A 47,863-nucleotide genomic window follows, 5' to 3' on the forward strand; every position below is an offset into this window, starting at 1 on the left:
GCCCTGGCCGAGGAGGGGCTCACGGACGCCGACGGCCGATGGGCCGGCCGGGACGCCCGGCTCTGGTTCCTCGGGGACTACCTGGACCGCGGGCCGGACGGCGTCGGCGTCATCGACCTCGTCCGGCGGCTCGTCGACGAGTCCGGGGGCGCCGTGGCGGCGCTCCTGGGCAACCACGAGGTGCTGGCGCTCGGGATGCGGCGGTTCGGGGCGACGACGGTCCCGCCGCCCGGCGAGCCCGAACGGAGCTTCGCGCGGTCGTGGGCCCGCAACGGCGGCCTGGGCCGCGACCAGGCGCGGCTCACCGACGAGCACGTCGCGTGGCTGAGCGCCCTGCCGATGGCGGCGCACGACGCCGGTGCGCTCCTGGTGCACTCGGACACCCTCGCCTACCTCGGGTGGGGCCGGACGCTCGACGACCTGAACGCCGCCGGGCGGGACCGGCTGGCGAGCGACGACCTCGTCGTGTGGTGGGAGACGTGGCGGGACCTCACGTCGCGCGCGGCCTTCCGCGGGGAGGACGGCCCGCGGGCCGTACGAGAGCTGCTGGACCACCTCGGTGGTGACCGGGTCGTGCACGGGCACAGCATCGTCGCCGAGATGCTCGGCAGCGCGTACACGGACGTCACCGAGCCGCACTCCTACGCCGGCGGCCGCGCGCTCGCCGTCGACGGCGGCATCTACGAGGGCGGCCCCTGCCTCGTCGCACGGCTCGCCTGAGGGGCCCCGGTCACTCGCCCGGGAGCTCCACGACGACCTTGCCCTTCGCGCGACCGCGCTCCAGGTAGGCGAACGCGCGGGCGATGTCGGCGAACGCGAACGTCCGGTCGACCACGGGGCGCAGGTGCCCGTCGTCGACGAGGCCCGCCAGGACGGCGAGGTCCGCCCCGCTCGGGTGCATGAAGAGGTAGCGGTAGCGGACGCCCGCGCGCCGGGCCCGGCGACGGATGGCGGTGCTCGCCGCCCACAGGAGGGCCGCCTTGAGGGGGCCGGCGTCCAGGTCGACGCGCGCCGTCGTCGCGTCCGGGAGTCCGGCCACGGAGACGACGGTCCGGCCCGGCTTCAGGATCGTGAAGGCGTCGGTGAGGTCCTGCCCGCCGGTGAGGTCGAACGCCCCGTCCTGGTCGGACACGACGTCGGCGAAGCGCTCGGCGCGGTAGTCCACCACCCGCGCGGCGCCGAGCGAGCGCACGAGGGCCGTGCCGCGGGCGGACGCCGTCGTCGTGACCTCCGCGCCGAGCCAGACCGCGAGCTGGATCGCGAGGGTGCCGACGCCGCCCGCGCCGCCCGTGATCAGCACGCGGTCGCCGGGGGCGACCCGCAGCTCGTCGCGCAGGGCCTGCAGGGCCGTGAGCCCGGCCAGGGGCAGCGAGGCGGCCTCGACGAACCCGATCGCCGCGGGCATCGCCGCCACCAGGTCCTCCGCGACCGCCGCGTACTCGGCGAACGCGCCGAGGCGCCGCTTGTCGACCCGCGCGAAGACCCGGTCCCCCACGGCGAACCGGGTGACACCCGCGCCGACCGCCGCCACCTCGCCCGCGAGCTCGCTGCCCGCGACCAGCGGTAGCCGGAGCCTGGTGATCACCCGGAGGCCGCCGTCGCGCGTCTTGTGGTCGATCGGGTTCAGGCCCGCCGCCCGCACGCGGACCAGCACCTCGCCGGGCCCGGCGACCGGGCACGGCACCTCCCGCAGCTCCATCACGCCCGGGTGGCCGTAGCGCCTCAGCACGTACCCCTGCATCCGTACGTTCCCTCCCTCGGTGGTCCGGCGCGCGCCGCGGGCCGCGCACCCATAGCGTGACACCGCGACCGGGCCGCGCCACCTGCGGCGGGGCCCGGCCGTCGTCACGCACCCCTGTCCCGCAGCTCCCCGCGGGGCGTCGCCCGCACCCCCGAGGAGGTACGGCCATGGCCGTCCAGGTCAGCATCGACAACTTCGCCCGCGCGGAGACGGACACGATGATCGCGAGGATGCTGCCGATGGTGGGCGGCCTCGGCACCTTCCACCACGACCGCGCCCTGGCCCCGCTCGACGAGCAGCCGGTGATCCGGCAGAACCGGGACACGCTGTACTCGGTGGCGATCGTCGACCTGGGCGCGGGAGACGCGACGCTGACGGTGCCCGAGGTCGGCGACCGGTACCTGTCGGTGATGGTGATCAACCAGGACCACCACATCAACCGGGTCGTCCGCGAGGCCGGCTCGTCCGTCCTCTCCCGTGACGAGTTCGGCACGGACTACGTGGTCGTGGCGGCGCGGACGCTCTTCGACCCGACGAGCCCTGCCGACGTCGAGGAGGTGCACCGCCTCCAGGACGGGCTCACCCTCGCCACCGCCGAGCAGCGCGAGTTCGTGCGCCCCGACTACGACCCGGCCAGCCACCAGGAGGTGCGCGGGGCCCTGCTCACCCTCGGCCGCACGATGGGCGGCCTGGAGCACTGCTTCGGCCGGGCGGAGGACGTCGACCCGGTGCGGCACCTCGTCGGCACGGCACTCGGGTGGGGCGGCCTGCCCGACGCCGAGGCGTCGTACCTGAACGTCGAGCCGCGGCTCCCGGTGAGCCGGTACACGATCACGTTCGACGACGTCCCCGCCGACGCGTTCTGGTCGCTCAGCGTCTACAACGCCGACGGCTACTTCGAGCCCGGACCGAGCGGCCTGACCAACGTGAACTCCGTCTTCGCGACGCCGGACCCGGACGGCCGTGTCACGATCCACCTCGGCGACTGGCCCGACGACGCGCCCCACCGCATCCCGCTGCCCGAGGGGTGGAACTTCACCGTCCGCCTGTACCGGCCGCGGCTCGACGAGCTCGCCACCTGGACGGTCCCGCCCGTCGTGCCCGTCGTGCCCGCCTGACTCCCGCCGAGGCCCGCGGTCCGGGTCGGCCGCTCAGCCGACCCGGACCCAGCCGTAGCCGACGGCGACGGCGACGCCGGCGAGCGCGAACCCCGCCCACGCCCACCCGCCGTGGGAGAGCGGCCCGGCGAGCAGCGCACCCACGACGGACGACCCGATGACGCCGCCCACGGCGAGCGCCAGGCCGTTGACGCCGAACCGGGTGGCGACGGACGCGGCGGCCGCACCCGCGGCGACGACCGCGCTCATCGCGGGCTGGAACACCATCTGCCCGAGCGTGAACACGACCATCCCCGCGACGAGCGACGCGACGCCCGGGCCGCCGCCGAGCACGGCGATGCCCGTCCCCATCGTCGCGACCCCGAGCGCGAGCACCAGGGGCAGCCGCAGCCGCGCCTGCAGCCATCGCGTGACGGGCACGGTGAGGACCAGGACGAGGACGGCCGCCGCCGCGTAGACCGCGCCGACCCCGACGCTGCTGCCGAGCACGGCGTCCAGCCGCAGCGGCACGACGAGCTGGAGCTGCGTGAAGACCGCCCACGCGGCGGCGTTGAGCAGGCACAGCGCGACGAGCGCGCGCCGCGCCTCGCGGCGCATCCCGCCGGTGGCCGGCGCGGGGGCGGCGTCGGCGGGCACCCCGGGTTCGCCGGTACCGGCAGGGGCGGCGTCGGGCTCGGCGGCCCGCCCGAGCCCGAACCAGGTGAGCGGCGCGGCGGCGAGGAACAGGCCCGCCGCGACCCAGCACACGACGTCGAACCCGGTGGCCACGAGCAGCCCGCCGAGCAGCGGCCCGACGACCAACCCGGCGTTGCTCAGCGCCTCACGCCGGGCGAAGACGTCGGGCCGGGCGCCGCCGAGGCGCGCGTACGCGGCGTAGGACGCGGGGTGGAAGAGGGCGCCGCCGAGGCCGACGGCGACGCCGGCCGCGCCGACCGCGAGCGGCGTCGTCGCGAGGGCGAGCGCGCCGAAGCCTGCGGCACGGACGAGCACGCCCGCGACGATGGTCCGCCGCACGCCCCACCGGTCGGCGAGGACCCCCGCCGGGAGCTGGAGCCCCTGCTGCGCGCCGGCACGGATCCCGGCGAGCAGCCCGACCAGCGCCAGGCCGAAGCCCAGCCCGTCGGCCAGGTGCACGGCGAGCAGCGGCACCAGCACGTAGAAGCCCGTCGCCATGACGAACGTGTTGCCGTACAGGGCGAGCATCGCGCCCCGCGGCGCGGTCCCGTCGGGGGCCGTCACCGGGGCCCGAGCACCCCCGCGAGCGCCGCGAGCTTGCGGGGCATGTCGTACGCCGCGCCGCCCTCGTGCCCGTTGTACGGGAAGACCTCCAGCTGCGCGGGCCCGCCGTACCGGTGGTAGGCCGCGAAGACGGTGGACGGCGGGCAGATCTTGTCCATGAGCGCCACGGAGAACCACCCGGGGCAGCGGGCGCGCGCCGCGAAGTTGGTGGCGTCGAAGTACGACAGCGTGCGCATCACGTCCTCGACCTCGAACCGGTGACCCTTGAGGTAGCGCGCGATCTCGGCGTACGGACCCTCGTCCGTGATCTGCGACGCGCGGCGGTAGTGGCTGAGGAACGGCACGTCGGCGATCGCCCCGGCGAGGTCGTCGCGCAGGCCGGCGACGGCGAGCGCGAGCCCGCCGCCCTGGCTGCCGCCGACCACCGCGACCCGGGTCGGGTCCACCTCGGGCAGCGCCTTGACGGCGTCGACGGCGCGCACGGCGTCGGTGATCAGACGCCGGTAGAAGTGCTTCGCCGGGTCCTCGATGCCGCGGGTGAGGAAGCCGGGAGACGACGACCCGTGGCCCTCGGGGGCGACGTCCGGGGTGTCGGCGGTGGTCTTGCCGCCGCCGCCCTGGCCGCGGTTGTCCATCACGAGGTGCGCGTACCCGGGCGCCGACCACGTGAGCCACTCCCACGGGACGCCGCGCCCGCCGTTGTACCCGATGTACTGGACGACGGCGGGCAGCGGCCCGCTGCGCTCGCGCGGCAGCATCAGCCACGCCTTGATCGGCTGCCCGGCCCAGCCGGAGAACGTCACGTCCCGCACCTCGACGGTCGCGAGCCCGGCGTCGAAGGGCGCCTGCTCCGGCTCGGTGGCGGCGGCCGCCGCGGCGTCGAGCGTCTGCTTCCAGAACGCGTCGAAGTCCGCAGGCTCCTCGGGCTCGGGCCGGTAGGCGCGCAGGTCGTCGAGGGGCTTGTCGAAGAAGGCCATGCGGGTGCTCCTGGGTCGTGGCGGGACGAAGGGTGCGGGCGGGGTCGGTCAGGGTGCGGCGGGTCCGACGTCGTCCCGGTCGAGGGGCCGCCGGGTGACGGGCGCGGACGACACCTCGTCGGCGCCGACGTCGGGCCGCACGTCGCGGGGCTGGCCGTCGACGTCGTCGGCGAGGAACGGGTACGTGCCGACGGCGGTGTTCATCGCCGGGCCGGGGCGCAGCCGCCACAGCCCGCCGGAGCGGACGAGCAGCGGGTCGACGACGCGCACCTCGCGCGGCGCGGCGTCGATGCCGAGCGTCGCGGCGCCCGTCGGCCACGCGACGTTGCCGGAGTAGGTGACGCCGGCGGGCTGCTTGAGCTCCTGGAACAGCGGGCCGGCCGAGCCGACGACGAGGTTGTCGGCCACGAGCGAGTCCACCGGCGGGAGGACGTAGTTCGCGCCGACCTCGACGTTCGAGGTGTTGTCGACGAACGTGTTGTGCACGACCGTCGCGCGGTGCACGCGCCAGTGGGCCGACGTCGAGCCGGAGCCGTCCACGTCGCCGCCGTCGATCTGCAGCGCCGCGGTGTACCCGGAGCCGCGCAGGCCCTCGAAGTAGTTATCGAACACGAGCTGGTCGTCGCCGTAGAGCCGCACGCCGCCCGTGCCGGGCTTGCCCTCGCCGAGGAAGACGTTCCCCTGGATGACGTTGCGGTCCCCGCGGCGGGCGACGAACGCGCCCGCCGACCGGCGCACGGTGTTGAAGCGCACCGTGTTGTCGTCGCTCTTGATCGAGACGATCTCCGGGTCGGAGTCGGTGTTCTCGAACACGTTGTGCTCGACCACGGCGAAGGAGCTGGAGTCCGACAGCGCGGAGACGCCGAGCCGGATCGCCTCGCCGCCGTTGACCGGCTGCGCGGGGCTGTCGCCGAACCAGTTGTGGTCGATCCGGTCGTGCTGGGAGATCTGCGTGGCCCCGCCGTAGACGGTGACGTAGTTGCCCATCAGCGTCTTGTCGTGGAAGGAGTTGTGGTCGATGCGGTGGTAGCCGCTGCCCTCCCCCGAGATCTGGAGCCAGTGGCGGGACGACGTCGGGTCGGCCGGCGGCTCGAACCGCAGCGCGACGTCGTTGCGCGTGAACCGCACGTGCGTGGACGCCGTGATCTTCAGCGTTGTGGCGTTCCGGAAGGTCAGCCCGCGCACGACGACGTGGCTCGACCGGGCGACCTCGAGCTGGCCGCCCGTGACGACCGCGCCGCCGAGGGTGGCGCCCTCCACGACGACCGGCGCGTCGGCGGTGCCCGCCTTGTCGGCGAGCTTGACCATCGTGTACTCGCCGTCGGCCAGCACGATGCGGTCGCCGGGCAGGACGGCCTTGAACGCGGCGGCCAGCTCGGCGCTGGTGCTCACGCGGACGGTGCGCAGCGGCGCGGGGTCCGCGTCCTCCGCGGCGGCCGCGGAGCCCGACGTCGGGGGGGCCGCCGCGGTTGCCACGGCGGGCGCCGCGACGCCGCACGTCAGCCCGAGGGCGAGGACGAGAGGCAGCGCGAGGTGCTTCTTCATGGTTCCTCCAGGGTTCTCGCGACGGTCAGACGAACGAGGCGGTGACGGTGGCGCCGGCCAGGCCGGCGGTGGCGGCGACGATCCGCCAGCCGGCGCCGCGCCTGGTCACGGTGACGCCCGGGTCGGCGGACACGAACCGCAGCCCGTCGCGGTTCAGATCGACGACGACGGTGTCGCGGGCCTGCGTCGGGTCGCTCAGCGCGACGGTGGTGGGCCGGGTCCACTCGGTGCCGCCCGGGCCGCCCGTCTCGTGCACGACGACGGACGCCGGGCCGTCGGCGTGCAGCGACCCGCCCTCCCCGGGCTCGCCCGCGCCGACGGGGACGGACGCCGCCGCCCAGAAGTTGGCGGCGAGGGTGCCGCCGAGCGCGACGGCGTGGACGTCGTCGTCCTGCCCGAGGACCCGCAGCCCCGGCGCGGTGCCGCACGCCTCCGCGAACGCGCGGGTGCCCGCGGCGTCGGCCGCCGGGAGCATGACGTAGGCGTACGTGGCCCCGGCGGGCGCTGCCCCGTGGTCGAGCCACGCCGTGACGTAGGGGCGGGTCACCGGGGTGTCCGTGCCGTACTTGACGTTGATCTCGCGCCAGGTGTGCGTGCGGTCCTCGCGCAGGGCGTGCAGCCGCGCGCCGCCGGGGAACACGTAGCCCGCCGTGCCGGACAGGTGGCACCAGCGCACGTCGTCGAGCGCGGCCGACCAGCCGTTGCCGATCCCCTGCGCGACGCCGTCGACGACGAGCGCGGCGCCGTCGCGCACCTTGCGGTTCTCCACGACCGTCTCGACGCCACCGGCAGCGGGCGCCGTGATCCCGGAGCCGACGCAGACCACGGCGTCGTCGACGAGGAACCAGCTCTTGAGGGCCCGCAGGTCGGAGCCGCGGGCGCGCAGGTCCTGCCCGTACGCGCCGACCGTGGCGCCGGGCACGGCGGCCCCGCCCACCCAGGTCGCGCCGTTCGTCTCGCGGAAGTGCGCGCTGTCCGCGAGGCGCGCGGTGTCGACCGTGGTGCCGGGCAGGCGGTACGGGTCGACCGTGGGCCAGTAGTCCTCGCTGTAGTGGCCGAGGTCGTCGGTGTACAGCAGCACCATGCCGTCCGACAGGTGCCAGCCGTGCAGGTTCTCGTTCTGGATCGACTCGTAGTTGTACACGCGGGCCGAGTACGCGCTGACGCTCACCGCGAACCCCGGGCGGTGGTGCACCGCCTTGTCCATCGCCGGGTACTGCCGGTGCGCGACGAGCGCGCCGCGCGGCGTCGGCGACGTCGCCAGCAGCGCGTTCGCGGCGACGACGGACGCGGGCGTCGTCGCCGCGAGGAAGTCGCGGTAGGTGTCCTCCACGATCCACTGCGCCACCAGCGAGGTCAGGGTCGCGGCCTGCGACTCCGGGGCCGACGGGATGAGCCGGAGCGTGCCCTCGACGACCGTCTGCGTGGGCGCGTGCCCCTGCTTGCTGGGCCGCGCGATCTCGCGCCCGCACACCGACGCGACCATGTCGCCGCGCGCCATGAGCGGGTCGAAGGCGTCGGTGACCCACGCGTAGACGTTCGCCAGCGCCGGGTCCGTGACCTGCCACGGCGAGTCGCCGAGCAGGTGCAGCAGCGACGACAGCGTGCCGAGCAGCTCCTTGCCGTAGCCGCCGTTGTACGGGTGCTTCCAGTGCTGCAGGAACGAGCCGTCGCGGAAGAAGCCCTCCCCCGTGCCCTCGCCCTCGGCGGTGCCGCCGTCGACGAACGCCAGCACGCTGTTCGCGCCCCCGCCCTCGACGTCGCTGAGCGCGTCGCGCACGCGCAGCAGCGCGGCCTCGTCGCCGTCGAGCGACGCGCGCACGGCGACGACGGTCGCGATCCACACCCGGTTGGCGCCCGTGGCGATCTGCCGGTCGGCGCGCCACAGGTTCGGGTCCGGCGTGTAGTGGTCGATGGCGGCCGTGCTGCGGGCGAGGGCGTCGCCCAGGTGCGCGCGCAGCACGACCAGCGTGTCCGCGAGGGCCGACGCCGAGCCGATCTCCCAGTCCCAGTCGTTGTCGAAGCGCGGGATGCCCGGCCCGTAGACGTGGTCGTGCATCCAGGTGATGCCGTCGGCGACGGCGTCCGCCACCGCGGCGTCGCCCGCGACCGACGTGCCCGGCGTCGCCCATGCGACGGCGATCGAGCGCAGCCGCTTGAACGTCGTGGTGACGGTGTTGGACCTCGTCCAGTCGGCCAGGTCGGGCCAGAGGGACGTGCGGCCGGAGGCGCGGTCGAGCGTCGCGAGGACGGTCGTGGCCGCCCTGTCGACGCGCCGCACGGCGGCCTTGACGTGCGCGTCGGCCAGGTCCAGACCAGGGCCTCCGGTCTGGAGCACCGCCCAGCGATCCACCAGCTCGGCCGTGGTCGAGGCGGGCACCGCCCGGGCGGGCAGGCTCAGCGCGGGCGCCAGCGCGGCGGCGCCGGCGAGGGCGCCGAAGCCGCGCAGCACGCTGCGGCGGGTGGGCGCGGGGGCGCCTGGGCGGTCTGCGGGCATGCTCAGTGCTGTCGAACCCGGTGTGTCGATGTCCATCACGATCCCTCTCGTCGTCGAGCAGGTGGGTGGAGCGGTGGTGCGGTGGGAAGGGTCAGCCCAGGAGCGCGCGCCGCGGGACGGCGGCGGCCATCGCCGCCGCGCCGGCGGGCGTGGGGTGCAGGCCGTCGCCGCTGTCGAAGGCGGGAGCCAGCCGCGCCGGGTCGGCGGGGTCGGCCAGCGCGGAGGCCACGTCCGCGACGGCGTCGAAGGCGCCCGCCCCGCGGCCCGCCTCCGCGAGCAGCGTGGCGTTGACGACGCGGCGCTCCTCCTCGAGCGCCGGCGTCCAGCGCTGCCAGCCGCCGAACGGCGTGATCGTGGTGCCGACCACGCGCAGCCCGCGGTCGCGGGCGCGCAGCACGAGCTGGCGGTACCCGGCGAGCAGCACGGCGGGGTCGGTCTGGCTGGGCGGCTGCTGCAGGTCGTTGACGCCGAGCACCACGAGCAGCGTGTCGATCCCGGGCAGGGCCAGCGCGTCGCGGTCGAGGCGGGCCTGGCCGCTGGGGCCGAACCGCTCGTCGTCGAGCAGCACGCGGTTGCCGCTGACGCCGAGGTTCGCGACGCCGACCGGGCCGCCGCGCTCCGCGAGACGGCGGGCGAGGTGGTCGGCGAACCGCTGGTCGGCGTCGTCGGGCGTGCCGACGCCCTCGGTGATCGAGTCGCCCAGCACGGCGACGCCGGGCACGCCGGGACGCTCGACGTCCACGCCGACCAGCAGCACCGCCGACCGCGTGGTCTCCGCGCCCTCGAAGCCGGGCCCGGCGTCGGCGGTGAGGTCGCCCGCACCGACGTAGCCGGTGGCGTGCGTGTTGCGGTGGAAGCTCAGTGCGCCCGTAGGTCCCGGGAGGTGGAGGCTGACGACGAGGTCGCCGCCGTCGGGCACGGCGAGCCCCGCCGGGTCGCTGACGAGCGTCGCGCCCGACGCGAGGAGCGCGCCGCGCTCGCCGCCGAACGTGACGGTCGTGACGGTGGCCGGGTCGACGGCCGCGCCCGCGCCGGACAGCCCCGGCGCGCGCCGCGCGACCGTCACCGCGCCCACCCGCACCGGCGCTGCGGAGAACGTGCCGGCGAGGCGCACGCGCAGCGCTCCCCCGCGGGCCGTGCCGGCGCTGAGGCGCAGCACGTGCCGCACCGTGCGGTCGGTGACGCCGCCGAGCACCAGCGGGTCGGTGGCGGTGGGCCGGGTGTGGGCGGTGGTCCACGACGGCACCCAGGTCGTCGTGCGGGTCCGGGCCGCGGCGGTGCCCGCGAGCGCGGCGACACCGTAGAGGGCCGTGGCCCGCGGCGCGAGGAGCAGCGCGCCGGTGGTGGCGAGGGCACCGGCGAGCAGGGAGCGCCGGGCGACCGCGCTCGTGCGCGGAAGGGCCTGGGCGGTGGTGCCGGTCATGCGTCGTCCTCCGTCTGGTCGAGGATCACGAGCCCCACCAGGACGGGGACGCTCGCGCACAGCAGCAGGGGGCCCGCGGGGACCACGAGCGAGAACACGGGCGTCGCGACGGCGGCGCCCAGCAGGGCGGTGCCGCGGGGCACCGAGCCGAAGGCGAACCACAGGGCGCCGGGCACCCACGTGCGCACCGACCCGTCGGGCCGCGCGGCCGCGACCACCGCGAGCGCCAGGTGGTACGGCACGGACGCCACGAGCAGGCCGAGCGCCAGCATCACGAGGACGACGGCGGCCGGGCCGGACCGCCCGACGAGGAACACGACGTCGACCAGCAGCAGCACCAGCCCCGCCGTCGAGGCGACCGCGTGCCCCAGCAGCGGCCGCCAGTACGTGCCGAACGCCCGGAAGACGCCCGTGAACGAACGGCCGTCACCGTCGGTGCGCCAGGCCCGCAGCGTGCTGCCGACGGCGGCGAGCGCCGGGAGCCACGTGACGACGCCGAGGCACAGGACCGCGAACGCCGCGCCCGCGGCCACCGGGTGGGCGAGCCACTCCAGCCAGCCGAGGAAGGTCTGCGACCAGCGGCGCGAGCGGTCCTGCCGCTCGGGCGCCGGCGCGGCCGTCATCGCCGCCCCGCGAGCGGGAGCACGGCGGTGACCTCGGCGTCGCCGTCGCGGCCCGTGGTGTCGAGGACGGTGCGGCCGTCGAGCTCGACGCGCCGCGCCCCGACGACGGCGACCCTGTCGCCCGCGACCAGCACCGCGCGCGCCAGCGCCGTCACGCCGTCGGCCTCGATCGCGCCGTCCGGCCCGGCGAGGTACACCCGCTCCCCGCCGCCCAGGTCCGCCCCCACCCCCGCTGCGGGTGTGCTCGTGGCCCCTTCGTGCGCCGAATCGGGGCCACGATCCCACCCACAACGAACCCGGGCGGTGGACGGCGTCGGGCGGAAGGCGTCGAACGGCTCGATCGTCGTGACGGCGAGCAGGTCGCGGGACGCCGGCGGGGTGACGCGCAGCGTGTGCAGCCGCCGCGTCACGACCAGCGACGGGGTGCTCGACGTCGGGTTGGCCGCGACGTCGGTGACGACCTGCTCGGCGTGGGCGCCGCCCGCGGCGTGGATCGTGAGCCACGCGCCCGCGCGGCCGTTGCGCAGCACGCGGCGCACGGTCCCCTCACCGGCACCGCCGTCGTCCTCGCCGCCGGTCCCGTCGTGCGGGACGTCACGGTCCACCGCGTCGGACGGGTGGTCCGCGTGCAGCAGCACGGTCCACTCGCGCGGCGCGGTGGCGCGCCCCCGGTCGACGACGACGGTGCGGCCGGACGGCATGACCACGAGCGTGCGCTCCAGCCGCTCGACGCCCAGCTCGACCGGGTACATCCGCCCGGTGCGGGCGCGGCCGTGCAGGAACCCGCCCTCGGCGAGGACGTCGACCATGTCGGCGGTGCGGTCGGGCGGGGCGTCCGCGTAGACGTGGTACCGCCCCTCCCCCGCGAAGCCGTGGCCGTCGACGAGGACGAGGTTGTGGTGGCCGGCGCGCTTCTGGTTGGAGTACCCCTCGTCGACCAGCAGCCACGCGCCGCGCGACGCGAGCACGAACGACCCCGCGTCCGGGTGGTGGTGTCCCGCGCTGAGCGTGTCCCAGCCGCGCTCGGCGTCGATCCGCCGCGAGGTGTCCCACGCGGTGTGCCCGCCGCCCGGCGAGGACTTGAACGACACGAGCGTGGCGTCGTCGTCCCACGACGTGCGGTGCACCAGCAGCCCCAGGTCCTCGAACGCCGCCTGCGCGGGCACGGACGCGGCCGGGTCGACCGGCGCGACGGACGCGTCGTACCAGAGCAGCTCGGCCCACGCCTCGGGCAGGACGCCGGGCTTCACGCCGCTCTCGTACGCCTCGCGCCAGAAGAACCGGTCCGCGACGGTGTCGGCCAGCCACTGCGCCTCGCCGATCCCGTACCGCGCGGCGAGGATCCGGTACAGCGCCACGCTGTGGCCGCTGCGCCGGTCGTGGCAGTCGCCGTGGTCGACGATCTCCTCGTAGCCGGGCGCGGCCTGGTGCAGCCGGTAGAAGAACGTGCGCGCGAGGAACCGGCACCGGTCCCACCAGTCCAGTCCCTCGGCGTCGTGCAGCAGGTCGAGGTACGTCGCGAGCCACGGCACGCCGTAGCGCCAGTAGACGACGCCCTCCATGTCGGAGCCGTCGGCGGGCAGCACGTCGACGACGGTGCCCATCGCCGCCTTGGCCCGCTCCGTCCAGGCGGGCACGCCCAGCGCGTACCCGACGGTCGCGAGGCCGGTGTGGCAGATCCAGTGGTGGTTCTGCCAGTACGAGCTGGACCACCAGCCGCCCTCGCTCGCGACGGCGAAGTCGTGCAGCCGCTCCCCCTGCAGCGCGAGCTTGGCGCGCAGCGCCTCCCGGCGCCCGGGGTCGAGGTCGTCGCCCAGCCACGAGTACGCCAGCGACAGCCCGTGCAGGACCCAGCCCGCGTCGAGGTCGTGGTCGGGCAGGTGCGCGCGGCCCCAGTGGTCGAACGAGACGGCCGCGGAGATCCAGCGCCACGCCTCCTCGAGGTAGTGCCGCTGGCCCGTGAGCCGGTACGCGAGGGCGAGGTTCGCGGCCGCCGGGCCCAGGTACGTGATGCTCGCGAGCGGGTGCTCCGCGGGGGGCGCGGTGCGCCGGTACAGGTCGCACTGCTCGGCGAGCCGGCGCCACTGCGGCGCCAGGTCGCCGTCCAGCCGCGCGCGCAGGTCCGCGAGCCGTGCCTCGTCGAGCAGCAGCATCCGCCCGGGCGCGATCGTCCCGGTCACGCCGTCGCCCCCTCGTCCGTCGTCGAGCCGGCCAGCTCCGCCGGCAGCGGGTGGACGTCGACCGCGCCGTCGGCGCGGTGCACCCGCACCTCCGCCGCGTCGAGCTCGACGCGCGTGACGTCCGCGCCGCCGTCGCGCGCCTCGGCGTCGGCCTGGAACACCGACACCCACGTCGCCGACGTCGCGGCCTCGGCCGCCCAGTCCACGTGCGCGCGCTCGCGCTGCGGGTCGTCCGCCGGCCCGGGGCCCGGGACGACGACGGCGCGCACGGGCACCGCCCCGTCCGGCCCGGCCGCGCGGGCGGCGTGAACCCCGTCGAGCGCCTCGGCGCCGCGCCAGGCCGTGCGCACGATGTCGGCGTCCGCGCGCACCCCGAGCGGCACGTCGGGCCGCAGCCCCAGCGTGAGCCGCCGCGGCCGGTCGGCGCGCGCGTGCGCGACGTCGAGCAGGTACCCGTCGCCGAGGACGACGTGCCGCACGGCGCGGGCGCCGTCGTACCAGGACGTCGCGTCGCCCCGGACCTCGACGGTCAGGGACCGGTGGGTGCGGGCCAGCAGACGGCCGGTCGCCTCGGCGGGGTCTGCGTCGTCGACCCGCACCACCGGGTGCGCGGCCGCCGACGCGTAGTGCGCCCGCCAGGCCGGGTGCCCGTACGGCACCTGGCCGGGGTCGGGCTGCCACGGGGTGCTGCGCCCGAACAGGGCGAGCGCGAGCTTGTCGTGATGGCCGTGCCCCGCGCCGTGCGGGCCGTGGTCGAGCACGGCGTGGATCCCCGCGCCGCGCAGGACGGCGATCCCCACCTCCTCGTCCACGGTCATCGCCGGGCGCGGCGCGCGCGCCACGGCCAGGGGCGGCCCGGCGAACCAGCCCGGAACCGTCCGGCGCAGCTCGTCCTCGAGGCCGTCCGTGGGCTCGTCGTCGCCGTCCCCGGCGGCGGCCTCCGTGCGGGCGTGCGCGGCGACCGCGGCCAGCCCCGCGTCGGCGACGAACCCGTCTGCCAGCGCGGCCAGCTCCGTCCACTCCAGCGCGAGGGCGGGGCGGGAGTACGGGCCGTCGTGCACGGACGGCAGCACGCCGCCGTCGGTCGCGAGGCCGGCGAGCACGTCGACCATCGCGACCAGCCGGTCGCGGGCCTCGGCGGGCAGCGCCGCCGGGTCGGTGCCGCGCAGGGACAGCAGGTAGGCCCGCACCACGAAGCCGTGGTAATACGTGCTGGCCTCCCACTCCCAGCCGCCGCGGGTGCTGGCCGCGAGCGCGTGGGCGAGCTGCCCGTGCTCCCCGGCGAGCCACTCGTCGTCGGCGACGGCGGGCGCGGCCCCCTCGCCGCGCACCAGCGCGGCGGCCCGGCTGCACACGCGGCCGGCGGCGTTGAGCCAGGCCGTGTAGTTGGAGGTGAACTTCCCGTCGGCCACGAGGCGCCCCCGCGCGGCGCGGGCCGCCTCGGCGGTGGCGTCGAGCATCCCCAGCACGGGGGCGAGGTCGCCCGCCCGCCCCGGGTCCGCCTCCGCGAGCGACCACACCGCGTGCCCGACCGACACCGCCCAGATGGCGTCGGTGAGCGCCTGGTGGAACAGCCGCCCGCGGAGCATCCAGTCCTGCGCGCGCTCGTGCTCGCCGCCGCCCGTCACCTCGGCGTAGACGTCGGCGTAGGCCACGAGCAGGCGCACCGCCTCCGCCCGCGCCGCCTCGTCCCCCGTGCGGGCAGCCCGATGCGCGAGCACCCGGGCCCGCCGTGCCCACGCCTGGTGGCTGAGCACCAGCCAGGCGCCGCGCACCGGCTCCGTGTCGACCGCGCAGCCGTGCGGGCAGCGCACGCCGCCCGCCGGCGGCACCGGCCCGGGGATCCCCGCGTGGGAGAGCTCCGTGCCGTGCGTCGGGCAGACGAGGTCGTGCCACCAGCCCCCGCGCTCGCGCGGGAGGCCGGCCGCGACGGTGTCGGCGGCGGGGACGGCGTCCGAGGTGACGGGGGCGAGGGAGGTCATCGCGGCCAGGTCCCCCCGTCGATGTCGAGGGTGGTGCCCGTGATGTACGACGCCTCGCGCGAGGCCAGGTACTGCACCGCCGCCGCGACGTCCTCCACGGTGCCGGGCCGCCCGACCGGCGTGCCCGCGACCATCTTCTGCTGCGCCTCGTCGGTGCTGAAGGTGCCGTGGAACGCCGTGTCGGCGATGTACCCGGGGGCCACCGCGTTGACGGTGACGCCCTGCGGCCCGAGCTCCTTGGCCAGGCCCTTGACGAAGCCGCGCACCGCGGCCTTCGACGCCGCGTAGACGACCGACCCCGGCCCGCCGCCGTTGTGCGCGGCCAGCGACGACATCGCCACGATGCGCGCCCGGTCCGACTCGAGCAGGTGCGGGATCGCGGCACGGCAGGCGCGGAACGTGGACCCGAGGTTGACGTCGACCACGGACTCGTAGTGGTCGTCGCTCATCTCCGCCACGGGCACGCGGCCCACCAGGTGCCCCGCGTTGCACACCACGACGTCGAGCCCGCCGAGGAAGGCGACCGCGTCGGCGACGAGCCGGTCCACGTCCTCGGTCGAGGTGACGTCGGCCTGCAGCGCGACCGCCTTGCGGCCGAGCGCCTCGATGTCCGCCACGGTCCGCGCGGCGGCGTCTGCCGAGCTGCCGTAGTGCACCACGACGTCCGCCCCCGCGGCGGCCAGCCCGAGCGCGACGCCGCGCCCGATCCCGTGCCCCGCGCCCGTGACGAGCACCTTCGCGTCCGTCATGTCCATCGCCATTCGCTTGCCTCTCTGTCCGACGGGCGACCGGTCGCCGCCCGTCACTTGATGCCCGCGTTCGCGAAGCCGCGGACGAAGTACTTCTGCCCCAGCAGGAAGAGCGCCACCATCGGCAGGGTCGCCAGGGTGGTGCCGGCCATGAGGAAGGCCCACTGGGTGTCGTTCTCGGTGCGGAACACCGACAGGCCCACCTGGATCACGCGCATCGAGTCGGTGCGCGTCACGAGCAGCGGCCACAGGAAGTTGTTCCAGGAGCTCTCGAAGGTCAGCAGCGCCACGGTGATGAACGCCGGCTTCACCAGGGGCGTCATGATCCGCGCCCAGATGCCGAGCTCGCTCACGCCGTCGAGCCGGGCGGCCTCCTCCAGCTCGACCGGCAGGTCCAGGTAGAACTGCCGGAACAGGAAGACGGCGAACGGCGTCACGGCGCCCGGGACGATGAGCGCCCACCAGGTGTCGAGCCAGCCGGTGCCGCCCTGCCCGAGGATGTCGTTGCCCCCGAACAGCGGCATGAACCGCACGATGAGGAACTCGGGGATGATCTTCGTGTAGGTGGGGATCATCAGCGCCGCGACGAACCCGAGGAACACCAGCTCGGACCCGCGGAACCGGAGCCGCGCCAGCGCGTAGCCCGCCATCGACGCGACCACGAGGTTGATGGTCGTGTGGCTCACCGCGATGATCAGGCTGTTGCGCGCGTAGGTGAGGAACGGCGCCGCGGCCAGCGCGTCGGCGTAGTTGCCCCACGCCCACTCGGTGGGCAGGAAGGTGGGCGGGCTCGCCGCGATGTCCGCCGGCGTCTTGAGCGACGTCAGCACCATCCACACGAACGGCACCACCATCACGACGGCGATGACGCCCAGCGCCACGTAGAGGGCGGTCCGCGAGAGCCGCCGGCGCGTCGCCGGGGAGCGCCCGACGACGTCGAGCGTGGTGCGCGGCGAGGTCGCCGCGAGATCAATGCCGGCCACTGTCGCCTCCGTTGAGCCGTCGGTTCGCGAGGGTCAGGAGCAGCAGGAAGACGAACAGGATGATCGACTGCGCGCACGCGTAGCCGACGCGGAACTCCCGGAACGCCGACTTGTAGATCTCGTACGTCATCATCGTGGTCGTGTTCGCCGGCCCGCCGTCGGTGAGGATGTAGATGAGGTCGAACGCCTGGAAGGCGGAGATGACCGAGGTGACGAACACGAAGAACGTCGCGGGCTTGAGCAGCGGCAGCGTGATGCTGAAGAACTGCCGCGTCTTCGACGCCCCGTCCACCGACGCCGCCTCGTAGACGTCCTTCGGCAGGGACTGCAGCGCCGCCAGGTAGATGAGCATCTTCAGGCCGATGCCCTGCCAGATGCCGACGACGATCACCGACGGCATCGCCCACGTGGTCGACGACAGCCAGTTCTGCGCCGGGATCCCGAAGAAGCCGAGCACGGCGTTGAGCAGGCCGTTGCGCGGGTCGTAGATCCACAGCCACACCAGCGCGACGGCGATGGTCGCCGTCACCTGCGGGATGAACACGGCGGTGCGGAACAGCGCCCGGGCGCGCAGCTGCGTGTCGAGCATCAGCGCGATGAGCAGCGCGATGCCCATCGCGACCGGCACGGTGAAGAACGCGTAGACCAGCGTGTTGAGCATGCCCCGGCGGAACACCGGGTCGGTCAGCGCGTCCACGTAGTTCTGGATCCCGTTGAAGCGCGGCTGCGTGAGCACGTCGTAGTTGGTGAACGACAGCACGAACGCCGCGATCACCGGGATGCCGATCCAGATCAGCGCGTGCAGGAATGCCGGCGCCACCATGAGCATGCCGGCGCGGCGGCGGGCCGCCCCCGCCCGCCGGCGCCGGGGCGCGGGCGAGCGGGGCGGGACGACGGGTGGTGCGCTCACGTCGCGCGGCGCGGAGACGACGGCCACGACGACCCCCTCTTCATCGATCGGTGTGTCGGGTCATGCCAGGTCATGGGACGGACCGGGTCACAGCCGGGCGATCGCGTCGTTCGCGATGCCGGCGAGCTGGTCGATGGCCGCCTGCGCGGACTGCTGCCCGACGATCGCCGTCTCGAGGGTCGGCTTGATCTTCTCCCGGATCTCCATCCAGGCCGGGGTGCCGCCCTCGGACCGCGCCTTGTCGAGGTTGGTGATGGCGAACTCGACCATCGGGTTGCCCTTGACGTAGTCGCTGTCCTTGAGGTCCGAGATCGCCGGGACGGAGCCGCGCTGCTCGCTCGCGACCAGGACGGCGTCGGGCGAGCCCATGTACTCGACGAAGGCGCGCGCCGCGGCGGGGTACTTCGTGGTGGCCGACTGCGACACCATCGTGCCGCCCTGCAGCATCGCGGGGTTCGTGTTGCCCAGCACGAAGGTGCCGATCTTGTCGACCAGCTCGGGCGACTGCTGCTGCAGCTGCACGTACAACGAGTTGTTGGTCATCATGATCGCCGAGGTGCCCTGCTGGAGGGTGGTCGGCTGCCCCGCCTCGGTGGTGAGGGCGAAGTCGGCCGAGCCGTCCGCCATCATGTCGAGGAAGAGCTGCAGCGACGCGACCCCCTCGGGGCTGTCGAAGAGCACCTCGCGTCCGTCCGCGGAGAAGAGCTCGCCGGAGTTGCCGAACAGGAACGTCTCCCAGCACTGGCGCAGGTCGATGGAGAACGGGTCGAAGCCGACGCGCGTGGTCTTCCCGCCCTCCTTGACCGTGAGCTGCTTCGCGTAGTCGCGCAGCTCGTCCCAGTTCTTCGGGGTGCCCGTGAGGCCGGCCTCCTCGAAGAAGTCCTTGCGGTACGCGACGATGCGCGTGTCGAGCACCATCGGCAGGGCGTAGAGCTTGCCGTCGAACCGCGACGGCTCCAGCACGCGCTCCTCGTACGTGTAGCGCGTGGCGAGCGACTCGGGCAGCGGGGCGATCGCGTTCTTGAAGGCGAACGGCGGGACCCAGCCGACGCCGAGCGTGACGACGTCGGGCATGAGCCCGCTGGCCAGGCCGGTGGTGATCTTCTCGTTCAGCGAGCCGTAGTCGGTGTAGTCGACGGTGACGTTCACGTCCGGGTACTTCTCGTTGAACTGCTTGATCAGCTTGCCCTCGAGCGTCTCCTTGCCCGTGGCGCCCTCGAACAGCGCGCACAGGAAGGTGATGTCGCCCTCCACCGGGCCGGTGGGGTCGGCGGCGGACGAGCCGCTGGGGCTCGTCGTGGCGCAGCCCGCCACGGCGGCCGCGGTCCCGAGGCCCATGGCCGTGAGGAAGCTGCGACGGCTGAATTCCATGACAAGCCCTTTCGATCGGCGTTGATCTCACGAAGGCGAGGGGGAGCCGACGGCGGCTCCCGGTGTAACGATGCACTGACCATAGAGTGGGACTTCACCTCCGTCAAGCGGTCCTTTGATGCCCTATGATCGGCGCCAGACAGTCCATCGATGCACTGGCGAGGTGGGCAAGAGCCCGGAACCGAGGAGGCCGCACGAGCGCATGGCTGGCATCACGATCCTGGACGTCGCGCGTGCGGCAGGAGTGTCCACGAGCACCGTCTCGAACCTGCTGAACGGGCGCACCGGCCGCATGCTGCCCGAGACCCGCGAGCGCGTGGAGAGCACCATCAAGGAGCTCGGCTACCGCCCCAACCGTGCCGCGCGCCAGCTGCGCACGGGCAAGCCGCAGGTCATCGGCCTCGTCGTACCGTCGGTGGGCAACCCGTACTGGGGCGCGCTCGCCCGGTACCTCGAGGCCGCCGCGCTCACCGAGGGCTATCACGTGCTCCTGTGCAACTCCGAGCGCGACCCCGCCCGCGAGCGCCAGTACGTCGACGAGCTGGTCTCCGACGGCATCCGCGGCATCGTGCTCTGCTCCTCGCTGCCGTCCCTGGAGCACGTCTCGGGCCTGCTCGACGACGGCCTCCGGCTCGTCGCGTTCGACCGCACCGCGCAGGCCGACGACCCGGTCGGCCTCGTGAACGTCAGCGTCGACAACGCCGTCGGCGCGGAGCTGATGGGCGAGCACCTGGTGTCGCTGGGCCACCGGCGCATCGCGTTCCTCTCCGGGGCGATCCGGTCGGTCAACCGCACCGAGCGGTTCGAGGGCTTCCTGCGCGCGCTGGAGCGGGCGGGCATCGCGCGGCCCGACGTCGTCACCTGGCCGGGCAGCAGCGGCGCCGACGGCGCGTTCGGCGACGTCGAGGCCGCCGAGCTCGGTCGCGTCGCCGCCACCGAGCTGCTCGCCGGGCCGAACCCGCCCACCGCGATCTTCGCCGTCAACGACATGACCGCCATCGGCGTCTGCCGCGCCGTGCGCGACGCGGGCATGGAGGTCGGCCGGGACGTGTCCGTCGCGGGCTTCGACGACATCGTGCTGGCCGAGCTCTACTCGCCGCGCCTCACCACCGTGCGCCAGCCGATGAAGGAGATGGCGGCCGCCGCCTTCCGGGCGCTGCACGGCCCCGACGAGGGCCCGGCATCCCAGGGCTCCTCGCTGCTGTTCCGGCCGGAGCTCGTGGTGCGCGACTCGACGGCCGCCGTCGTCGCCTGACCCGCGTCACAGGGCCGCGGCGGCCAGCGTCCCGCCGCCCGCGTGCGCGATCTCGACGCGCGCGATCCGGTCCAGCGGCACCGACGACGCCGCGCCGAGGCCGGTGGAGGCCGTGCCCGACCCGGTCCACGTCGCGGCGACCGTGCGCCCGCCGTCGTGGTCGACGAGGACGAGCTCGTAGGTCGGCGCCCCCGCAGCGTCGTAGGCGCCCGAGCGCGGCGGGTAGGTGCAGCTCCACTCCAGGCTGGTCCCCCACGCGCGGGGGGTCGCGGTGAGCGACGCCCGCACGTCGACCGCGCCCACCGGCTCGAGGTCCACGGCCGTGGACTGCGCGACCGGCGACGAGGGCGCCGGGCCCGGGCCCTCCCCCGCGCCGCCGAGCGCCAGCCCCGCGCCGACCCCGCCCACCAGCAGCGCCGACGCCGCGACCGTGACCAGCGAACGGCGCCGGCGCCGCGAGCGCCGGGCCGCGCCCGCCAGCGCCGCGAGGGGCACGACGTCCGCCAGGTCGCCGTCGTCGCCCCCGCCCACCCCCGCCCCCGCAACCCCGCCCGCGGCCGTGCCCGCGGCCGTGCCCCGGGGGTCCGACGCGAGGGCGTGCTCCGCGGGCACGGAGGCGAGCAGCCCGGGCAGGCCCGCGAGCTCCGCGACCGCCGCACGGCACGCGTCGCAGCCGGCCAGGTGCTCCTCGTAGTCACGCCGGTCGGCCGGGCTCAGCGCGCCCAGGACGTACGCGGCGTCCCACTCGCGGTACGGGTCGGTCGGCGCGGTCATGGCGTCACTCCCTTCTCCTGCAGGGCGAGCCGCAGGGCGCGCAGGGCGTAGTGCATGCGGGACTTCACGGTCCCGGGCGGGACCTCCAGCTCGGCGGACAGCTCGGCGACGGACCGCCCGCGGAAGTAGGCGCCCACGACGACGGCGCGGTGCTCGGCCGACAGGTCGGCGAGCGCGTCGGCGACGAGCCAGGCGTCCAGGACGGCCTGGGTCCGGTCCGGCTCGGGCTGCTCGGGCAGGCGCCCGGTGGCGCGCTCGCGGGCGTGCCGCGCGCTGCGGAGCTGGTCGACCACGAGGTGGCGCGCCACCGTGAACAGCCAGGCGCGCACGGACTCCTCGGGCCGATCCAGCACCTCGGGGTGTCGCCACAGGCGCAGCAGCGACTCCTGCACCACGTCCTGCGCGTCGGCGTCGGCGGGCACCAGCCGCGCGACGAAGCGCTGCAGGTCCGGGGCGTGTGCGGCGTGGATGGCCTCGAGGAGCTGCTCGTCGGCGCGGGAGCGCGGCCTCATGAGCGCTCCAGCGCCAGCGAGATCTCGACGGCACCGTCGTGGTCCACGCGGACGAAGCCGAGCGACGGCGCAGCGATGTCGTAGTCCGCGAACGTCACCGGCACCTCGGCGACGACCTGCACGCCCTCCCCGACGGCCGCGACCCGGGCCGCGGCCACGACGTCGCGCGTCACGCCGTGCACGGTCAGCTCGCCCGGCAGGTCCACCTCGGTGGCGCCGGCGGCGAGCGGCACGGGCTCGGTGACCGTGAAGAGCGCGGTCGGGAACGTCCCCACCTCCATCACGCTGCCACGGAAGTACGCGTCCCGCGGCGGTTCGTCGGTGCGGATGCTCGCGACGTCGACCGTCACCTCGCCCGACGTCAGCGCACCGTCCTCGACGGTCACGGTGCCGGTCACCTGGTCGGTCCGCCCGCTCACGGTCACGTCCTCGCCCCGCAGCACCTCGTGCACGCGGTAGCCCGCCTCCGACCCGGGTGCCACCGTCCACGTGCCGTCGAGGCCCGCGGGGTCGGCGAGCGGAGCCCCCGACCTGGAGAGCGTCGGGGGCTCCGCCGCGGCGCGGTTGGCGTGGTCGGCGTACAGGCCGGGGCCGACGAGCACGGCGGCGCCGCCGAGCAGGACCAGCCCGGCTCCCGCCCCCACCAGCACCTTCGTCCGTGACCGCACGACCGCTCCTCCCGCCCCGGGCCGCGCCCGCCCGCGCGGCTCCATCCCGCACGACGAGGCAGGGCGCCCGAAGGTTCAGGTGAACCGCCGGCGCCGCGATCTCGTCGTCCCTCACAGCAGCACCCGAGCGGAGAGTCCGAGCCGGAGGAGTCATCATGCGCACCACGAGGTCACGACTGGCCGCCCTCGCCGCGGCGGCGGCGCTCGCCACCACCCTGGCCGCGTGCGGCGGCGGTGGGGGCGGCGGCTACGGCGGCGGGGCGAGCACCCCGACCGACACCATGTCGGGCTCGTCCTCCGGCGGCGGGTCGGGGAGCGCCGGCGCGCTGTCCACCGCCGACAGCGACCTGGGCACGATCGTCGTCGACGGCCAGGGCATGACCGTCTACTACTACACGCCCGACGAGGCCGGGTCGGGCAAGAGCGAGTGCACCGGCGAGTGCCTGGCCGCGTGGCCGCCGGTGCACGCCGGCAGCGCGACGCCGGAGGTGCAGGGCGTGACGGCCGAGGTCGGCACGATCACCGGCAACGACGGGGAGTCCCAGGTGACGCTCGACGGCCGCCCCGTGTACCTGTACGCGGGGGACGCGGCGCCCGGGGACGTCGCGGGCCAGGGCCTCCAGGACATCTGGTGGGTGGTGGCGCCGGACGGCTCCGAGATCACCACGATGCCCGGTTCGGGCGGCGGCGGGGGCTACTGACGCGGCCCCCGCGGCGCGCGGTCACCGCGCACGGTCACGGCCCGGCGTGCCGTCGCAGGATCGCGGCGGCGTCGGTGCCGCGCGGCAGGACGCCGTACCCGTGGCCGCGGTCGGCGCCCAGCCGGGCGGCCACGAACGCGTCCGCCGACGCCGCCGGGGCGTACCGCACCATGAGCGACGCCTGCAGCCCCACGGCGAGGGCCTCGACGACGCGGCGCGCGGAGGCCTGCTGCTCGGCGGGCTCCGCGCCGGCCAGGTCGCCGAGGAGGGCGCGGGTCGCGGCGAGGTGCGCGTCGAGGTCGCGGTGGGCGCCGGCGCCGAGCGCGAGCTCGGCGTCGACGGCGGCCAGCGACGCCGGCTCGCGCGTCATGGCCCGCAGCACGTCCAGCGCGACGACGTTGCCCGAGCCCTCCCAGATCGCCATGACCGGCTGCTCGCGGTAGCGCCGGGCCAGCGGGAACGCCTCGGTGTACCCGTTGCCGCCGAGGCACTCCATCGCCTCGTAGGCGTGGTGCGGGCCGCGCTTGCACACCCAGTACTTCGCGACGGCGGTGGCCAGGCGGCGGAACGCCCGCTCGCCCTCGTCGTCCGCGTCGTGCGCGGCGGCGAGGCGCATCGAGGTGAGCGTCGCGGCCTCGGACTCCAGCGCCAGGTCGGCGAGCACCGCCGTCATCGCGGGCTGGTCGACGAGGGCGGCGCCGAACGCCGTCCGGTGCCGCGCGTGCCACAGCGCCTCGGCGACGCCCTGGCGCATCCCTGCCGCGCTGCCGTGCACGCAGTCCAGCCGGGTGCGCTGCACCATCTCGATGATCGTGCGCACGCCTCGGCCCGGCTCCCCCACCAGGTGCCCGACCGTGCCGTCCAGCTCGACCTCGGCGGACGCGTTGGACCGGTTGCCGAGCTTGTCCTTCAGCCGCTGGAGGCGGAAGACGTTGCGGGTGCCGTCCTCGAGGACGCGCGGCACGAGGAAGCAGGACTGGCCGTCCGGGGCCTGGGCGAGCACGAGGAACGCGTCCGACATCGGCGCCGAGCAGAACCACTTGTGTCCGGTGAGGACGTGCGTGCCGTCCCCGGCCGGCACGGCGCGGGTCGTGTTGGCGCGCACGTCGCTGCCGCCCTGCTTCTCCGTCATCGCCATGCCCACGAGCGCGCCGAGCTTGGCGCCGGGCGCGGCGAGGGCGCCGTCGTACCCGGTGGCGAGCAGGCGCGGCTCCCAGAGCGCGGCCAGGTCAGGGGCGTGCCGCAGGCTGGGCACGGCGGCGTGCGTCATCGACACCGGGCACGCATGGCCGGCCTCCACCTGGCCGAACAGGGAGAACAGGGCGCCGCGGACGACGTTCGCCCCCGGCCGCGGGTCGGCCCACGCGCTCGTGTGCGCGCCGCGGGCCACGGCCGCGGAGATCACCTCGTGGTAGGCGGGGTGGTACTCGACCTCGTCGACCCGCCGTCCCCGCCGGTCGTGGGTGCGCAGCACCGGCTCGTGGGTGTTCGCGAGCTCCGCGGCCCGCTGGAACGCCGCGCTCCCCACGTGCGCCCCCGCCTCGACGAGCCGCTCCTCGCCCCAGCCGCCGCCGAAGGCGTGCACGGCGTCGCGCAGCACCGGGAAGTCGAGGTACTCGTTGACGTCCACCCGCTCCGGCGGCTGGTTGGTCACCTCGTGCGTGCGGTGCCCGCCCGCGTGCACGTCCTCGTCGACGGTCACGGCGGCTCCTTCCTCAGGTCGTCAGGAGGCGTACGCGCCCTGCCACACGGTGTCGAACGGCGTGCGGGCCTCGACGCGTGCCTCGATGCCCTGCGTCACCATGTCCTTCGCGACCCGGACCGCGGTGTGGACGTCGGCGCCCTTGGCGAGCTCCGCGGTGATGGCCGCGGCGAACGTGCACCCGGCGCCGGAGACGCGCTCCTCGCCCACCTTCGGCGTGGCGAACACGGTGACCTCGTCGCCGTCGAACAGGACGTCGACGGCGTCCGGGCCGGGCAGCTCGACGCCGCCCTTCGCGACGACGTACCGGCGGCCGTGGCCGTCGCCCAGCCGGGCGTGGATGCGGCGCGCGGCCTCGGTCAGCTCCTCGACGGAGGTGATGTCGTCCATCCCGGCGAGCGTCTTGGCCTCGAAGAGGTTGGGCGTCACGACCGTGGCCAGCGGCAGCACCCGCTCGCGCAGCGCGGTGTCGGTGTCGAGGGCGGCGCCCGGCTCCTGGCCCTTGCAGATCAGCACCGGGTCGAGGACGACGTGCCGCCACGGCTGCGTCTCCAGCGAGCGGGCGACGACGTCGATCGTGGCGGGCGTGCCGAGCATCCCGATCTTCACGACGTCGAGCGCGTGGGTGGACGTCGCGGCCTCGAACTGGTCCGCGATGACCTGCGGCTCCACGGGCACGAACCGGTGGCCCCAGTCGTGCTTCGGGTCGAACGAGACGATGCAGGTCAGCGTCCCCACCCCGTAGGTGCCGAGCTGCTGGAAGGTCTTGAGGTCGGCCTGGATCCCGGCCCCTCCCGTGGCCTCGGACCCGGCGATGACGTACGCGAGCGGCGGCGTGGTGCTCATGGTGGGCCAGCCTACGACGGCGGCGGGCGGGCGTTGTCGGGCACGATCCGTAGGGTGGGCGCATGAGCGTGAAGATCGGGGCCCACGTCGACCGGACCGACGCCGTCGCGCAGGCGAAGGAGATCGGGGCGGAGGTGGTGCAGGTGTTCCTCTCCGACCCGCAGGCGTGGAAGGTGCCGCCGCTCGACCATCCCGGCGGGGCGGAGGCCTTCCGCGAGGAGACGGCGGCCGCGGGCCTCGACGTCTTCGTGCACGCGCCGTACGTGATCAACGTGGCGTCCACCAACAACCGCATCCGCATCCCCAGCCGCAAGCTGCTCCAGCAGATCATGACCGGCGCCGGCGAGATCGGGGCGAAGGGCGTCGTCGTGCACGGCGGGCACGTCACCGCGAAGGACGATCCGGACGTCGGCTTCGACAACTGGCGCAAGGCGATCGACGCGCTCGAGACCGACGTGCCGGTGCTCATCGAGAACACCGCGGGCGGCGACTTCTCCATGGCGCGCCGCCTCGACCGCCTGGAGATGCTCTGGGCAGCGGTGATGCGGGCGAACGGCGCCGAGAACGTCGGCTTCACCCTCGACACCTGCCACGCCTGGGCCGGGGGCATCGACCTCGCGACCGCCGTCGACGACATCCGCGCGATCACCGGCCGCATCGACCTGGTGCACGCCAACGACTCGCGCGACACCGCGGGCTCCGGGGCCGACCGCCACGCGCACTTCGGCGACGGGAACATCCCGCCCGAGCAGCTCGTCGGCGTGGTCGCCGCCGCCGGCGCGCCCGTCGTGTGCGAGACGCACGGCGACATGGGCCCCGACATCGCGTGGCTGCGGGAGCGCCTGGCCGCCTGAAGGCCGCGGCGGACCGGGCCGCCTCAGGAGTCGCCGGGACGCCGGGCGTAATCGGACAGGAACTGGCCGAACACCCCGAGGAAGAGCAGCACGAGGGCGGGAACGGACGCCAGCGGGCCCAGGGTGTCCCTGAGGTGCCACCCGACCACGTCTCCGACGTGAACCAGCGCGAGCCACACCACCGCCGCGACGATCCCGCCGATCATGACCGGCCCGGTCCGGCGCCTCACCGGCGCATCCGGCACCAACGCCGCGGCATAGTCCTCCGGCGTCCCGAGCTCCCGCTCGAGCACGGTGTCGTCCCGCAGGGGCGAGGCCTCGACCTCGCGCACGACGACGGCGATCATCGGCTCGGGGGCGCTGCGCGCACGGAGCGCCACGGTCAGTCTCCGGACATAGGTCACGGCACGCACCACGCGCCGGGGATCGTCCGCGCTCGGGCCTCGTCGTGCGACCGAGCGGCTCGGCCCGTCACCTCGCGGCCAGCCCGGCGTCGTGCACGACGATGGCGGCCTGCACGCGGTTGGCGGCGTCCAGCTTGGTGAGGATGCGCGACACGTGCGTCTTCACGGTCGGGACGCTCATGTAGAGCTCGGCGGCGATCTCGGCGTTGGACAGCCCGCGCGCGACGGCGAGGGCGACGTCGCGCTCGCGCTCGGTCAGCGTCTCCAGCCGCGCGGCGGCGGCCCGGCGGCCGTCGGGCGCGGACCGGTCGGTGACCCGCGCGATGAGCTGTTCCGCGACGCGCGGCGACAGGGTCGGCTCCCCCGCCGCGGCCGCCCGGACCGCCGCGACCAGGCGGTCCGGCGGGGTGTCCTTGAGCAGGAACCCGGCCGCGCCCGCGCGGAGGGCCTCGACGATCATGTCGTCCGCGTCGAACGTGGTGAGCACGATGACCCGCGCGTCGGGCACCGACCGGAGCCGGCGCGTCGCCTCGATGCCGTCCAGGCGCGGCATGCGGATGTCCATGAGGACGACGTCGGGCCGCTCGCGCGCCACGACGTCCAGCGCCTCGAGCCCGTCCGACGCCGTCGCGACGACCTCCAGGTCCGTGTCGCCGCCCAGGATGAGCGTGAGCCCTGAGCGCACCAGCGCGTCGTCGTCGACCAGCACCACACGCGTCGTCCCGCTCATGCCGCCCACCTCATGCCGCCCACGGTAGCCAGGCCTCCAGCACGAACGCCGCGGCGCGCCCGTCGCGCGACGCCGGGTCCGCCGTCGTGCCGTACGACAGGCGGCCGCCGACGAGCTCCACGCGCTCCGTGAGTCCCACCAGGCCGAGGCCCGACGGCGGGGGCACGGACGCCTCGGGCACGGGCCCGACGCTGCGGACCGGGTTGCGCACGACGATCGTCAGCCCCTCGCCCGGCGCGCCCGTGACGGCGACGGCCACGGGCGCCCACGGGGCGTGCTTGCGCGCGTTCGTCAGCCCCTCCTGGACGATCCGGTACGCGTGCCGGCTGACCGCCTCGCCGAGCCCCGCGGCCCGCTCGGCCAGGTCCTCGATCCCCTCCACCCGCACGTCGGCACCGTTCGCGCGGGCCTCGGCGAACAGCTCGGCGAGGTCGGCCAGCGACGGCTGCGGGGGCTCCGGCGGCGCGCCACCCTCCCCGTCCCCGGCGAGCGGGTCGCGCAGCACACCCAGCACCTCCCGCAGCTCGGTCAGCGCGGCGTGCGCGTTGTCCCGCACGACGCCGGCGGTCTCCGCGACCTTCTCCGGCGGCAGGTCGGTGCGGTAGGCCAACGCCCCCGCGTGCATCGCGACGAGCGAGATCCGGTGCGCCAGCACGTCGTGCATCTCGCGGGCGATGCGGGTCCGCTCCGCCGTGCGCGCCTGCGCCACCCGGCTCACCTGCTCCCGCTCGGCCGTCTCGGCCCGCTCCTGCAGCGACGCGAGGTGCTCCCGGCGCAGGCCGATGTACGCGCCGATCCACACGAACAGGGCGTACATGACCGCGCCGCCGACGAGCTCGATCCACCGGTCGTAGGACTCCGGGGTGACGTACGGGTGCAGCGTGCTGTGCACCCGTCCCGCGGCCACGAACACCACCCCGACGACGGCGATCTTCCACCACCGCCGCGTCGTGGCCAGGGAGATCACCGCGATGGTCTCGGCGCCGACCACCAGGGACGAGACCGTCGCCGCGGCGCACAGCACCAGCGCGATCGTCAGGGGGGCCCTGCGGCGCAGGAGCAGCAGCCCCAGCCCGACCAGCCCCACGAGGAAGTCCAGCGCCCACTGCGCGTCGGTCATCTGCCGCTGACCGGTGTCCACCTCCCAGGCCACGAGGACCATCACCGTCAGGCCGGCAAGGAGGGCGACCAGCACGCGCCACGTCTCCCCCCACACCCGGCGGGCGCGGGACGGACGGGCAGGGGCGGTCGGCACGACGTCGAGCCTAGGCAGCGGCGGCACCGCGGGCATCCGCCGGGCGGAGGTGCCGCATCCTCCGGAAGGAGGACACGAACCATCCCCTCGCCGGACGCGGCGTCCGCCCGCGCCCGGGCAGGGTGGAGCCATGATCACCGTGGAGCACCTCACCAAGAGATACGGGCCGGCCGTGGCCGTGGACGACGTGTCGTTCACCGTCGAGCCCGGGCACGTGACCGGCTTCCTCGGCCCCAACGGCGCCGGCAAGTCCACGACGATGCGCATGATCACCGGCCTCACGCCGGCCACGTCGGGCTCCGCCCGCGTGCTCGGCAAGCCGTTCACGGCGCTCGCCAACCCCGGCCGGCGCGTGGGCGTGCTGCTCGACGCCGGCGCCCAGCACTCCGGGCGCACCGGGCGCGAGGTGCTCACCCTCGCCGCCCTCATGACCGGCGTCGACCGCCGCCGCATCGACACCACGCTCGACCTGGTGGGACTCACCGACCGCGAGGCGGCCCGCCGCGTGGGCCAGTACTCCCTCGGCATGCGGCAGCGGCTCGGGCTCGCGTCCGCGCTGCTCGGCGACCCCGAGGTGCTGATCCTCGACGAGCCGGCCAACGGCCTCGACCCCGCCGGCATCCGCTGGATGCGCGACCTGCTGGACGACTTCGCCTCCCGGGGCGGCACCGTGCTGCTCTCGTCGCACCTGCTGCGCGAGATGGAGGCGGTCGCCGACCGGATCGTCGTCATCGGCCGCGGCCGCGTCGTCGCCGAGGGCCACAAGGACGACCTGCTCCGCCAGGCCGGCGCGTTCGTCCGCTCCACCGACGACGCCGCGCTCGCCCTCGCGCTGCGCCAGGGCGGCGCCGGCGTGGAGGAGCTGGCCACCGGCGGCCTGTCGGTCGAGGCCGAGCCCATCGACGTCGGCCGCGCGGCCGCCGCCGCGGGCGTCGTGCTCGCCGAGCTGCGCGCCGCCGACTCCCGCGGCCTCGAGGACCTCTTCCTCGAGCTCACCGCCGATGACGCCCGCGAGCAGACCCGCATGGAGGTGTCGGCATGACCACCGCGACCCCGACCCGCGCCGCCGGCGCGAGCCGCACGAACCGTCCGGGCGCCGACCTGCGCCCCGTGTCCTTCGCGACCCTCACGCTCGTCGAGTGGCGCAAGCAGCTCGACACCCGCGCAGGCCGCTGGATGCTGGCCGTCATCGCGATCATCACCGCGGCGGTGCTCGCCGTGATGATGGCGGTCAACGGCGGCAACCACTCGTTCAGCGCGTTCGTCGTCGGCACGACCACGCCGATGGCGATGCTGCTGCCCATCGTGGGCGTGCTCGCCGCGACGTCCGAGTGGTCCCAGCGGACCGCGCTGGTGACGTTCACGCTCGAACCCCGCCGCACGCGCGTCGGGCTGGCCAAGGTGGTCGGCGCGATCGGCTCCGGTCTCGCGCTGCTCGTGCTCACCGTGGGCCTCGCCGCCCTCGCGCACCTGCTCGTCGTCGCCTTCCGCGACGCCGACCCGGCCTGGGACGTCTCCCTGCGCGCCGTGCTCTACCTGGCGCTCTCCGTCGTGCTGTTCATGGCGCAGGGCGTGGGCTTCGGACTGCTGCTGCGCAGCACGCCGGCCGCGATCGTCACGCTGCTGCTCGCGCCGACGCTGTTCGGCCTCGTGGGCGGTCTCGTGCCGGGCATGGCCGACGTCCTGCCCTGGATCGACCTCGGCACCGCGGGTCAGCCGCTGCTCTTCGGCAGCGCGCTCGACGGCCAGGGCTGGGCCCAGCTCGCCACCGCGACGCTCATCTGGGTGGTCGCGCCGCTGGCCGGCGGCCTGTGGCGGACGGCGCGCAGCGAGATCTCGTCGTCCTGACCTGATCGGCCGGCCGGCCGGATCAGCCGTCGAGGTGCCCGCGCATCTCGACGGCGATCTGGTCGGCGTCGAGCTGGTCCAGGGCCCTGCTCAGCAGGTCCGAGTCGTAGGTCCCCACGGCTCGGGCCTCGAGCAGGGCCTTGCGCTGCGCGGAGATCGTCGCGAGGCGCAGCTCGAAGAACTGGGCCGACAGCTCCTCGGGCGTCGCCTCCTCCTCGTCCTGGTCGGCCTGCTCGCGCACGACGACGGTCCGTACGCGCTCCACGACGTACGGCGCGTACGGGGTGCCGTCCTTGCGGCGCAGCCCCGGGTCGTCGAGCAGATCGCGGGCGGTGCCGTCGACGATCTCGCGCAGCCCCTGCGTGCCCTCGTCGAACCGCGACGACGTGACGCCCGCCAGCCCCAGCCGTCGCACCACCCACGGCAGCGTGCCGCCCTGCACCAGCAGGGTGCCCGCCGCGACGCCGAACGCGATGAGCACCAGCAGGGACCGCTGCGGGAAGTCCTCCCTGGGCAGGGTCTGCGCCGCCGCGAGCGTCACGACGCCGCGCATGCCGGCCCACACGATGACCACGCCCTCCTTCGGCCCGAGCGGGGCGGCGAGCAGGTAGTCGACGTCGGCGATCCGGCGGGTGAACCGCTTGCGGAACTCGGCGATCCGGTCCATCCGGCGCTGCCGGATCCGCTCCTTCTGGTCGTCGGACAGCCCGCCCGCAGCCGCGGTACGTCGCTTCTCCGCCTCGAGCTGCACACGGCGCTGCACCCGCCGGACCTGGCGGCGCGGGTTGCCGGCCTCCCACACGCGCTGGTCGCCCTGCGTCCACACGGCCGAGAGCGCCTTCGCGGCGTCGGGCGTGATGATCCCGTGCGGGTCGGTGAACTCGTCGAGCTTCGCGGAGACCCGCTGCTCCATCCGGTCGAGCGTCTCCCGGACCTGCTCCGCGCGCCGGCGCCGGGCCGCGAGGTAGCGCAGCAGTGGCAGCACGAACAGCGCGCGCAGCGCGATGACGACGACCGCCGCGAGCGCCGCGACGCCGACCGCCGTCCACAGCGACCCGTGCGCCTCGCGGACGTCCTGGACGAGGCCGAACACCTCCAGGCCCATGGCGAGGAACAGCCCGCCCTCGAGCAGGGTCTCGATGGTGCGCCAGTTCATCCGTTCGGCCACCCGGTCCTGGGGACTGAGGTGCCGCGCCGAGAGCGTGCTGGTGACGAGGCCGGCCGCGACGGCGGCGACGATGCCCGACGCGTCCAGCTCCTCGGCGGGCAGGTACGCCACGAACGGCACGACGAACGACACCGCGGTGGACAGCGCGGCGTGCCGCAGGTGCTCGCGCGCCCACAGGCCGAGCCGGCCGACGATCACGCCGATGAGGACGGCGAGCAGCACGGCCTTGAAGAAGCTGCCGACCACCCCCCACAGGCTGACGCTCGCGGCCGTCGCGGCGATCGCGGACCGCAGCAGCACCAGGGACGTCGCGTCGTTGAGCAGCCCCTCGCCCTCGAGCATCACGACGACGCGCTGCGGCGCCCCGAGCTTCTTGATGATCGATGTCGCGACCGCGTCCGTGGGGCTGACGATGGCGCCCAGCGCGATGCCCGCGGCGAGGTCGATGCCGGGGATGACCCACGAGAACACGAACCCGAGCAGCACCGCGGTGATGACGACGAGCAGCACGGCCATCCCGCCTATCGCCGTGAAGTCGCGCCGGAAGTCCATCGAGGGGAACGAGGCCGCCGAGGCGTAGAGCAGCGCGGGCAGCACGCCGACGAGGATGATCTCGGGATCGATCTCGATGGCCGCGACGGCGGGGACGAAGCTCACGGCGACGCCGATCAGCACCAGGACCAGCGGTGCGGCGACCCCGGCCCGGGGTGCCAGCGCGGTGACGGCGATGACGACGACCGCCGCGAGCACCGCGACGAGTAGCACCTCCATGCCGTTCAACGTAGGCGCACCTCCGCGCGTTCTCCTGGCCCCCGTCACCGAACCGGTATCAGAGTGATCCACGTCACAGTTTCCGGGGTTGTCTTAACGATATATCGCGTCCTATCTTAGATACGTCGCCGCCCGAGGTCGAGGCGCCGCCGGCGCTCCCCGGGCGACACCGACCATCCATCCCGAACCAGTGAGGACACCGCTCATGCGTACCCCCCGAGACACCTCTTTCGATCCCCGCACCTACGACCCCCGGTCCTTCGACCGGCACCCCTTCGACCGTCAGCCCGGCCCGCGCGGCGACCGCCGCCGCCGGGGCGACTTCCCCGGCCCCGGCGGCTTCGGCCCCGGGTTCCCTCCCGGCCCGGGCTTCGGCCCCGGCTTCGGACCCCGCGGCCACCGGGGCGGCGGCCGCCGCGCCGGTCGCGGTGAGATCCGCGCCGCCCTGCTGCTGCTCCTCGCCGAGCAGCCGATGCACGGCTACCAGGTGATCACCGAGCTCGCCGAGCGCACGGACGGCCGCTGGCGCCCCAGCCCGGGCGCCGTCTACCCGGCCATCTCCCAGCTCCAGGACGAGGGCCTCGTCATGGTGGCCGACGACGGCGGACGCCGCCTCGCGTCGCTCACCGACTCCGGTCGCGCGTACGTCGAGGAGCACCGCGACGAGCTCGGCACCCCGTGGCAGAAGGTCGCGGAGGACCCGCGGCGCCAGGGGCACGAGCTGCACCACGCGATGCGCGCCCTGGGCGGCGCCGTCGAGCAGGTCGCCCGAGCGGGCACGCGCGCGCAGGCCGAGGCCGCGGCCGCGGTGCTCGACAAGGCGCGGCGCGAGGTCTACCTCGTGCTCGCGGACGACGTCGCCCCCGACGCCGACGCCGACGACGCCGACGACCCGTCAGCCGAGGCCGACGATCTCGGTCGGTGACCAGCGGACGAGCCGGCCGGCGACCGCGAGCTGGACCCCCCAGCCGTCGCCGCCGAGCTCGACCTGCCACAGCTGACGGCCCGAGGCGGCGTCGAGCGCTACCCAGTGCACGACGTCGCCTCGGGCGTAGTCCGGCACCACGAACGCGGCCAGCCGCCCGTCGGTGAACGCCGCGTCGACGAACCGCGGCCCGTACGCCCCCATCGCGTCGAGCCCCTCCACCAGGTCGGGTCGCACCCACAGCACGTCCCCCGTACCGAGGTCCACGCCGTACACGCGCCGGCCCTCGTCCACCAGCACTGCCACCTGAGCGGTCCGCACCAGCACGCTGGTGCTGCGCACGTCGGTGCGCCACAGCTCGGTCCCGTCGTCGGACGTCGCCACCGTCGCGGCGCCGCGCCGCGCGAGGTGCACACCGTCCCCGCCCCCGTCCGTGCTGAGCGGCACGAGGTACCGCCCGCGCACCTCGCGCACCTCGGTGCCGTCGTCGCGCAGGATGCGGTCGGTGGCGGTGGGGTCGTCGGCGCTGAGGTCGTCGGCGTCGGTGCGCACCGCGTAGCCGCCGCCGGTCAGCGGCTCCACGGAGAACCCCTCGAACGTCCCGGGGTCGGCCGGGCGGTCCAGGCGACCGCCGCCCGGCGTGAACCACGCGTCGATGCCGCACCCGCCGAGCCACAGCAGGCGGTCGGTGACCACCGTCTGGACGCCGCCGCGCAGGTCCACCCCCGACGTCGTGCCGTCGTCCGACCACCGCACGCACAACGACGGGTCCACCGCGCCGTCGAACGGGATCGTCTGCTGCCACCGCCGGTCGCCCGTGACCGCGTCCTCGACCCGGACCCGCAGGTCGTAGCCGTCCGAGATGGCCCCCGCGTCCGCGACGCCGGCCACGATGTCGTCCGCGACCCGCGGGTCCACGGGCGACGCCTCGCCCACCCACTCGACGGAGACCAGCGACCCGTCGCCGCCGGGGTAGAGCTCGGCCGGGGAGCCCTCCACCTCCCGCGTGCCCTCCACGGTGCCGTCGGCGGCGACCACGGTCACCGTGCTGCGCCGCACCCTGTCGCCCTCCGAGGCGCCGCCGTCGGAGGGCCGCGCCGTCACGCACACGATCCGGTCCGCCGTGTCCGCCTGGACGCCGCCCGACCACACCTGCATCCCCGGGCCGCACGAGCTCGCGCCGGCCGGGAGCGCCACCTGCCAGCGCCGCTCGCCGGTCTCGACGTCCAGTCCGAGGAGCGTCTCCTGGCGCTGCGCCACCACCAGCCCGCCCGCCACCGCCATGAGCCCGCCGGGCACGCTGCCCTCCGCCTCGACCCGCCACACCTCGTGCGGCTCGGCGCTCAGGTCCAGCACCCCGCCGGGCGCGGCGCGCAGGGCGGCGATGCGGCCGCGGTCGCCCACCGTGTCGACGACCACCGCCGTGAGCGCCGCCGCGACGACGACCACCGCCGCCACGAGTCGGCGGCCGCGCAGGGCGACGCGAGCGCGGTCCAGCGCGCGGTGCCACGAGAGCGGCTCCGCGTCCGAGGGCGGCGCGAGGTCGCCCGGGTCGTCGTCGACGTCGTCGGGGTCGAGGTCGATGAGGAGCGGGCCGCGGGACCCCGCGCTCCGGGTGGCCCGGACGACCGGCGCGTCCGCGGGATCCTCGAGGTCGTCGGGCGCCGCGCCGTCCGCGTCGAGGTCGAACGTGTAGGCGTCCGGGCGGGCGCCGCGTCGTCGGGCCACCTCTCGAACCTAAGCCTGGCCCGCGTGCCCGGCGACCCGTGCGCGCCCCCGCTGTTCAGGGCCTGCTCGTACCGCCGCTCAGAGCGCCCGGCGGCGCTCCACGGAGCGCGCGACGGCGAGCTCCAGCAGCGCGGTGCGGGCACGCCGACGGCGGTCGTCGGGGTCGACCGTGAGCCGGTCGCCGGGGTTGGCGCGACGCCCCGCCCCGGGGGCCGCCGCCGAGTGCGGCGAGGGCAGGACCGCCCGCGACGGGGCGGGGACGGGGATCGGGACGGGCATCGTGGCAGCCATGGGAGACCTCCTTCGCGCGGCCCGGGCGGCCGCTCGTCCCCATGCTGCGCGGCGCCGGTTTCCGCGGTGTTGCCCGGGCGTCACGACCACGTCAGGACCCGGACGGCGGAGCGCTCAGAGGAACACGGCGGTGCGCGGCCCGAGCGGGCGCACCAGCACCCGCCAGCTCACCGCCTGCGCCGCGAGGACGGCGGCGAACGCGCCCAGCACGGGCCACGTCAGGGCGTGCAGCACCGCCGCGGGCGCGGCGAGGGCGAGCACCGCGGGCCCGACGACGGCGGCGGTCGCGGCCACCGGCACGACGGCGAGCAGCGGGCCGGAGGCGCGCACGACGCCGGTGCGGTGCACGCCGCGGTCCAGGTCGAAGCGGGCCGCGAGCGCCACCCCCGCGACGGCGACGAGCAGGACGGCGGCGACCAGCGCCGACGCCGTCCCGAGCGCCGCGACGGCGAGCGCGCCGAGCGCGGCCAGCGTGGCGAGCGCGGCGGCCGGCACGAGGGCGCGGCGGACACGCCGCCGGGCCTCCCGCGCGATCGCCTCGGGCGCCCGGGCGGCGACCACCAGCCCGCCGTGCACCCGCGCCGTCGCGACGGCGAGCCCCGCCGTGACGACCGGCAGCCCGAGCGCGAGCGCCTGCGCCGCCCCGGAGCCGCCGTCGGCCTGCGGACCGACCACGGAGAACCGCACCCACGCGACGCCGGACAGGGCGCCGAACGCCGCCGGGAGCGCGAGGCTCGCCGCCTGCCCGACGGCGTCCCACCCCCGGCGCCAGACCGGCGAGGGCAGGCGGCTGCGCAGCCAGAGCGCGGCGTCGCGCACCACCCAGGCCACCAGCAGCGCCACGACGAACGGGTACCCGGCCGCCCAGAGCGTCGCCTCGACGTGGCCGAAGGCGGCGAGCAGCATGCCCGCCGCGGCGACGAGCCACACCTCCCCCAGCAGCAGGAACGGCGCGACCGTGGCCAGCACCGTGCGACGGCGCGCGTCGTCGCGGCCGCCGAGCGCGCGCACCAGCGGCACACCGCCCTGGACGGCGCCGTCGAGCGCGGCCCACCCGGCGAGCAGGACGGCGAGCAGCAGGCCCCAGCCGAGGGCGTTCATCGGGTGCCTCCGAAGGTGAGGAGCTCGGCGCGGTCGTCGCGCCGGGTGCCGCCGTCGTCGCGCCCGTCGCCGTCGTCGTCGGCGTCGTGCAGCACCTGGGCGGGCGGGGCGCCGAGGGCGAGGCGCGTGGTGCCGCGGCGGGCGAGGCGCGCCATCACCGACCAGTCGACGACGGCGAGGGTGGCCATCACGCCGACGAGGACGACGAGGGACGTGATCACCGCGCCCGCGGAGGCGCCGGAGACGGCGTCCTCGGTGCGCAGCACGCCCGCGATCGCCCACGGCTGGCGGCCGATCTCGCGAGCCGCCCACCCGAGCAGCGCGGTGAGGAACGGCACGGGCAGCAGCGCGGTGAGCGTGGCGTAGAGGCCGGTGCGCAGCGGCCGCCAGAGGCGGAACAGCACGTTGCCGGGCAACAGGAGCAGCAGCACGCACCCGACGACGAACACCAGGCCCGCGACGCCCTGCATCACCCCGTACGCGATGCCCACGACCGGCGGGTCGCCGCCGGGCACGTGCTGCAGGTACGCGAACTGCGCGTACCCGAAGCTCGTGGCGACGAACGCCCCGACCGTGCCTGCGACCAGCCCGATCCGCATCGAGCGCCGCCACACGTCGTTCTCCGGCGACATGACGGCGCCCGGCAGGCCCGCGGCGATCACGCCCGGCAGCCGCGACGGCGCCCGGCGCAGGTGCCAGGCGCTGACGCCCACCAGCAGGAACGCGCCCGCCATGAGGCAGGCGCCCACCACGTGCAGCGCGGACAGCAGCGCCGCGGGGTTGGTGACCAGGGCCGCGGCGTCGGTGACGCGGGCGACGCCCTCCACCATCTCGAACCCGACCGGGTTCCGCAGGAAGCCGTTCGCCACCATCACGGTGAACGCCGACAGGTAGCCGGTGACCACCACCGCCCAGAACGCCGCCGTGTGCGCCCAGCGCGGCAGCACGTGCCACCCGAACACCCACAGCCCGAGGAACGTGGACTCCAGGAAGAACGCCGCCATCGTCTCGATCACCAGCGGGGCGCCGAACACGCCACCGGCGACGTCGAGCAGGCCCGGGAAGTGGAGCCCGAGCTGCAGCTCCATGACGATGCCGGCGGCGATGCCCAGCGCGTAGTTGACCAGGTAGAGCTGCCCCCAGAAGCGGGTGGCGGTCTCGAGCGTCGCCGCCCGGCCGGCGTCGCGGGCGGCAGCCCACCGGGTCTGCAGGATCGCCACGACGGGCCCGAGCCCCAGCGTCACCAGGACGAAGAGGAAGTGGGTCCCGGCGAGCAGCGCGAACTGCAGGCGGGCGGCGTCGACGGCGGTCATGCGGCTGACGCTAGGGCGCCCGAGCCCCGCGATCCCAGGGTTTTCGGGACCTTCGGGGGACAACCCTGAGCGATTTCGGGGGACTCCCCTACCCCCACGGCCGACCTCAGGCGGCGGGGCGCTTGACGACGACCACGACCTCGATGGCCTGGCCGGCGCCGTAGCTCGGCGACAGCGTGCCCACCGCCTCCCAGCCCTCGCGGCCGAGGTCGTTGAGGTCGCGCTCCATCTGGGCGTAGTCGAACCCGCGCATCGCGAGCTTGTAGGTGAGCACCTTGTGCTCCCACGCGGTGGTCGGTGCGGTCATGGCCGGGCTCCCTCGTCGGTGTTCGTGGACGGTGTCGGTGGACGGGCTTCGGCGCGGGCGCGGGCCGCCGGTCAGGCGCGCGCCGTCAGGGCGCTCCGCCAGCCGACGCGCCCGCCGGTCTGCAGCAGCGCGCCGCGGTAGGCCCGCTCGCTCACGAGCAGCGCGACGACGGCGAACGCGGCGAGGATCAGCAGGGAGACGATCGGCTCCCACCACGCGGCGTCGCCGGACAGCACGCGCACGGGCATCGAGACGACGTTCGCCACGGGGACGTAGGACAGGACCGTCTCGAAGGTGCCGCTGGCGGAGAACGTCAGGAAGTACACGCCCATGATGGCCATCGTCATCGGGGTGGTGGTGTGCTGCAGGTCCTCGGTGCGCGACGCCAGCGCGCCCGCCACCGCGTACAGGGCCGCGAGGCCGAGGAAGCCGACCGCGAAGAAGAGCACGAACCAGACGAGCGACGTCGACAGCGACGGCAGGATCGACGCCGTCGGCGTGAACGACAGGGCCGCGAGGCCGACGGCGGCGAACACCACGTTCTGCGCCAGCGCCACGACCGAGCTGCCGAGGATCTTCCCGGCCAGCAGGTGCCGCAGCGGCACGGCGGTGGCCATGATCTCCACCAGCCGCGACTGCTTCTCCTCGACCACGCTGCCCGCGATCATCTGCCCGGAGCCGAGCGCCCCGATGAAGAACAGCAGCGCGAGGGCGAACGACGCGAAGAACAGCGTCTGCGAGTCCACGGCGTCGCCGTCGACCCGGTCGGTGGTCAGGGTGCCGCCCGCGGTGAGCTCGGCGGTCGTGGTGCCGGCGGCCTGCGCGTTGGCGTCGAGCGTCTCCGCGGCCACCCCCGCCGTGAGCAGGCGGGTGAGCGTGCTGTCGGGGTCCGCCTCGCCGGTGAGCACCCAGCCGCCGTCGCCCCCGTCCGCGCTCCCGTCAGCAGGGTGCAGCCAGCCGTCCGCGTCGCCGTCGGCGAGCGCCGCGCGGGCGGTCGCGCCGTCGGGCACCTCGAGGGTCGTGAGCTCGGCGCCGCCGCCCTGGTCCTCGGGGATCGCGGCCGCGGACTCGACCGCCGCCGTCGCCGCGGCGTCGCCCGCCGGGACGGCGACCGTGAAGCTGTCGGTCTTGCCGCCCTGCCAGGCCATGAACCCGGCCAGCGCGGCGATGATCGCGACCGAGACGAGCAGCCCCACGAGGAACGTCTTGTTGAGGGCGCGCACCACGATCTCGCGCTTCATCACGACGAGCCACGCGCCGCGGGTGCTCTCCTCGCCGGTCCGGTCGAGGGTGCCCGGCGTGTCCGGGCGGGTCGGGGTCGTGGTGGTCATGCCGTCACCTCGCGGTAGATCTGGGCCAGCGTGGGCCGGACGGGGGTGAGCTCGCGGACGCCGCCGCGCTCGAGGCCGGTGGCGAGCAGCCGCTGCAGGGCCGCGTCGTCGGCCACCTCGAGCAGCGCGACGGGCCCGTCGACGTCGACCGCGTGCACGCCGAGGACGCCGCGCACCCAGCCGGCGTCGCCGCTCGTGATGAGCCGGTGGCGCAGCGCGCCGGTCCGCTGCAGGTCGGCGGGCGCGCCGTCCGCCATGACGCGGCCGGACTTGAGGATGACGAGCCGCTCGCACAGCCGCTCCACCAGGTCGAGCTGGTGCGAGCTGAACAGCACCGGCACGCCGCGGGCGGTGTGCTCGGCGAGCAGGTCGACCATGCCGTCGACGGCGGCAGGGTCGAGGCCGCTGAACGGCTCGTCGAGCACCAGCAGCCGCGGCGTGCCCATCAGCGCGGCGACGATCTGCACGCGCTGCTGGTTGCCGAGCGACAGCTTCTCGACGTGCTCCTTGGAGCGCCCGGCGAGGCCGAGCCGGTCGAGCATGTCCAGCACCTCGGCGCGGGCCCGCGGGGCCGCGATGCCGCGGAGACGTGCGAGATAGACGAGCTGGTCGAGCACCGGCTGCTTCGGGTAGAGCCCGCGTTCCTCCGGCATGTACCCGAACGCGCGGCGGTCCGCGCGCGTCACCGGGTCGCCGCCGAACCGGACCTCGCCCGCCGTGGGCGCGAGGACGCCCATGATCATGCGCATGGTCGTCGTCTTGCCGGCGCCGTTGCCGCCGACGAACCCGGTGAGCAGCCCGGGCGGGGCCGCGAACGAGACGTCGTCGACGGCCGTGAGGTCGCCGAACGTCCGGGTCAGGCCCCGGACCTCGAGGGAGTCGTTGTCCATGACGACGACGCTACGGACCGCGACCCCGCGGCGGATCCGCCCGGCGGCGGAGATCCGCGCCTCCCCCTGCCGGCGGAGCCGCGCCACCCCCGACTTTCGTCGCGGCACGGTGGCCGCCGGTCGGTACCGGCGGCCGTCCGCCCCTGGCAACGTGCGACAGGACGCAGGACCCACCGGCGAGCACCCGCCGCCCCGACGAAGGAGAGCACGATGTCGTTCACGCACCCGCAGGGCACCCGCGGCGCACACCAGCCCCGCGGCCGCTTCCTCGCCGGCCGGAACCGACGGGTCGCACGGCGGGCGGGCCGGTCGACCGGCGACCTCCTCGCCCTGACGACGATCGGCCGGAGGACCGGTCAGGAGCGGTCCGCCCCCGTCGGGGGCTTCCCCGGCGGGAACGGCAGCTGGATCGTCGTCGCGTCCGCCGCCGGCGCTCGGGCGAACCCCTCCTGGTACCTCAACCTCGCGGCCCACCCCGACCGCGCGACGGTCACGACCGGCGGCCGGACCGTGCCCGTCGTCGCCGAGGAGCTGCACGGCGTCGAGCGCGCCGCCGCCTGGCGGACGGTCACGTCCGTCTCCCCCGGCTTCGCCCGGTACCAGGCCCGCACCGACCGTGAGCTGCCCGTCATCCGGCTGACCCCGCGCGCCTGACCTCGACGTAGTACCTGGTGACGGTTCAGCCCCGGGAACCGTCACCAGGTACTACGCCGACAGCACCAACGGGGTGTCGGCAGGCCAGGGGCGCGGCGCCCAGCCCACCCGATCGAGCAGGCGGCCGACATCGGCGACGACAGCTCCCCCGATGACATCCCGTCCCGTGTACCGCAGCATCCTGGCCCCGCGGGCGACCAGGGCGTTCTGCCGAGTCCGGTCGCGGAACACGGCCTCGGGGGTGGAGTGCTCCTCCCGCCCGTCGAGCTCCACGGGCACGACCCCTCCGGCGGGCAGGAACCAGGCCAGGTCCGCGCGGGCGAGGAACCGGCCGCGCTCATCGTGGATCTCGAGCTGGAGCGCATCGGGCGGGAAGCCCGCGTCCGTGCAGGCAAGCCGCGCCCGGGTCTCGATCGGCGACTCCGCCCGCCCGTCCGACTCGTCCCACCACGCTCTCGAGCGCGCGGCGCCACGACGACCACGGGCGGCCTCGCGGGCGTGTCGGAACTCGGCCTCCGTGACGAGGCGTCGATACCGCACCGAGTCCATGAGTGCGACGGCGTCGCGGCGTTCGAGCTCCGGGACCGCCTGGGCCAGGGCCAGGTCTGCCTGGACGCAGGGGATGCCGTCGACGACCACCCACCGGCGGAGCTGCTCCCGCCGGATCCGGACGGGCTTGCTGCTCCGGCGAGGCGTGCCGTCGGGGAAGGTCACCTCCGGCGGCACCCGCCGCGGCGCGCCCTGTGCACCCTGCAGCACGAGCGAGGCGAGGCCGGTCGCGACCGAGCCGGGGAACGCGAGCGGGCCGACGATCGCGCCCCGGCGCCGACGTCGGTCGTACGGGTCGTCGTCCCGCGCCGAGGGGATGCCGGTGTCGAGGACACCGAGCATGGCGCGCCGCCATCGTCCCTGCCGGACGAGCGCGGCGACCTGATGGCCCGTCAGCCCGTGCTCGCGGCACTGGGCGACGGAAGCCAGGCCTTCCTGGTGGGCGGCGAGACGGGCGAGCGGCGAGGGGACGTCGATCCGACGAGGCATGGCAGCAGCCAAGCTGAGCGGGACCGCGGACAGCCGGCGTTGTCCACAGCCCTCGAGGTAGTACCTGGTGACGGTTCCGCGCCGGGAGCCGTCACCAGGTACTACGTCAGGGTGCGGTGGTAGAGGACGACGGCCTGGACGCGGTCGCGCAGGTGGAGCTTGGCCAGCACGTTGGAGACGTGGGTCTTGACGGTGGCCTCGCCGAGGAACAGCTCGCCCGCGATCTCGGCGTTCGACAGCCCCTGGCCGACGAGCACCAGCACCTCCCGCTCCCGCGGCGTGAGCTGGTCCAGCCGGGGGTCCGACGACGCCGGGTCGGCGCCGGACGGCGCGGCCACCGGCCGCTCCCCGGAGACCATGCGCTCGATGACCCGACGGGTGACCTCCGGCGCGAGCAGCGCGTGCCCGGCGGCGACGGTGCGGACGGCGTCGACGAGCCGGTCGGCGTCGGAGTTCTTCAGCAGGAAGCCGGACGCGCCGGCGCGCAGGGCGTCGTCCACGTAGGCGTCGTCGTCGAAGGTGGTGAGCACCAGCACCTTGGCGAGGTCGTCGGCGGCGATGCGCCGGGTGGCCTCGATGCCGTCCATCACCGGCATCTGCACGTCCATGAGCACGACGTCGGGGCGCAGCGCCCGCACCTGCTCCACCGCCTGCGCGCCGTCGGCGGCCTCGCCCACGACCTCGACGTCGGGCTCGACGGACAGGATCATCGCGAAGCCGGAGCGCACCAGCCTCTGGTCGTCGACAAGAAGCACCCGCACGGGAGCGTCGGCGCTGGTCACGGGCGGTCCTCGGGCAGGGGCAGGCGCACCCGCACACGGTAGCCGCCGGTGGCACGCGGCCCGACGTCGGCGACGCCGCCGTGCGTCGCGACGCGCTCGCGCACGCCCACCAGCCCGAGGCCGGTGCCCGTGGAGCCGGGGCGCGGGCGGCCGTCGTCGAGCACCTCCACCTCGGCGAAGCCGTGCGGGAACCGGTCGGCGGACGGGTCGTCACGCCGTGCCGGGCGGCGGTCCACGCGCACGACGACGCGTGCGGACCGGGCCGTGGAGTGCTTGCGCACGTTGCTCAGCGCCTCCTGCGCGGTGCGGTACAGGCTGAGGCCGACCGGCGCGGGCACGGCGTCGACGGCGCCCGGCTCGGCCACCACCCGCACGTCGACGTCGAGCCCGGCGTCGTCCGCGAGGGCCGGGACGTCGGCCAGCCCGGGCTCCGGCGCGCGCCCGCCGACCGCCCCGGTCCCGCCCGGGTCGCCGTCCTCGACCCCCCGCAGCGTGCCGAGCAGCCCGCGCATCTGCGCCACGGCCTCGCGCGACTCGCCCTCGATCGTGGCCAGCGGCTCGGCCGCGGCGGCCGGGTCGCCCGCGAGCATCCGACGGGCGGCGGCGGCCTGGATGCCGATCACGGACACGTGGTGCGCGACGACGTCGTGCAGCTCGCGGGCGATGCGCAGCCGCTCGGTGACGACGGCCTGCCGCTGGAGCTCCGCCGTCTGGCGCTCGATCGTCGCGGCCTGCGCCTCCAGCTGCTCGCGGCGGCGGGCGCCGTGCCACATGAGCTGGCCGGCCACGACCGCCCCGTAGAAGTAGGCGACGTTGATGAGCAGGTTGTACGCGGTGAAGGCGACCCCGGGGTCGACCAGGCCGGGCCGCTCGTCGGCCAGCCCCATCGACTCGACGATGCCGTCGATGCCCGCCCCGACGGCGAACTGCCAGGCCAGCCACCCGAACATCGCCAGCAGCGCGGCGCCCACGACGAGCACCATCGCCTGCCGGTCGCGCGCCCACGCCACCGCGCTGAACAGCGCGACGAAGTAGACGACCTGCAGCGGCACGAGGATCGTCACCATCGGGACGGTCAGGCCCACCACGAGGAAGTGCAGGTACACCACGGAGAGCACGACCAGCGGGAACCGGCGCCGCCACATGAGGGGCGCGGCGCCCACGGCCGACAGCAGGTAGAGCAGCCAGGTCGGGGCCGTCTCGTCCTCGAAGTACCCGATGCTGCGGGCGAGCTCCGCGCCCACCAGGGAGACGACGACGAACGCGGCCCCGAGCCACAGGTCGTTGCGGTAGGCGCGGGCGGGGTCGGCGGGCACGCGCTCCCACCCGGAGTCGATCCCCCACCAGTCGGAGAGGCGGGCGGTCCACCCGGCAGGTCGCTGCGGCATCCGGCCAGCGTAGGAAGACCGCCCGGGGTCCCGCCTCCCCCACGAGGCGGAGATCGGGGCAGGATGGTCGGCGTGACCACCATCACCGGGATCGACACGACGCCCCCCGCAGCCCTCACCGTCTCCGTGTGCCGCACCTGCGCGGTCGAGCACGCCGAGCGCCCCGACACGTGCGCGATCTGCGCGGACGAGCGGCAGTGGGTGCCGGTGTCGGGACAGGCGTGGACCACCCTCGAGGAGCTGGCCGCGGAGGGCTGCGCGATATCGGTGCGCGAGCTCGAACCGGGGCTCGTCGCCCTCGAGGTCGCGCCGGGGGTCGGTATCGGGCAGCAGTCGAAGCTGGTGCTGACGTCGGCCGGTGCGCTGCTGTGGGACCCGCTGGGCTTCGTCGACGACGCGGCGGTGGACGCCGTGGCGGGCCTGGCCGGCGAGGGCGGCGTCGTCGCGGTCGCCGCGAGCCACCCGCACATGTTCGGGGTGCAGGTCGAGTGGTCACGGCGGCTGTCCGCCGTCACGGGACGCGACGTCCCGGTCCTGGTCAGCGAGGCCGATGCCGGCTGGGTCGCACGCCCCGATCCGGTGATCGAGACCTGGGCCCCCGGCCCCGCGGGCGAGCGGGAGATCCTTCCCGGTGTGTGGCTCAGCCAGCCCGGCGGGCATTTCCCCGGCTCCGCCGTGGTGCACTGGGAGGCCGGCGCCGACGGCCGCGGCGTGCTGCTGTCGGGCGACACGATCTTCGCGAACCCGGACCGCACGGCGAGCTTCATGCGCAGCTACCCGAACCGCATCCCGCTGTCCGGGGCGGTCGTGACGCGCGTCGCCGAGCACGTCGCCCGTCGCCCGTTCGACCGCCTCTACAACAACTTCGACGGCGTCATCCCGGCCGACGCGCGCGACGTCGTGCTGCGCTCCGCCGAGCGCCACGCGGCCTGGGTGCGCGGCGACTTCGACCACCTCACGTGACGGCCTCGGCGGGCTCGCGCCGGGGCAGGGCCGGGACGGCGTCCGACGGTCCTGGCACGACGACCGCCGCGATCGCCGTCGTGATCGGGATGGCGAGCACGAGGCCGATCGACCCGACCAACGTGCGGACGATCTCCTCCGCGATCTCGCCCGAGGTGAGCGCGGTCACGGGCGACTGGTCCAGCAGCCACACCGTGAGCAGCAGGGGCAGCGCGGCGCCCACGTAGGCGAAGGCGATCGTGTACACCGTCGACGCGATGTGGTCACGACCGATCCGCATCGCCCGCGCGAACAGGGCGCGGCGCGAGGCCAGCGGCGCCAGCGCGCGCAGCTCCCAGACGGCCGACGCCTGCGTGATCGTGACGTCGTTCAGCACGCCCATGCCCGCCAGCACGAGCCCGCACAGGGCGATGCCCTGCAGGTCCACCCCGGCCGCCATCGACGGCAGCATCTGCGCGGTCTCCGACGTCGCGCCCGTGATCTTCGAGGCGGACGTGGCCCACGTGCCGACCGCGGCCGTGAGGGCCAGGCCGGCCAGCGTGCCCAGCAGCGCCACCGACGTCCGCGTCGTCAGCCCGTGCGCCAGGTAGAGCACGACGAGCATCACCGCCGACGACGTCACCAGCGCGACCGCCATCGCGTCCTTGCCTGCGAGCAGGGCGGGGAACGTGAACCCGAGGAAGACCGCGAACGCGACGCCGAGCCCGGCGATCGCGGCGAGGCCCCGCCACCGGGCCACGAGGAGGACGACGAGCACGTACGCCCCGGCGAGGAGCGCCAGGGGGAGCTCCCGCTGGTGCTCCATGAAGACGTAGGGGGCGGCGATCTCCCCCTGGAGGTCGCCGATGTGCAGCGCCACCAGGCCGTCGCCGGTCTCGAAGTCGAACCGCGGGTCGACCTGCATGCGTGACGCGCCGCCGTCGGGCAGCTCGATCGGCAGGGTCACCTCGCCCGACGCGTCCTCGCCCGGGGGCCCGGCCACCGTCACCTCGACGAAGGAGCTCCCGTCCACGACCACGGGGATGCGGTCGGGCACCTCGCCCGCCTTCGGCCAGAGCATCCACATCCCGAGCGCCGTCGCGACGATCGCGGGCAGCACGAGACAGGCGATGACGAGCCGCGTGCGGGTGGGCGCCGGCGCGACCGGACCGCCGTGGGAGTGGGCGTGACCGTCGGCACGGCCGTGGACCGGGGCGGGCGTCATGCGCGGATCCTCACACGGGGCCCGCCGGTTTCCCGGACGTACACTCCCGGGGTGAACCAGACGCCCGATCCCGCCGCAGGCCCCGGGACCGGGCGGGCGGTCGGGGTGGCGCTCGCGATCGTCGCGGGGTTCGCCGCCGCCTTGCAGAGCCGCGTGAACGGCACCCTCGCCACCGAGACGGGCACGGCGTTCGGCACGGCCGCCCTGTCGTTCGGCTCGGGCCTGGTGCTCCTCACCCTCGCGCTCCCGTTCTCCCGCGCCGGGCGGTCGGCGCTCGGCCAGGTCGCCGCCGGCCTGCGCCGTGGCGGCTCCTCGGGCGGCCTGCGCTGGTGGGAGTGCCTGGGCGGCCTCGGCGGCGCGTTCTACGTGATGTCGCAGGGGCTGACGGTCGACGCGCTCGGCGTGGCCGTGTTCACCATCGCGCTGGTGGCCGGGCAGTCGGTGAGCTCCCTCGTCATCGACCGGCTCGGGCTCGCGCCGGGCGGCGTGCGCCTGGTGACCGTGGGCCGGGCCCTCGGCCCCGTGCTCACGGTCGTCGCCGTCGTCGTGGTCTCCGGCGCGGGCGCGGCGACCGCCGCCCTCGGGCTGGCGCTGTTCCCCCTCGTGGCGGGCGTGCTGCAGTCGTTCCAGCAGGCGCTGAACGGCCGCGTGCGCGCGACGGTGGGCCCTGCAGACGGCGGCGGCCGCGACGGCGGGGTGCTGGCCGCCACGTTCGTGAGCTTCCTCGTCGGGACGGCGGCGCTGCTCGTGGTGTTCGGGGTGTCCCTCGTCGTCGACGGCGCCCCCACCGGCTCGCTGCCCACCCGGCTTCCCGCCGACCTGCTGCTCTACTCCGGCGGCCTGCTCGGCATCGTCTTCATCGCCCTGCAGGCGGCCGTGGTGCAGCGCATCGGCGTGCTGCTGCTCGGGCTGGGGATGATCGCGGGCCAGGTGGTCGGTGCGCTCGTCCTCGACGTCGTCTCCCCCGCCGTCGCCCCGCCGGGCGTCGCGACCTACGTCGGCGCGGCGCTCACCCTCGTCGCCGTCGCCGTCCCCCTCCTCGAGGGCGCGCTGCGCCGCCGCCGCTGACCTCCCGGTCGCTCCCGGGCACGACGACGCCGCCCCGACCGGGCGGTCGAGGCG

At 75.3% G+C, this 47,863-nt stretch carries 44 protein-coding genes; 11 read left to right on the forward strand and 33 right to left on the reverse strand.

Annotation, left to right across the window (positions count from 1 at the left end):
- On the forward strand, nt 1–720 hold a 720-nt coding region (locus tag ACFWEK_RS00255), incomplete at its 5' end, for a metallophosphoesterase (RefSeq protein ID WP_430552685.1).
- Between the two features lie 10 nt (nt 721–730).
- On the opposite strand, the gene ACFWEK_RS00260 is transcribed toward ACFWEK_RS00255, so the two are convergent.
- On the reverse strand, nt 731–1,741 hold the full coding sequence (locus tag ACFWEK_RS00260; RefSeq protein ID WP_430552686.1) for an NADP-dependent oxidoreductase: 1,011 nt from the start codon (nt 1,739–1,741) through the stop codon (nt 731–733).
- 167 nt (nt 1,742–1,908) lie between these two features.
- Here ACFWEK_RS00260 and ACFWEK_RS00265 point away from each other — a divergent pair, with 167 nt between their 5' ends.
- The gene (locus ACFWEK_RS00265) at nt 1,909–2,859 is read left to right on the forward strand and encodes a DUF1254 domain-containing protein (protein ID WP_430552687.1); all 951 of its coding nucleotides are present in this window, start codon (nt 1,909–1,911) and stop codon (nt 2,857–2,859) included.
- Nucleotides 2,860–2,892: 33 nt separating this feature from the next.
- On the opposite strand, the gene ACFWEK_RS00270 is transcribed toward ACFWEK_RS00265, so the two are convergent.
- The 12 genes from ACFWEK_RS00270 to ACFWEK_RS00325 all read right to left on the reverse strand — a co-directional run bounded on the left by ACFWEK_RS00270 (nt 2,893) and on the right by ACFWEK_RS00325 (nt 19,338).
- The gene (locus ACFWEK_RS00270) at nt 2,893–4,098 is read right to left on the reverse strand and encodes an MFS transporter (RefSeq protein WP_430552688.1); all 1,206 of its coding nucleotides are present in this window, start codon (nt 4,096–4,098) and stop codon (nt 2,893–2,895) included.
- On the reverse strand, nt 4,095–5,075 hold the full coding sequence (locus tag ACFWEK_RS00275) for an acetylxylan esterase (RefSeq protein WP_430552689.1): 981 nt from the start codon (nt 5,073–5,075) through the stop codon (nt 4,095–4,097). Before ACFWEK_RS00275 ends, ACFWEK_RS00270 begins: the two co-directional genes overlap by 4 nt.
- A 48-nt stretch (nt 5,076–5,123) precedes the next feature.
- Nucleotides 5,124–6,620, reverse strand: coding sequence for a polysaccharide lyase 6 family protein (locus ACFWEK_RS00280; RefSeq protein WP_430552690.1), 1,497 nt, complete (start codon nt 6,618–6,620; stop codon nt 5,124–5,126).
- 25 nt (nt 6,621–6,645) lie between these two features.
- Nucleotides 6,646–9,117, reverse strand: coding sequence for a polysaccharide lyase 8 family protein (locus ACFWEK_RS00285; protein WP_430552691.1), 2,472 nt, complete (start codon nt 9,115–9,117; stop codon nt 6,646–6,648).
- A 91-nt stretch (nt 9,118–9,208) separates the two neighbouring features.
- Entirely contained in the window at nt 9,209–10,540 is a 1,332-nt protein-coding gene (locus ACFWEK_RS00290; RefSeq protein WP_430552692.1) for a GDSL-type esterase/lipase family protein, read from the reverse strand.
- Nucleotides 10,537–11,163, reverse strand: coding sequence for a DUF624 domain-containing protein (locus ACFWEK_RS00295; RefSeq protein ID WP_430544553.1), 627 nt, complete (start codon nt 11,161–11,163; stop codon nt 10,537–10,539). Before ACFWEK_RS00295 ends, ACFWEK_RS00290 begins: the two co-directional genes overlap by 4 nt.
- Nucleotides 11,160–13,343, reverse strand: coding sequence for a hypothetical protein (locus ACFWEK_RS00300; protein ID WP_430552693.1), 2,184 nt, complete (start codon nt 13,341–13,343; stop codon nt 11,160–11,162). The genes ACFWEK_RS00295 and ACFWEK_RS00300 overlap by 4 nt, the downstream gene beginning before the upstream one ends.
- Nucleotides 13,340–15,325 carry a heparinase II/III family protein gene (locus ACFWEK_RS00305; protein WP_430552694.1) on the reverse strand — a complete coding sequence of 662 codons (1,986 nt, stop codon included), beginning with the start codon at nt 15,323–15,325 and terminating at the stop codon, nt 13,340–13,342. Before ACFWEK_RS00305 ends, ACFWEK_RS00300 begins: the two co-directional genes overlap by 4 nt.
- Entirely contained in the window at nt 15,322–16,074 is a 753-nt protein-coding gene (locus ACFWEK_RS00310) for an SDR family NAD(P)-dependent oxidoreductase (protein WP_430552695.1), read from the reverse strand. The genes ACFWEK_RS00305 and ACFWEK_RS00310 overlap by 4 nt, the downstream gene beginning before the upstream one ends.
- A 53-nt stretch (nt 16,075–16,127) precedes the next feature.
- On the reverse strand, nt 16,128–17,057 hold the full coding sequence (locus ACFWEK_RS00315; RefSeq protein WP_430544557.1) for a carbohydrate ABC transporter permease: 930 nt from the start codon (nt 17,055–17,057) through the stop codon (nt 16,128–16,130).
- Complete coding sequence (locus ACFWEK_RS00320; RefSeq protein WP_430544558.1) at nt 17,044–17,994, reverse strand: carbohydrate ABC transporter permease; 951 nt, start codon at nt 17,992–17,994, stop codon at nt 17,044–17,046. Before ACFWEK_RS00320 ends, ACFWEK_RS00315 begins: the two co-directional genes overlap by 14 nt.
- Nucleotides 17,995–18,054: 60 nt before the next feature.
- On the reverse strand, nt 18,055–19,338 hold the full coding sequence (locus tag ACFWEK_RS00325) for an ABC transporter substrate-binding protein (protein ID WP_430544559.1): 1,284 nt from the start codon (nt 19,336–19,338) through the stop codon (nt 18,055–18,057).
- Between the two features lie 202 nt (nt 19,339–19,540).
- On the opposite strand from ACFWEK_RS00325, the gene ACFWEK_RS00330 reads away from it, so the two are divergent.
- The gene (locus tag ACFWEK_RS00330; RefSeq protein ID WP_430544560.1) at nt 19,541–20,593 is read left to right on the forward strand and encodes a LacI family DNA-binding transcriptional regulator; all 1,053 of its coding nucleotides are present in this window, start codon (nt 19,541–19,543) and stop codon (nt 20,591–20,593) included.
- A gap of 6 nt (nt 20,594–20,599) precedes the next feature.
- On the opposite strand, the gene ACFWEK_RS00335 is transcribed toward ACFWEK_RS00330, so the two are convergent.
- Genes ACFWEK_RS00335 through ACFWEK_RS00345 form a run of 3 tightly spaced genes read right to left on the reverse strand, consistent with a single transcriptional unit; the run spans nt 20,600 to nt 22,547 of the window.
- The gene (locus ACFWEK_RS00335; protein WP_430552696.1) at nt 20,600–21,367 is read right to left on the reverse strand and encodes an anti-sigma factor family protein; all 768 of its coding nucleotides are present in this window, start codon (nt 21,365–21,367) and stop codon (nt 20,600–20,602) included.
- The gene (locus ACFWEK_RS00340; protein ID WP_430552697.1) at nt 21,364–21,879 is read right to left on the reverse strand and encodes a sigma-70 family RNA polymerase sigma factor; all 516 of its coding nucleotides are present in this window, start codon (nt 21,877–21,879) and stop codon (nt 21,364–21,366) included. The genes ACFWEK_RS00335 and ACFWEK_RS00340 overlap by 4 nt, the downstream gene beginning before the upstream one ends.
- Nucleotides 21,876–22,547 carry a YceI family protein gene (locus ACFWEK_RS00345; RefSeq protein WP_430552698.1) on the reverse strand — a complete coding sequence of 224 codons (672 nt, stop codon included), beginning with the start codon at nt 22,545–22,547 and terminating at the stop codon, nt 21,876–21,878. The genes ACFWEK_RS00340 and ACFWEK_RS00345 overlap by 4 nt, the downstream gene beginning before the upstream one ends.
- Nucleotides 22,548–22,702: 155 nt before the next feature.
- Between ACFWEK_RS00345 and ACFWEK_RS00350 the strand changes: the two genes are divergently transcribed.
- Nucleotides 22,703–23,248 carry a hypothetical protein gene (locus tag ACFWEK_RS00350; protein WP_430552699.1) on the forward strand — a complete coding sequence of 182 codons (546 nt, stop codon included), beginning with the start codon at nt 22,703–22,705 and terminating at the stop codon, nt 23,246–23,248.
- Between the two features lie 34 nt (nt 23,249–23,282).
- Here ACFWEK_RS00350 and ACFWEK_RS00355 read toward each other — a convergent pair whose 3' ends face one another.
- Nucleotides 23,283–24,950 (reverse strand): acyl-CoA dehydrogenase family protein, encoded by a 1,668-nt coding sequence (locus tag ACFWEK_RS00355; protein WP_430552700.1) that lies wholly within the window; start codon nt 24,948–24,950, stop codon nt 23,283–23,285.
- Between the two features lie 21 nt (nt 24,951–24,971).
- Nucleotides 24,972–25,796: a hydroxymethylpyrimidine/phosphomethylpyrimidine kinase gene (locus ACFWEK_RS00360; RefSeq protein ID WP_430544566.1), complete on the reverse strand. Its 825-nt coding sequence runs from the start codon at nt 25,794–25,796 to the stop codon at nt 24,972–24,974.
- Between the two features lie 62 nt (nt 25,797–25,858).
- Here ACFWEK_RS00360 and ACFWEK_RS00365 point away from each other — a divergent pair, with 62 nt between their 5' ends.
- Nucleotides 25,859–26,650, forward strand: a complete 792-nt coding sequence (locus ACFWEK_RS00365) for a deoxyribonuclease IV (RefSeq protein ID WP_430552701.1) — start codon at nt 25,859–25,861, stop codon at nt 26,648–26,650.
- 23 nt (nt 26,651–26,673) lie between these two features.
- Here the strand turns inward: ACFWEK_RS00365 and ACFWEK_RS00370 are convergent, their stop codons facing one another.
- The 3 genes from ACFWEK_RS00370 to ACFWEK_RS00380 all read right to left on the reverse strand — a co-directional run bounded on the left by ACFWEK_RS00370 (nt 26,674) and on the right by ACFWEK_RS00380 (nt 29,039).
- Nucleotides 26,674–27,030 (reverse strand): hypothetical protein, encoded by a 357-nt coding sequence (locus ACFWEK_RS00370; RefSeq protein ID WP_430552702.1) that lies wholly within the window; start codon nt 27,028–27,030, stop codon nt 26,674–26,676.
- A gap of 91 nt (nt 27,031–27,121) precedes the next feature.
- On the reverse strand, nt 27,122–27,784 hold the full coding sequence (locus tag ACFWEK_RS00375; RefSeq protein WP_430552703.1) for a response regulator: 663 nt from the start codon (nt 27,782–27,784) through the stop codon (nt 27,122–27,124).
- A gap of 10 nt (nt 27,785–27,794) precedes the next feature.
- Nucleotides 27,795–29,039, reverse strand: coding sequence for a sensor histidine kinase (locus ACFWEK_RS00380; RefSeq protein WP_430544570.1), 1,245 nt, complete (start codon nt 29,037–29,039; stop codon nt 27,795–27,797).
- 130 nt (nt 29,040–29,169) lie between these two features.
- Between ACFWEK_RS00380 and ACFWEK_RS00385 the strand changes: the two genes are divergently transcribed.
- A complete protein-coding gene (locus ACFWEK_RS00385; RefSeq protein ID WP_430544571.1) occupies nt 29,170–30,081 on the forward strand; it encodes an ABC transporter ATP-binding protein in 912 nt (303 codons plus the stop codon).
- Nucleotides 30,078–30,887: an ABC transporter permease gene (locus ACFWEK_RS00390; protein ID WP_430552704.1), complete on the forward strand. Its 810-nt coding sequence runs from the start codon at nt 30,078–30,080 to the stop codon at nt 30,885–30,887. Before ACFWEK_RS00385 ends, ACFWEK_RS00390 begins: the two co-directional genes overlap by 4 nt.
- A gap of 22 nt (nt 30,888–30,909) precedes the next feature.
- Here ACFWEK_RS00390 and ACFWEK_RS00395 read toward each other — a convergent pair whose 3' ends face one another.
- Entirely contained in the window at nt 30,910–32,826 is a 1,917-nt protein-coding gene (locus ACFWEK_RS00395; RefSeq protein ID WP_430544573.1) for a cation:proton antiporter, read from the reverse strand.
- A 205-nt stretch (nt 32,827–33,031) separates the two neighbouring features.
- Between ACFWEK_RS00395 and ACFWEK_RS00400 the strand changes: the two genes are divergently transcribed.
- On the forward strand, nt 33,032–33,751 hold the full coding sequence (locus ACFWEK_RS00400) for a PadR family transcriptional regulator (protein WP_430552705.1): 720 nt from the start codon (nt 33,032–33,034) through the stop codon (nt 33,749–33,751).
- Here the strand turns inward: ACFWEK_RS00400 and ACFWEK_RS00405 are convergent.
- The 7 genes from ACFWEK_RS00405 to ACFWEK_RS00435 form a co-directional block, all read right to left on the reverse strand.
- Nucleotides 33,722–35,479, reverse strand: a complete 1,758-nt coding sequence (locus ACFWEK_RS00405) for a PQQ-binding-like beta-propeller repeat protein (protein WP_430552706.1) — start codon at nt 35,477–35,479, stop codon at nt 33,722–33,724. The two genes, ACFWEK_RS00400 and ACFWEK_RS00405, sit on opposite strands and share 30 nt — an antisense overlap.
- A 78-nt stretch (nt 35,480–35,557) precedes the next feature.
- Nucleotides 35,558–35,770, reverse strand: coding sequence for a hypothetical protein (locus ACFWEK_RS00410; protein WP_430552707.1), 213 nt, complete (start codon nt 35,768–35,770; stop codon nt 35,558–35,560).
- 114 nt (nt 35,771–35,884) lie between these two features.
- Nucleotides 35,885–36,871: a cytochrome d ubiquinol oxidase subunit II gene (locus ACFWEK_RS00415; protein WP_430552708.1), complete on the reverse strand. Its 987-nt coding sequence runs from the start codon at nt 36,869–36,871 to the stop codon at nt 35,885–35,887.
- Nucleotides 36,868–38,184 (reverse strand): cytochrome ubiquinol oxidase subunit I, encoded by a 1,317-nt coding sequence (locus ACFWEK_RS00420; protein WP_430552709.1) that lies wholly within the window; start codon nt 38,182–38,184, stop codon nt 36,868–36,870. Before ACFWEK_RS00420 ends, ACFWEK_RS00415 begins: the two co-directional genes overlap by 4 nt.
- Before the next feature lie 106 nt (nt 38,185–38,290).
- Nucleotides 38,291–38,491 carry a DUF4177 domain-containing protein gene (locus ACFWEK_RS00425; RefSeq protein ID WP_429763096.1) on the reverse strand — a complete coding sequence of 67 codons (201 nt, stop codon included), beginning with the start codon at nt 38,489–38,491 and terminating at the stop codon, nt 38,291–38,293.
- A gap of 71 nt (nt 38,492–38,562) precedes the next feature.
- A complete protein-coding gene (locus ACFWEK_RS00430; RefSeq protein ID WP_430544579.1) occupies nt 38,563–39,822 on the reverse strand; it encodes an ABC transporter permease in 1,260 nt (419 codons plus the stop codon).
- Nucleotides 39,819–40,712: an ABC transporter ATP-binding protein gene (locus tag ACFWEK_RS00435; RefSeq protein ID WP_430552710.1), complete on the reverse strand. Its 894-nt coding sequence runs from the start codon at nt 40,710–40,712 to the stop codon at nt 39,819–39,821. The genes ACFWEK_RS00430 and ACFWEK_RS00435 overlap by 4 nt, the downstream gene beginning before the upstream one ends.
- A 210-nt stretch (nt 40,713–40,922) precedes the next feature.
- Here ACFWEK_RS00435 and ACFWEK_RS00440 point away from each other — a divergent pair, with 210 nt between their 5' ends.
- The gene (locus ACFWEK_RS00440) at nt 40,923–41,366 is read left to right on the forward strand and encodes a nitroreductase/quinone reductase family protein (protein ID WP_430552711.1); all 444 of its coding nucleotides are present in this window, start codon (nt 40,923–40,925) and stop codon (nt 41,364–41,366) included.
- A gap of 51 nt (nt 41,367–41,417) precedes the next feature.
- Here ACFWEK_RS00440 and ACFWEK_RS00445 read toward each other — a convergent pair whose 3' ends face one another.
- The 3 genes from ACFWEK_RS00445 to ACFWEK_RS00455 form a co-directional block, all read right to left on the reverse strand.
- A complete protein-coding gene (locus tag ACFWEK_RS00445) occupies nt 41,418–42,404 on the reverse strand; it encodes a hypothetical protein (protein WP_430544582.1) in 987 nt (328 codons plus the stop codon).
- Between the two features lie 101 nt (nt 42,405–42,505).
- Entirely contained in the window at nt 42,506–43,114 is a 609-nt protein-coding gene (locus ACFWEK_RS00450; RefSeq protein WP_430552714.1) for a response regulator, read from the reverse strand.
- A gap of 68 nt (nt 43,115–43,182) precedes the next feature.
- Nucleotides 43,183–44,574 carry a sensor histidine kinase gene (locus ACFWEK_RS00455; RefSeq protein WP_430544583.1) on the reverse strand — a complete coding sequence of 464 codons (1,392 nt, stop codon included), beginning with the start codon at nt 44,572–44,574 and terminating at the stop codon, nt 43,183–43,185.
- 72 nt (nt 44,575–44,646) lie between these two features.
- Here ACFWEK_RS00455 and ACFWEK_RS00460 point away from each other — a divergent pair, with 72 nt between their 5' ends.
- Nucleotides 44,647–45,537 (forward strand): hydrolase, encoded by an 891-nt coding sequence (locus tag ACFWEK_RS00460; protein WP_430544584.1) that lies wholly within the window; start codon nt 44,647–44,649, stop codon nt 45,535–45,537.
- Here ACFWEK_RS00460 and ACFWEK_RS00465 read toward each other — a convergent pair.
- Nucleotides 45,530–46,741, reverse strand: coding sequence for a YibE/F family protein (locus ACFWEK_RS00465; RefSeq protein WP_430552712.1), 1,212 nt, complete (start codon nt 46,739–46,741; stop codon nt 45,530–45,532). The genes ACFWEK_RS00460 and ACFWEK_RS00465 overlap by 8 nt on opposite strands.
- Before the next feature lie 51 nt (nt 46,742–46,792).
- On the opposite strand from ACFWEK_RS00465, the gene ACFWEK_RS00470 reads away from it, so the two are divergent.
- Entirely contained in the window at nt 46,793–47,809 is a 1,017-nt protein-coding gene (locus ACFWEK_RS00470) for a DMT family transporter (RefSeq protein WP_430552713.1), read from the forward strand.
- Nucleotides 47,810–47,863 lie beyond the last annotated feature (54 nt).

The sequence above is a fragment of the Isoptericola sp. NPDC060257 genome, from assembly GCF_042726645.1.
Lineage (GTDB): Bacteria > Actinomycetota > Actinomycetes > Actinomycetales > Cellulomonadaceae > Isoptericola > Isoptericola nanjingensis.

What these genes read in the sequence shown, in the direction of transcription:
- ACFWEK_RS00425 (WP_429763096.1), bottom strand. Translation starts at nt 38,491, where the DNA reads ATGACCGCACCGACCACCGCGTGGGAGCACAAGGTGCTCACCTACAAG.
- ACFWEK_RS00440 (WP_430552711.1), top strand. Translation starts at nt 40,923, where the DNA reads ATGTCGTTCACGCACCCGCAGGGCACCCGCGGCGCACACCAGCCCCGC.
- ACFWEK_RS00305 (WP_430552694.1), bottom strand. Translation starts at nt 15,325, where the DNA reads ATGACCTCCCTCGCCCCCGTCACCTCGGACGCCGTCCCCGCCGCCGAC.
- ACFWEK_RS00330 (WP_430544560.1), top strand. Translation starts at nt 19,541, where the DNA reads ATGGCTGGCATCACGATCCTGGACGTCGCGCGTGCGGCAGGAGTGTCC.
- ACFWEK_RS00275 (WP_430552689.1), bottom strand. Translation starts at nt 5,075, where the DNA reads ATGGCCTTCTTCGACAAGCCCCTCGACGACCTGCGCGCCTACCGGCCC.
- ACFWEK_RS00310 (WP_430552695.1), bottom strand. Translation starts at nt 16,074, where the DNA reads ATGACGGACGCGAAGGTGCTCGTCACGGGCGCGGGGCACGGGATCGGG.
- ACFWEK_RS00395 (WP_430544573.1), bottom strand. Translation starts at nt 32,826, where the DNA reads ATGGAGGTGCTACTCGTCGCGGTGCTCGCGGCGGTCGTCGTCATCGCC.
- ACFWEK_RS00290 (WP_430552692.1), bottom strand. Translation starts at nt 10,540, where the DNA reads ATGACCGGCACCACCGCCCAGGCCCTTCCGCGCACGAGCGCGGTCGCC.
- ACFWEK_RS00280 (WP_430552690.1), bottom strand. Translation starts at nt 6,620, where the DNA reads ATGAAGAAGCACCTCGCGCTGCCTCTCGTCCTCGCCCTCGGGCTGACG.
- ACFWEK_RS00400 (WP_430552705.1), top strand. Translation starts at nt 33,032, where the DNA reads ATGCGTACCCCCCGAGACACCTCTTTCGATCCCCGCACCTACGACCCC.
- ACFWEK_RS00295 (WP_430544553.1), bottom strand. Translation starts at nt 11,163, where the DNA reads ATGACGGCCGCGCCGGCGCCCGAGCGGCAGGACCGCTCGCGCCGCTGG.
- ACFWEK_RS00410 (WP_430552707.1), bottom strand. Translation starts at nt 35,770, where the DNA reads ATGGCTGCCACGATGCCCGTCCCGATCCCCGTCCCCGCCCCGTCGCGG.
- ACFWEK_RS00445 (WP_430544582.1), bottom strand. Translation starts at nt 42,404, where the DNA reads ATGCCTCGTCGGATCGACGTCCCCTCGCCGCTCGCCCGTCTCGCCGCC.
- ACFWEK_RS00385 (WP_430544571.1), top strand. Translation starts at nt 29,170, where the DNA reads ATGATCACCGTGGAGCACCTCACCAAGAGATACGGGCCGGCCGTGGCC.
- ACFWEK_RS00465 (WP_430552712.1), bottom strand. Translation starts at nt 46,741, where the DNA reads ATGACGCCCGCCCCGGTCCACGGCCGTGCCGACGGTCACGCCCACTCC.
- ACFWEK_RS00455 (WP_430544583.1), bottom strand. Translation starts at nt 44,574, where the DNA reads ATGCCGCAGCGACCTGCCGGGTGGACCGCCCGCCTCTCCGACTGGTGG.
- ACFWEK_RS00375 (WP_430552703.1), bottom strand. Translation starts at nt 27,784, where the DNA reads ATGAGCGGGACGACGCGTGTGGTGCTGGTCGACGACGACGCGCTGGTG.
- ACFWEK_RS00260 (WP_430552686.1), bottom strand. Translation starts at nt 1,741, where the DNA reads ATGCAGGGGTACGTGCTGAGGCGCTACGGCCACCCGGGCGTGATGGAG.
- ACFWEK_RS00360 (WP_430544566.1), bottom strand. Translation starts at nt 25,796, where the DNA reads ATGAGCACCACGCCGCCGCTCGCGTACGTCATCGCCGGGTCCGAGGCC.
- ACFWEK_RS00285 (WP_430552691.1), bottom strand. Translation starts at nt 9,117, where the DNA reads ATGCCCGCAGACCGCCCAGGCGCCCCCGCGCCCACCCGCCGCAGCGTG.
- ACFWEK_RS00420 (WP_430552709.1), bottom strand. Translation starts at nt 38,184, where the DNA reads ATGACCGCCGTCGACGCCGCCCGCCTGCAGTTCGCGCTGCTCGCCGGG.
- ACFWEK_RS00335 (WP_430552696.1), bottom strand. Translation starts at nt 21,367, where the DNA reads ATGACCGCGCCGACCGACCCGTACCGCGAGTGGGACGCCGCGTACGTC.
- ACFWEK_RS00435 (WP_430552710.1), bottom strand. Translation starts at nt 40,712, where the DNA reads ATGGACAACGACTCCCTCGAGGTCCGGGGCCTGACCCGGACGTTCGGC.
- ACFWEK_RS00430 (WP_430544579.1), bottom strand. Translation starts at nt 39,822, where the DNA reads ATGACCACCACGACCCCGACCCGCCCGGACACGCCGGGCACCCTCGAC.
- ACFWEK_RS00340 (WP_430552697.1), bottom strand. Translation starts at nt 21,879, where the DNA reads ATGAGGCCGCGCTCCCGCGCCGACGAGCAGCTCCTCGAGGCCATCCAC.
- ACFWEK_RS00350 (WP_430552699.1), top strand. Translation starts at nt 22,703, where the DNA reads ATGCGCACCACGAGGTCACGACTGGCCGCCCTCGCCGCGGCGGCGGCG.
- ACFWEK_RS00450 (WP_430552714.1), bottom strand. Translation starts at nt 43,114, where the DNA reads ATGATCCTGTCCGTCGAGCCCGACGTCGAGGTCGTGGGCGAGGCCGCC.
- ACFWEK_RS00390 (WP_430552704.1), top strand. Translation starts at nt 30,078, where the DNA reads ATGACCACCGCGACCCCGACCCGCGCCGCCGGCGCGAGCCGCACGAAC.
- ACFWEK_RS00415 (WP_430552708.1), bottom strand. Translation starts at nt 36,871, where the DNA reads ATGAACGCCCTCGGCTGGGGCCTGCTGCTCGCCGTCCTGCTCGCCGGG.
- ACFWEK_RS00365 (WP_430552701.1), top strand. Translation starts at nt 25,859, where the DNA reads ATGAGCGTGAAGATCGGGGCCCACGTCGACCGGACCGACGCCGTCGCG.
- ACFWEK_RS00325 (WP_430544559.1), bottom strand. Translation starts at nt 19,338, where the DNA reads ATGGAATTCAGCCGTCGCAGCTTCCTCACGGCCATGGGCCTCGGGACC.
- ACFWEK_RS00265 (WP_430552687.1), top strand. Translation starts at nt 1,909, where the DNA reads ATGGCCGTCCAGGTCAGCATCGACAACTTCGCCCGCGCGGAGACGGAC.